The organism is Gottfriedia acidiceleris (assembly GCF_023115465.1).
Lineage (GTDB): Bacteria > Bacillota > Bacilli > Bacillales > Bacillaceae_G > Gottfriedia > Gottfriedia acidiceleris_B.
Map to the genome: position 1 here is coordinate 229,956 of NZ_CP096034.1, position 57,671 is coordinate 287,626.

At 36.6% G+C, this 57,671-nt stretch carries 41 protein-coding genes, 14 tRNA genes, 4 rRNA genes and 2 riboswitches (1 of these 61 only partly in view); of the genes, 49 read left to right on the forward strand and 10 right to left on the reverse strand.

Translation table 11 applies throughout. The features are described from left to right. The 13 genes from msrA to MY490_RS01285 all read left to right on the forward strand — a co-directional run. Nucleotides 1-265: the end of a peptide-methionine (S)-S-oxide reductase MsrA gene (gene msrA / locus MY490_RS01225; protein ID WP_248267660.1), read on the forward strand. Its footprint begins 683 nt before the window's first position; only the last 265 of its 948 coding nucleotides appear in the window; the start codon falls outside the window, past its left edge; the stop codon is at nucleotides 263-265. A gap of 283 nt (nucleotides 266-548) precedes the next feature. Then, complete coding sequence (locus MY490_RS01230) at nucleotides 549-776, forward strand: hypothetical protein (protein WP_098232559.1); 228 nt, start codon at nucleotides 549-551, stop codon at nucleotides 774-776. A 168-nt stretch (nucleotides 777-944) separates the two neighbouring features. Then, a complete protein-coding gene (locus tag MY490_RS01235) occupies nucleotides 945-2,216 on the forward strand; it encodes an MDR family MFS transporter (RefSeq protein ID WP_248267661.1) in 1,272 nt (423 codons plus the stop codon). Nucleotides 2,217-2,492: 276 nt separating this feature from the next. Continuing rightward, the gene (locus MY490_RS01240; protein WP_141437846.1) at nucleotides 2,493-3,593 is read left to right on the forward strand and encodes a D-alanine--D-alanine ligase; all 1,101 of its coding nucleotides are present in this window, start codon (nucleotides 2,493-2,495) and stop codon (nucleotides 3,591-3,593) included. Nucleotides 3,594-3,673: 80 nt separating this feature from the next. After that, the gene (locus tag MY490_RS01245) at nucleotides 3,674-5,056 is read left to right on the forward strand and encodes a UDP-N-acetylmuramoyl-tripeptide--D-alanyl-D-alanine ligase (RefSeq protein WP_248267662.1); all 1,383 of its coding nucleotides are present in this window, start codon (nucleotides 3,674-3,676) and stop codon (nucleotides 5,054-5,056) included. Between the two features lie 432 nt (nucleotides 5,057-5,488). Beyond that, nucleotides 5,489-7,033 carry a degradosome RNA helicase CshA gene (locus tag MY490_RS01250; protein ID WP_248267663.1) on the forward strand — a complete coding sequence of 515 codons (1,545 nt, stop codon included), beginning with the start codon at nucleotides 5,489-5,491 and terminating at the stop codon, nucleotides 7,031-7,033. Between the two features lie 303 nt (nucleotides 7,034-7,336). Further along, nucleotides 7,337-8,302: a UV DNA damage repair endonuclease UvsE gene (uvsE, locus tag MY490_RS01255; RefSeq protein WP_248267664.1), complete on the forward strand. Its 966-nt coding sequence runs from the start codon at nucleotides 7,337-7,339 to the stop codon at nucleotides 8,300-8,302. 25 nt (nucleotides 8,303-8,327) lie between these two features. Then, nucleotides 8,328-8,681 (forward strand): holo-ACP synthase, encoded by a 354-nt coding sequence (gene acpS / locus MY490_RS01260; protein WP_248267665.1) that lies wholly within the window; start codon nucleotides 8,328-8,330, stop codon nucleotides 8,679-8,681. 332 nt (nucleotides 8,682-9,013) lie between these two features. Continuing rightward, entirely contained in the window at nucleotides 9,014-10,033 is a 1,020-nt protein-coding gene (locus MY490_RS01265; protein ID WP_248267666.1) for an outer membrane lipoprotein-sorting protein, read from the forward strand. A gap of 168 nt (nucleotides 10,034-10,201) precedes the next feature. After that, entirely contained in the window at nucleotides 10,202-11,368 is a 1,167-nt protein-coding gene (gene alr, locus MY490_RS01270; protein WP_248267667.1) for an alanine racemase, read from the forward strand. Nucleotides 11,369-11,512: 144 nt separating this feature from the next. Continuing rightward, on the forward strand, nucleotides 11,513-11,794 hold the full coding sequence (locus tag MY490_RS01275; RefSeq protein ID WP_069033898.1) for a CopG family ribbon-helix-helix protein: 282 nt from the start codon (nucleotides 11,513-11,515) through the stop codon (nucleotides 11,792-11,794). Nucleotides 11,795-11,798: 4 nt separating this feature from the next. Then, a complete protein-coding gene (gene ndoA, locus MY490_RS01280) occupies nucleotides 11,799-12,149 on the forward strand; it encodes a type II toxin-antitoxin system endoribonuclease NdoA (protein ID WP_056476047.1) in 351 nt (116 codons plus the stop codon). 117 nt (nucleotides 12,150-12,266) lie between these two features. Next, nucleotides 12,267-14,465 (forward strand): Tex family protein, encoded by a 2,199-nt coding sequence (locus tag MY490_RS01285; RefSeq protein ID WP_248267668.1) that lies wholly within the window; start codon nucleotides 12,267-12,269, stop codon nucleotides 14,463-14,465. Here the strand turns inward: MY490_RS01285 and cmpA are convergent. Further along, nucleotides 14,455-14,565: a cortex morphogenetic protein CmpA gene (gene cmpA / locus MY490_RS01290; RefSeq protein WP_248269293.1), complete on the reverse strand. Its 111-nt coding sequence runs from the start codon at nucleotides 14,563-14,565 to the stop codon at nucleotides 14,455-14,457. The genes MY490_RS01285 and cmpA overlap by 11 nt on opposite strands. 302 nt (nucleotides 14,566-14,867) lie before the next feature. Between cmpA and MY490_RS01295 the strand changes: the two genes are divergently transcribed. The 15 genes from MY490_RS01295 (at nucleotide 14,868) to MY490_RS01365 (ending at nucleotide 22,171) form a co-directional block, all read left to right on the forward strand. Then, the gene (locus tag MY490_RS01295) at nucleotides 14,868-15,320 is read left to right on the forward strand and encodes a SprT family protein (protein ID WP_248267669.1); all 453 of its coding nucleotides are present in this window, start codon (nucleotides 14,868-14,870) and stop codon (nucleotides 15,318-15,320) included. 83 nt (nucleotides 15,321-15,403) lie between these two features. After that, a tRNA-Asn gene (locus tag MY490_RS01300) sits at nucleotides 15,404-15,478 on the forward strand. A gap of 7 nt (nucleotides 15,479-15,485) precedes the next feature. After that, nucleotides 15,486-15,576, forward strand: a tRNA-Ser gene (locus MY490_RS01305). Between the two features lie 7 nt (nucleotides 15,577-15,583). After that, a tRNA-Glu gene (locus tag MY490_RS01310) sits at nucleotides 15,584-15,658 on the forward strand. Nucleotides 15,659-15,667: 9 nt separating this feature from the next. Beyond that, nucleotides 15,668-15,743, forward strand: a tRNA-Val gene (locus tag MY490_RS01315). Between the two features lie 12 nt (nucleotides 15,744-15,755). Further along, nucleotides 15,756-15,831: transfer RNA gene (locus MY490_RS01320), tRNA-Asp, on the forward strand. Between the two features lie 567 nt (nucleotides 15,832-16,398). Beyond that, a tRNA-Gln gene (locus MY490_RS01325) sits at nucleotides 16,399-16,473 on the forward strand. Nucleotides 16,474-16,614: 141 nt separating this feature from the next. After that, nucleotides 16,615-16,689: transfer RNA gene (locus MY490_RS01330), tRNA-Gln, on the forward strand. Between the two features lie 123 nt (nucleotides 16,690-16,812). Beyond that, nucleotides 16,813-16,885, forward strand: a tRNA-Lys gene (locus MY490_RS01335). Nucleotides 16,886-16,898: 13 nt separating this feature from the next. After that, nucleotides 16,899-16,981, forward strand: a tRNA-Leu gene (locus tag MY490_RS01340). A 221-nt stretch (nucleotides 16,982-17,202) separates the two neighbouring features. Further along, complete coding sequence (locus MY490_RS01345; RefSeq protein WP_248269294.1) at nucleotides 17,203-18,024, forward strand: TIM barrel protein; 822 nt, start codon at nucleotides 17,203-17,205, stop codon at nucleotides 18,022-18,024. A gap of 23 nt (nucleotides 18,025-18,047) precedes the next feature. Further along, nucleotides 18,048-19,418, forward strand: a complete 1,371-nt coding sequence (locus MY490_RS01350) for an amino acid permease (protein ID WP_248267670.1) — start codon at nucleotides 18,048-18,050, stop codon at nucleotides 19,416-19,418. 104 nt (nucleotides 19,419-19,522) lie between these two features. Next, nucleotides 19,523-20,536: an SIS domain-containing protein gene (locus MY490_RS01355; protein WP_248267671.1), complete on the forward strand. Its 1,014-nt coding sequence runs from the start codon at nucleotides 19,523-19,525 to the stop codon at nucleotides 20,534-20,536. Between the two features lie 63 nt (nucleotides 20,537-20,599). Next, nucleotides 20,600-21,382: a fructoselysine 6-kinase gene (gene frlD, locus MY490_RS01360; protein ID WP_248267672.1), complete on the forward strand. Its 783-nt coding sequence runs from the start codon at nucleotides 20,600-20,602 to the stop codon at nucleotides 21,380-21,382. Nucleotides 21,383-21,442: 60 nt separating this feature from the next. Continuing rightward, nucleotides 21,443-22,171, forward strand: a complete 729-nt coding sequence (locus MY490_RS01365) for a GntR family transcriptional regulator (protein ID WP_348983778.1) — start codon at nucleotides 21,443-21,445, stop codon at nucleotides 22,169-22,171. 111 nt (nucleotides 22,172-22,282) lie between these two features. Here MY490_RS01365 and cls read toward each other — a convergent pair whose 3' ends face one another. Next, nucleotides 22,283-23,728 carry a cardiolipin synthase gene (gene cls, locus MY490_RS01370; RefSeq protein ID WP_248267674.1) on the reverse strand — a complete coding sequence of 482 codons (1,446 nt, stop codon included), beginning with the start codon at nucleotides 23,726-23,728 and terminating at the stop codon, nucleotides 22,283-22,285. Between the two features lie 572 nt (nucleotides 23,729-24,300). On the opposite strand from cls, the gene MY490_RS01375 reads away from it, so the two are divergent. From MY490_RS01375 to tsaD, 12 genes are all read left to right on the forward strand, one after another. Then, nucleotides 24,301-24,377 (forward strand) — tRNA-Arg (locus MY490_RS01375). A gap of 5 nt (nucleotides 24,378-24,382) precedes the next feature. After that, nucleotides 24,383-24,459: transfer RNA gene (locus tag MY490_RS01380), tRNA-Pro, on the forward strand. Between the two features lie 5 nt (nucleotides 24,460-24,464). Beyond that, nucleotides 24,465-24,538, forward strand: a tRNA-Gly gene (locus tag MY490_RS01385). An 82-nt stretch (nucleotides 24,539-24,620) separates the two neighbouring features. Further along, a 16S ribosomal RNA gene (locus MY490_RS01390) occupies nucleotides 24,621-26,170 on the forward strand. A gap of 152 nt (nucleotides 26,171-26,322) precedes the next feature. Beyond that, nucleotides 26,323-29,260, forward strand: a 23S ribosomal RNA gene (locus MY490_RS01395). Between the two features lie 55 nt (nucleotides 29,261-29,315). Beyond that, nucleotides 29,316-29,431: ribosomal RNA gene (gene rrf / locus MY490_RS01400) — 5S ribosomal RNA — on the forward strand. Together the 16S, 23S and 5S rRNA genes with 5 tRNA genes alongside form the textbook arrangement of a ribosomal RNA operon. Before the next feature lie 184 nt (nucleotides 29,432-29,615). Further along, a tRNA-Met gene (locus tag MY490_RS01405) sits at nucleotides 29,616-29,692 on the forward strand. Nucleotides 29,693-29,697: 5 nt separating this feature from the next. Beyond that, a tRNA-Asp gene (locus MY490_RS01410) sits at nucleotides 29,698-29,773 on the forward strand. Between the two features lie 402 nt (nucleotides 29,774-30,175). Then, nucleotides 30,176-30,643 carry a tRNA (adenosine(37)-N6)-threonylcarbamoyltransferase complex ATPase subunit type 1 TsaE gene (tsaE, locus tag MY490_RS01415; RefSeq protein ID WP_248267675.1) on the forward strand — a complete coding sequence of 156 codons (468 nt, stop codon included), beginning with the start codon at nucleotides 30,176-30,178 and terminating at the stop codon, nucleotides 30,641-30,643. Beyond that, nucleotides 30,624-31,316, forward strand: a complete 693-nt coding sequence (gene tsaB, locus MY490_RS01420) for a tRNA (adenosine(37)-N6)-threonylcarbamoyltransferase complex dimerization subunit type 1 TsaB (RefSeq protein WP_248267676.1) — start codon at nucleotides 30,624-30,626, stop codon at nucleotides 31,314-31,316. Before tsaE ends, tsaB begins: the two co-directional genes overlap by 20 nt. Nucleotides 31,317-31,325: 9 nt before the next feature. After that, entirely contained in the window at nucleotides 31,326-31,778 is a 453-nt protein-coding gene (gene rimI, locus MY490_RS01425; RefSeq protein ID WP_248267677.1) for a ribosomal protein S18-alanine N-acetyltransferase, read from the forward strand. Continuing rightward, nucleotides 31,775-32,797 (forward strand): tRNA (adenosine(37)-N6)-threonylcarbamoyltransferase complex transferase subunit TsaD, encoded by a 1,023-nt coding sequence (tsaD, locus tag MY490_RS01430; protein WP_432707030.1) that lies wholly within the window; start codon nucleotides 31,775-31,777, stop codon nucleotides 32,795-32,797. Before rimI ends, tsaD begins: the two co-directional genes overlap by 4 nt. A gap of 216 nt (nucleotides 32,798-33,013) precedes the next feature. On the opposite strand, the gene MY490_RS01435 is transcribed toward tsaD, so the two are convergent. Beyond that, the gene (locus MY490_RS01435) at nucleotides 33,014-34,939 is read right to left on the reverse strand and encodes an ABC-F family ATP-binding cassette domain-containing protein (RefSeq protein WP_248267678.1); all 1,926 of its coding nucleotides are present in this window, start codon (nucleotides 34,937-34,939) and stop codon (nucleotides 33,014-33,016) included. 161 nt (nucleotides 34,940-35,100) lie between these two features. Here MY490_RS01435 and MY490_RS01440 point away from each other — a divergent pair, with 161 nt between their 5' ends. After that, nucleotides 35,101-35,727 carry a redox-sensing transcriptional repressor Rex gene (locus MY490_RS01440; RefSeq protein WP_025672092.1) on the forward strand — a complete coding sequence of 209 codons (627 nt, stop codon included), beginning with the start codon at nucleotides 35,101-35,103 and terminating at the stop codon, nucleotides 35,725-35,727. A 48-nt stretch (nucleotides 35,728-35,775) separates the two neighbouring features. Here MY490_RS01440 and MY490_RS01445 read toward each other — a convergent pair whose 3' ends face one another. Continuing rightward, the gene (locus tag MY490_RS01445) at nucleotides 35,776-36,447 is read right to left on the reverse strand and encodes a CPBP family intramembrane glutamic endopeptidase (RefSeq protein ID WP_248267679.1); all 672 of its coding nucleotides are present in this window, start codon (nucleotides 36,445-36,447) and stop codon (nucleotides 35,776-35,778) included. 274 nt (nucleotides 36,448-36,721) lie between these two features. On the opposite strand from MY490_RS01445, the gene groES reads away from it, so the two are divergent. From groES to MY490_RS01465, 3 genes are all read left to right on the forward strand, one after another. Further along, nucleotides 36,722-37,006 (forward strand): co-chaperone GroES, encoded by a 285-nt coding sequence (gene groES / locus MY490_RS01450; protein ID WP_248267680.1) that lies wholly within the window; start codon nucleotides 36,722-36,724, stop codon nucleotides 37,004-37,006. A 59-nt stretch (nucleotides 37,007-37,065) separates the two neighbouring features. Beyond that, entirely contained in the window at nucleotides 37,066-38,691 is a 1,626-nt protein-coding gene (groL, locus tag MY490_RS01455; protein ID WP_069033993.1) for a chaperonin GroEL, read from the forward strand. 797 nt (nucleotides 38,692-39,488) lie between these two features. Beyond that, on the forward strand, nucleotides 39,489-43,682 hold the full coding sequence (locus tag MY490_RS01465) for a S8 family serine peptidase (RefSeq protein ID WP_282439830.1): 4,194 nt from the start codon (nucleotides 39,489-39,491) through the stop codon (nucleotides 43,680-43,682). 248 nt (nucleotides 43,683-43,930) lie between these two features. Here MY490_RS01465 and rbsK read toward each other — a convergent pair whose 3' ends face one another. The 4 genes from rbsK to MY490_RS01485 form a co-directional block, all read right to left on the reverse strand. Continuing rightward, a complete protein-coding gene (gene rbsK, locus MY490_RS01470) occupies nucleotides 43,931-44,842 on the reverse strand; it encodes a ribokinase (protein WP_348983779.1) in 912 nt (303 codons plus the stop codon). 22 nt (nucleotides 44,843-44,864) lie between these two features. Then, on the reverse strand, nucleotides 44,865-46,919 hold the full coding sequence (locus MY490_RS01475) for an ADP-ribosylglycohydrolase family protein (protein ID WP_248267681.1): 2,055 nt from the start codon (nucleotides 46,917-46,919) through the stop codon (nucleotides 44,865-44,867). Between the two features lie 553 nt (nucleotides 46,920-47,472). Continuing rightward, a complete protein-coding gene (locus MY490_RS01480; protein WP_248267682.1) occupies nucleotides 47,473-47,697 on the reverse strand; it encodes a hypothetical protein in 225 nt (74 codons plus the stop codon). A 662-nt stretch (nucleotides 47,698-48,359) separates the two neighbouring features. After that, a complete protein-coding gene (locus MY490_RS01485) occupies nucleotides 48,360-49,211 on the reverse strand; it encodes an ATP-dependent DNA ligase (RefSeq protein WP_248267683.1) in 852 nt (283 codons plus the stop codon). Nucleotides 49,212-49,442: 231 nt separating this feature from the next. On the opposite strand from MY490_RS01485, the gene MY490_RS01490 reads away from it, so the two are divergent. Both MY490_RS01490 and MY490_RS01495 read left to right on the forward strand, forming a co-directional pair. Then, entirely contained in the window at nucleotides 49,443-49,850 is a 408-nt protein-coding gene (locus tag MY490_RS01490) for a hypothetical protein (protein ID WP_248267684.1), read from the forward strand. A gap of 141 nt (nucleotides 49,851-49,991) precedes the next feature. After that, nucleotides 49,992-50,750: a peptidoglycan recognition protein family protein gene (locus MY490_RS01495; RefSeq protein WP_248267685.1), complete on the forward strand. Its 759-nt coding sequence runs from the start codon at nucleotides 49,992-49,994 to the stop codon at nucleotides 50,748-50,750. A gap of 60 nt (nucleotides 50,751-50,810) precedes the next feature. Here MY490_RS01495 and MY490_RS01500 read toward each other — a convergent pair whose 3' ends face one another. Both MY490_RS01500 and MY490_RS01505 read right to left on the reverse strand, forming a co-directional pair. After that, nucleotides 50,811-51,131, reverse strand: coding sequence for a DMT family transporter (locus tag MY490_RS01500; protein WP_248267686.1), 321 nt, complete (start codon nucleotides 51,129-51,131; stop codon nucleotides 50,811-50,813). A 28-nt stretch (nucleotides 51,132-51,159) separates the two neighbouring features. Next, nucleotides 51,160-51,480, reverse strand: coding sequence for a DMT family transporter (locus MY490_RS01505; RefSeq protein WP_248267687.1), 321 nt, complete (start codon nucleotides 51,478-51,480; stop codon nucleotides 51,160-51,162). 189 nt (nucleotides 51,481-51,669) lie between these two features. After that, nucleotides 51,670-51,772, forward strand: a riboswitch (purine riboswitch). Nucleotides 51,773-51,918: 146 nt separating this feature from the next. On the opposite strand from MY490_RS01505, the gene guaA reads away from it, so the two are divergent. From guaA to MY490_RS01520, 3 genes are all read left to right on the forward strand, one after another. Continuing rightward, a complete protein-coding gene (guaA, locus tag MY490_RS01510) occupies nucleotides 51,919-53,454 on the forward strand; it encodes a glutamine-hydrolyzing GMP synthase (protein WP_432707031.1) in 1,536 nt (511 codons plus the stop codon). Between the two features lie 634 nt (nucleotides 53,455-54,088). Then, a riboswitch (purine riboswitch) is annotated at nucleotides 54,089-54,188 on the forward strand. 172 nt (nucleotides 54,189-54,360) lie between these two features. Then, complete coding sequence (locus MY490_RS01515) at nucleotides 54,361-55,689, forward strand: NCS2 family permease (protein ID WP_248269298.1); 1,329 nt, start codon at nucleotides 54,361-54,363, stop codon at nucleotides 55,687-55,689. Nucleotides 55,690-56,051: 362 nt separating this feature from the next. Next, nucleotides 56,052-57,601: ribosomal RNA gene (locus tag MY490_RS01520) — 16S ribosomal RNA — on the forward strand. The last annotated feature ends 70 nt before the right edge of the window (nucleotides 57,602-57,671 follow it).

Consider the following 57,671-nt stretch of genomic DNA (forward strand, 5'->3'; position numbering starts at 1 on the left):
ATTTGATTCAGGCTGTGGATGGCCAAGTTTTACAAAGCCGATTTTAAAAGGTGAAATTGAAGAGAAGAAGGATTATAGCCATGGGATGTTGCGTATTGAAGTCAGAAGTTCTGAAGCTGACTCGCATCTAGGGCATGTATTTGATGATGGGCCTGGTCCTGAGGGACTTCGCTACTGCATAAACTCTGCGGCATTAAGATTTGTTCCATATGAAAAAATGGATGAAGAGGGCTATGGCAATTATAAGAGTATTTTTCTAAAATAAACTCTAAGGATATTTAACTTAGTATGATTTAATTGAAATAATTAAAATTTGAACTTGAACCGGGATGTCTATTCGTCTCGGTTTTTTTGTTTGTTTATTTAGAAGGGGGGTATTTATCTAACTTGATTATTAGTTTCTTACTATTTGTACAAATATTTTCTAAAAAGATTTCTGAAAATATTTACAATTATGAAATAAGTGTGTTAATATAAAAGTGTCACAAAGTTGTCACAAATTAGGTATTGCAATTCACAAAAAAGACGAAAACAGGAGGTTAATCATTATGAAGCGAACTGATTATGAAATCGTTGAAACATATACTCAATATTCTGGTATTGCCTTTTTTATTGGTCTTATTCTTTTTTTACTATATTTCACTGGAAGCGGTTTCTTACATACGGGCGTAAGCTTAACGGTGAGCATAGTATTGATGGGCTCTTGTTCAACCTTATTTCTATTAGGTACTTTTTTGGGATTGATGTTCTCAATTTCTTCAAAAGAACAAGCTTAAAAGTTAAAAAAGAGTGGGTGTTCAAATGGCGATAAGTCAATTTGAACGCCCTTTTGTTTTGTATAACATATTTTATCGGATAAGTGTATAAAGTAATTGGAAACTTAAAATTCTTCCGAAACGATTAAAATATGGAAGTTATGATGCACTAGGAGGTGCCGCTTAAGGATGAATTTTTTTAAAAAGTTAAAAGGTATGGACCGTAATGTGTGGATTCGAGTGATTGGAGAAACGATTACGAGTAGTGCAATGATGATGCTTATGCCATTTTTTGCACTCTACCTAGAAGGAAAAGTTGATTCAATGCTAAAGGTAGGATTTATTATGTCAATTTCACCTATAGCATCATTATTTGGTTCGATGGCTGGTGGTAGACTCGCAGATTTATATGGTCGAAAGCGTATGATGGTTTTTTCAACGCTTGGAACATCTCTTATTTTAGTATCCTTTGCTTTAGCAGAAGGCTATACAGCATTTTTAATTTTATCAATTTTACTAGGTATTAGTAACTCGTTCTTTAGTCCCGCAGCTTCTGCTATGGTAGCTGATGTAACTAAACCAGAGAAAAGAACAGAAGCATATGGATTATTAAGGGTTGGAAGTAATGTAGGTACTGTAATCGGTCCGTTATTAGGAAGTTCAGTTGTTTACTTTTCGAAAGACAGTTTATTTTATATTGCAGCAATCACTTTAGGGCTATATAGTATTGCACAGTTATTACTATTAAAAGAAACACTTCCTGCAGAAAAGAATGTTAAAGAAAAGAATGAAGTAACAAAAATACCTTTTAAAAAGGTTATGAAAATTATTAGATCTGATAAATTATTAATTTTTTACGTAGCAACAGGTGTGATTATTTCAATGGGTTTCTCACAAATTGAGGGGATGCTACCACTTTATTTTAAACAAACCTTTCAATCCCATTTTGGTATGTGGAATCCTTACCCATTTTTAATGTCACTTAATGGATTGTTAGTTGTTCTTTTGCAATTTCCGATTTCTAGTTATTTATCGAATCGTTCAATTGGAAAAACGATGTTTTATGGAGCTATCTTATTTGGCTTGGGCATTTTATCGATTGGCCTTGCACCTCTATTATTACTTGAAGTTGGATTAGGTAAGTGGATGATTCTATTTTTCTTAGCAATAATCTTTATATACTATACCTTTGGAGAAATGGTCATGTCGCCAGTTCAAATGACATTTGTAGCGAATATTGCACCTGAAGAGTTAAGAGCGACCTATATGGCCGTTGGTAGTATGAAATATACGATTGGTGGTTTTCTGGGACCTTTATTAGGTGGATTATTATTTGATTTAAAACTTGGAATATGGCTTTTTATAATTCTTGGAACAGGAGTTGTACTTTCAGGAATAATGTATCAATCACTTGATGAAAAAGTAGCGATTAGAGATAATCAAAAAGGTATAGCGCAATAGGTCTAAGGGCGCTTGTTTCTTTGCTACTACATCAAATGAGCGGTTCTTATTGCTCTTGTCGGAGTGCAAGAAAATGCTTGCAATCAGTCTAAAAATTCAAGTTTCTGTAAAACTAAGTATAGCTTAAGTGGAGCTATGCTTTTTATGGTTGTAAAGAAATCACAAAAAAGATATCATTGCATATGTTGTAAAGAAAAATAGGTTTCTACCCATAAAAGCTTATACACATTTGTATAAAGTGGTACAATAGGGAGAGCAAAAAATAGTAGGGGGAACATCATGAAGATTAAGTTAGGATTATTATATGGCGGTAAATCTGCTGAACACAAAGTATCATTACAAACAGCTTTTGCCGTTATTTCTGCCTTAGATCACACAAAATTTGATGTGTATCCAATTTATATAACAGAACAAGGCGAATGGTTACAAGGGAAACAAATTGAGGGGAAAGTAGAAAGTGTTGCAGCTTTAAAATTCTCAAATGAAGATCAACATGTAAATGAAATCGCTCCTGTCGCGTTAACTTCATCAATTATTCCTGCAGCTTCAAATCAAGATTCAACTGGCCCGGTTGACGTTATTTTCCCATTATTACATGGACCAAATGGTGAAGATGGAACTGTTCAAGGTTTACTTGAGCTATTAAATATTCCTTATGTAGGAAATGGTGTATTAGCTTCAGCGGCTGGTATGGATAAAGTGATAATGAAAAACTTATTTGCTCAGGCTGGAATTCCTCAAGCTAAATATGTACATTTCTTAAAAACAGAGTGGAAATCAAATGCAGAGTCTTGCTATGAAGTAGTCGAGAAAGAATTAGGCTATCCTGTATTTGTTAAACCTGCAAACTTGGGTTCAAGTGTTGGTATTACGAAAGCTAAGAATCGTGAAGCATTAATGGCTTCATTTGAAGAAGCATTCCAATTTGACCGTAAAATAATTATCGAAGAAAATATTGTTGGACGTGAAATTGAAATTGCTGTATTAGGTAACGATCAAGTTGAATGTTCTGTTGTTGGTGAAATCAAACCATCAGTAGAATTTTATGATTATACTGCTAAATATGAGAGTGGGGATACTGGTCTAATTATCCCAGCACCTGTAGAAACTGAAACATATGAAAAAATTAAGCATTATGCAGAAGTTGCGTTCAAAGCAATTGATGGATCAGGCTTAACTCGTGCTGATTTCTTTGTAACAGAAGATGGTGGCGTATTAATGAATGAAGTTAATACAATGCCTGGATTTACTCCGTTCAGTATGTATCCTCAATTATGGCAGGCTACGGGATTAACTTATCCAAAATTAATTGAAAAATTAATAGACCTAGCAATTGAACGTTACGAACAAAAACAACAAATTAAATATAATATTTAACAATTGAAAACACTATTCATGGTTGAATAGTGTTTTCATGTGAATAGAAGAAAAAAGCTATAGAAGAGGAGTCGGTGACAATGTCAATCGTACGTACTTTATCTCAAATCGTTAACATGATCCCTGGTAGCGAATTAAAGGGTGAAGATTTAACAATCAACGGAGTTTCAACAGACTCTCGTGTAGATTTGAATGGAAAATTATTTATACCGCTGATTGGTGAAAAATTCGATGCACATCAATTTATACCTCAAGCAATTGAAAATGGTGCTAGTGCAGTGCTTTGTTCTAGAAAATTTTCGAATGTACCAACAAACGCATCTGTCATCTTAGTTGATGATACTTTAGAAGCATTACAAAAACTGTCTAAATCATATTTAAGTGAGTGGAATGGTAAAATAGTTGGTATTACAGGAAGTAATGGAAAAACATCGACAAAAGATATTTTAACTAGCATTCTTTCAGCAAAATATAAAGTACATAAAACACAAGGGAACTTTAATAATCATATCGGACTTCCGTTAACAGTATTAGCGATGGCTGAAGATACAGAGGTTGCTGTCTTAGAAATGGGTATGAGCAATTTTGGAGAAATTGAATTTTTATCTAATTTAGCTGAACCTGACGCGGCAATCATTACAAACATCGGTGAGTCGCATATGCAAGAACTAGGTTCAAGAGCTGGGATCGCAAAGGCGAAGCTTGAGATTGCCAGCGGACTATCAAAAAATGGATTACTTGTCATTAATGGTGATGAACCACTATTAATCGAAGGTACAAAAGACAAAAACTCAATCTATACAATCGAAACTTTTGGTTTAAGCGAAAGCAATGATGTATACCCAACATTTATTGAAATGAATGAATCAGGTAGTGAATTTGAAATAAATAAAGCTAAGGATGTCCGTTTTAAATTGGGCGTACTAGGCAAACATAATATTAGTAATACAATGGCAGCTATTGCAGTTGCGAGAAAGTTCTCATTAACATGGGATGAAATCAATTCGGGTATGCAGAATTTAGAAATGACAAAAATGCGTATGGAACTATTAAAGAATGAAAATGGAATAACAATTATTAATGATGCCTATAATGCAAGTGTTACATCTATGAAAGCGGCTCTTTTATTTGCTTCAGAACTAAAAGGTTATAATCGAAAATTTGTTGTATTTGGCGACATGTTAGAATTAGGTGATCAAGAAATTGCTTTTCATGAAGAAATTGGAGAAGAAGTTGTAAATCTTCATTTCGATTTTCTCTATACTTTTGGACCATTAAGTAAATTTGCAGCAACGTCAGCTTTTGAACAGATGGACTCTTCAAGAGTAAAAAGCTTCGAAGATAAAAATAAGTTAATTGAAGATTTATTACAACAAGTTGGACCAAATGACCTAGTATTAGTTAAAGGTTCTAGGGGAATGAAATTAGAAGAAGTTGTAAATGCGTTAGTAAACCAAGGGTAAGCAAATAATCAAAGGAGGGGAAGGCAGAAGAAATAGGAATAGAAGTTTTCTTATTCCTTTGTTCTGCTCTTCACTTCTTGCGTGTAAAAATATACAAAGTGAAAACTTTATTCTCATAATTTAACAAATGAAAACTGTTCGTAATATAAGTTGTGAAAAAGGTTATAAACTAAGAATTTACGGAGAAAATATCTATATTCCAAACGTTATTTATAGTTTAAAGACCAAATTGTTAGAATATAACTTCATTTGCTTTTTAGGCGGAATGTCCGTATAATGAGTAGATATTGTTTCTTTTCATGATACTTCGGACAATTGTTTTCCACTAAAAACGAACCTTCCTTATGAACAGTCACGAAACATATAATTTTAAATAGATTTTTTATAGATCATTTTTATAGATCAATTGAGATACAAAGGAGATTAACCAAATTGACAACATTTCAAGAATTAGGATTAAGTAGTAAGATCCTGTTTGCGATTGAAAAATTAGGCTTCGAGGAAGCTACACCAATTCAAGCGCAGACTATTCCATTAGCAAAACAAGGCCATGATGTAATTGGTCAAGCGCAAACTGGTACTGGTAAAACTGCCGCTTTTGGTGTTCCATTGCTAGAGAAAATTGATGTAGATAGCAACAATGTTCAAGGACTTGTAATCGCACCTACACGTGAATTAGCAATCCAAGTTGGTGAAGAATTACACAAAATTGGTATGAACAAAGGTGTAAAAATCCTTCCGATCTACGGTGGACAAGACATTAACCGTCAAATGCGTTCATTAAAAAAATTCCCACATATTATTGTTGGAACTCCTGGTCGTATTCAAGACCATATTAACCGTCGTACAATCCGTCTTAATAACGTTAATACAGTGGTATTAGATGAAGCGGATGAAATGTTAAATATGGGATTCATTGAAGATATTGAAGCGATTTTAAAAGAAGTTCCTGAAAACAAACAAACACTTCTTTTCTCTGCTACAATGCCAGATCCAATTCGTCGCATTGCAGAAACTTTTATGACAAATCCTCAAATCGTAAAAGTTCAAGCTAAAGAAGTTACAATGCCAAACATTGAACAACATTTTATTGAAGTTCAAGAAAAGAAAAAATTTGACGTTCTTACACGTTTATTAGATATTCAAACTCCAGAATTAGCAATTATTTTTGGTCGTACAAAACGTCGTGTTGATGAATTATCTGAAGCGTTAAACCTACGTGGTTATGCAGCTGAAGGTATTCATGGTGATTTATCACAAGCAAAACGTGAGCAAGTACTTCGTAAATTTAAATCTGGTTCAATTGATGTTTTGGTTGCAACGGACGTAGCAGCGCGTGGATTAGATATTTCTGGTGTAACACACGTTTATAACTTTGATATTCCTCAAGATCCTGAAAGCTATGTACACCGTATCGGACGTACAGGTCGTGCTGGAAAATCAGGTATTGCGATGTTATTCATCACTCCGCGTGAGTTTAATCAATTAAAAAATATTGAACGTACAACTAAACGTCGTATGGAACGTATGACGGCACCTACATTGGATGAAGCAATTGAAAGTCAACAACGTATCATTGCTGAAAAATTAACTTCAACAATGGAAAGTGATAACTTAGCATTCTACAAACGTATTGCTGAAGAATTACTTGAAGAACATGATTCAGTAAGTGTTGTTGCAGCTGCTTTAAAAATGCTAACAAAAGAACCAAATGAAACGCCAATCCGATTAACTGATGAACCACCAATGGTGAAACGTGACCGTGGACGTGGTGGGAACGGCGGAGGTGGATTCCGTCGTGGCGAAAACAAACGTGGCGGAGGAGACAATCGTCGTGGTGGTGGAGACCGCCGTGGAGATAGTCGCCGTGGAGATAGAGAAGGAAACCGTGGTGGAAACTTCCGTGGCAAACGTAGTGAGGGTTCTCGCGATGCAAACCGTGGCGGACAACGTAGACACCAAGATAGCAATAAATAAGATAAAATATAAGGTGCATGGGATACCCCATGTGCCTTTTTGTATGTGAATACAAATATTTGATGCTCAGACTGATTGAAAACCTTGTCAGTTGAGGTACAAAGTCTGATGAAGAACGAAGGTTATCTTAGACAGTTTTGATCACCGAAGGCAGGATGGAACGATGAAGGTGAGTGCTTGTCATTAGTTTGTATGGTATACGAAAAAATCCATTAACTTAATTCTTATATTTAAGATAAATACCTGTGTGAATTTGGGCAGATTCCATAAACTAATCAAAAACAGATGAGAGTTGGAATAAAAATGCTTGTAAGACTTGGGTATGTCGCAATGAGTATGAATTTACAAAATGCCTCACCTTCAAAAACAATGACAGTTGCACAATTTTTAAAGCAAAAGGATAAAGATGCGGCTATTCGTAAGCTAGAACAAATATCAAAAACGAATATAAATAACTGTTTGAGATTACTTAAGCACAACAAGGCACATGATATATCTTTTTTTCGCCTGAGTAGTAAATTAATCCCTTTAGCAAACCATGAAGAAGTAGCAGATTGGAATTACATAAAGCCATTAAAGGAAAGTTTATTTGAGCTAGGTAACTTTGCAATTACGAATGAAATGAGGATTGATTTTCATCCAGATCATTTCGTAATCTTAAACTCAACTGATGAAGAACTATTAAAAACATCGTTAAAAACCTTAAAAATGCATTATCAGCTTTTAAAAGCGATGAAGATTAATACAGAACAACGATGTGTCCTCCATATTGGTGGAGGGTATGATGATAAGGAAAAATCGCTGGAACAATTAATAGAGAATTTTAGCCTTGTTCCTGCGCAAATTCAAAAAATGCTAATGTTTGAAAATGATGATACTACCTTTACGTTTGATGAAACCTTATTTGCCTGTGAAAAATTAGGAGTACCAATTGTATTTGACTACCATCATCATCTAGTTAATCATTCAAATGAAGATTGGGTAAAAAATTGGGGTTATGCAGTCGATACATGGAAGGCTTCAAACTTGCCTATGAAAATGCATATTTCAAGTCCTAGAGATGAGAAAGACATACGTGCTCATGCTGATTTTGTGGACCCTACCATGTTTATGACATTTTTAAATGAAATTTATGGCTCGGTTAGGCAAATTGATTGTATGATTGAAGCAAAACAAAAAGATAATGCACTATTTCAACTAATGGATGATCTGAGAGCTCATTCGTCTATTGAAATAATTAATGATTCAAGCTTTTATTTTAAACCGTAGTACTCGAAAGTTAGGGTGAGGAAATATGATCGTAGGTATTGGATTAGATTTAGTAGAAATTGAACGAATGAATGAAATTATAAGCTCGCAGCCACGGTTTGCGAAAAGGATTTTAACTGAAGCAGAATATGAAATATACAAAAACTTATCAGAACGAAGGAAACTTGAATTTTTATCAGGAAGATTCGCCGCAAAAGAAGCTTGTTCAAAAGCTTTTGGTACAGGAATTGGGAAAGAATTAGGATTTCATGATATTGAAATCTTAAATGACGAAAAAGGTAAGCCTGTTTTAACCGTTGATTTACCCTTTATACCGTTTTTATCAATTACGCATACTGAACATTATGCTGCTGCTCAAGTGGTCTTACAGCAAATATAATGCCCTTTTAAACAGTCACTCTTTTGAGTGGCTTTTCTTTTTATTTCTCGAAGTAGTTGCTAAATTTTAGGGATTAATTATATACCATTGTCTTCACTTACAGCCCTCGCCAATCAGAGCGTTTTCTTTAAATTTTTAAATTAGCTTGTCATGCTAGTCTGCATATTTTAGAGCTTGACCTCATATAGTTTCATGAGGATATGAGAAGCAAGGTTGCAACGTGCATGAATAAATCTAGATTTTACTTCTAAGCTACTCGCGCACATTTATTCATAAGCCTTTGCATAAAATTCTCTTTTTTACAATTTAAGAGGAATAAAGGAGCTGGGGAGATGAAGAAAAAGCTTGTAGCGATGCTTTTGACAATCATGTTAGTACTATCATTGGCTGCATGTGGCAAGAAATCGAAAGACGATGTTGTAGGTTCTCTTAGCAATCAAATGGAGAAAATGAATGGCTATAAGGCTGATGCAACATTAACAATTAATAATGGGAATGATCCTCAAAAGTATGAAGTAGTCATTTGGCATAAAAAGCCATCTTACTACCGCGTACAATTAAAAAATGCTAAGAGTGATCAAAACCAAATTATTTTACGAAACAAAGAGGGTGTGTTTGTTTTAACGCCAGCATTAAATAAAAGCTATCGCTTCCAAAGTGATTGGCCATCAAACAGCAGTCAGCCGTATTTACCGGAATCATTAGTTAATGACTTAGTACAAGATAAGAATGCCACGTTTAAAACAACTAAGCAAGGATATGTGTTTGAAACAAAAACAAATTACACAAATAGACAATTGCTCCCAACACAAGAAATTACGTTTAATAAAAAAGGTCTGACACCTGAATCAGTAAAACTATTAGATACAGATAAAAATGTTGTGTTGGATGTTAAATTTGATAAAGTACAATATAATGCGAAGTTTGATAATGATGCTTTTGATGTGAAGAAAAATATGACAAGCGCTCGGTTAAGTGTACCTACTTCTACAAATCCAAATAATGATCCAAATTTACTAGTTACACTTTACCCTAATTATTTAATGAAGGGTGTTGTGTTAGATGATCAACAAGAAGTAAAAACAGACAATGGTGTTCAGGTTATTCTTTCATATAAAGGTAATAAAAAATCGTTTACTTTAATAGAGGAAAAAGCACGAATTTCAGAGTCTGGAACAACGATGGAAATCACTGGCGAACCAGTAGATTTAGGTAAAACGGTAGGAGCGTTATCAGATAAGATGATCACATGGTCATACGGTGGAACAGATTTCACGATTGTTTCTAAAAACTTAACTCAAGAAGAGTTAATTCAAGTAGCCCAATCAGTCGGAGATACAGGCACAAAATAATATTTTTTTCAAACTTAAAAGGGCGTGATGATGCTTTATCACGCCTTTTTAAATTTTAAATAAACTATAAATGAGTAGTATATTGGTTGACATTTATAGTAAAATAAGCAAATAATTTTACACATATAAAAAAAGAGTAATGGGTATATCGATAAGGAAGTGTAGTTCATGACAGAAACATCATTTTATCGCGACACTTGGGTAGAAGTAGATTTAGATGCAATTGAGGAAAACATCAAAAATATTGTATCGCTTTACCCTAATCATCAAGAAATATATGTAGCTTTAAAAGCGAATGCATATGGACATGGTTACGTTGAAGTAGCGAAACAAGCATTGAAGTCTGGAGCAACAAGATTATTAGTTGCTTTTATTGATGAAGGGATTTATCTGCGCAACGCGGGTATAGATGCGCCGATATTAGTGTTAGGAGCAACTAGACCAGAGGATATTAACGTTGCAATCAAGAATAAATTAACTTTAACGGCATATAATGTTGATTGGTTAGAAGGTATTTCTAAAAATCTAAAAAACACAGATCGTATAATGATTCATATTAAATTTGATACTGGGATGGGTAGATTAGGCCTAAAAACAAAATCTGAATGGGAGCAAGCTGCATCGATCTTACGAAAAAATCCATCAATTATACTGGAAGGTTTGTTTACACATTTCGCTACTGCTGATGAGCTAAATAGATCCTATTTTAATGAGCAAGTAGATAAATTTTATGAATGTATAGAATGGGTTAAGAGCAGTGGATTCTCACCAGAGCTAATTCATTGTGCAAATAGTGCAGCGGCTGCATTAGAAACAAACTTATTTAATACTGTACGTGTTGGTATTATCATGTATGGTTTAACTCCATCTTTAGAAATAAAACCAATGTTACCATTTGCATTAAAGCCAGCACTATCGCTTTATACGAAAATCTCTCATATTAAGCAATTACCAGCTAATAGTGGTATAAGTTATGGTGCAACGTATTTTACTTCTGATTCTGAGTGGATTGCGACGTTACCAGTTGGGTATGCAGATGGCTGGCTTAGAGATATGCAAGGATTTTCTGTGTTGGTTGAAGGTGTAAAGGCAGAAATCGTTGGTAGAGTTTGTATGGATCAGTGTATGATCAAGCTTTCTAAACATTATCCTGTTGGTACAAAAGTAACTTTAATAGGAGAAAGTAAGGATGGAGCTGTAACGGCTGAGGAAGTCGCTACACATATGAATACAATCAATTATGAAGTAACTTGCCTTATAAATCATAGAGTACCAAGGGTATATAAAAAGAATGGAAATATTAAGTCCATAAGTAATTATCTAGTATCAGATTAATTGTAATTTGATGTATTAAAGTATGAAACACTGTTATTTGGTTAAGATAAACGAAGATATGTGTCTTTCCAATCACTGAAAAGAATGGTATGATGTAGTATAGGGAGATATATGGGTAATAGTTGATTCTGGAGGTGCTGAAACTTGTCCGAACTAAATGCGACAACTGAAATAACAGTACGTTTACCAAAACATGTAGTAAGCGAACTAGATGGATTAGTAAAGCAAGAAAACGGTAATCGAAATGAGTATATTTATCAAGCGACTAAGATGTTTTTAAAAGATCGTAAAAGACGCCAAAGTCGCGAACAAATGCGACGTGGATACATGGAAATGGCTAAAATCAACTTATTAATATCTTCTGAGTCATTCTATGCTGAGTCTGAAGCGGATTCTAAAGTGGAGCGCTTAGTTAGCGGGGGGTAATCACTTGATAGTAAAACGTGGCGACGTATATTTTGCAGACCTTTCCCCTGTAGTTGGCTCAGAACAAGGTGGAGTTCGTCCGGTTCTCATAATACAAAATGATATCGGTAATCGTTTTAGTCCTACCGTTATAGTCGCTGCGATTACAGCACAAATCCAAAAAGCAAAGCTTCCAACACATGTTGAAATCGATGCTAAAAAATATGGATTTGAACGTGATTCGGTTATACTACTAGAACAAATTCGAACGATTGACAAACAACGATTAACCGATAAGATAACACATCTTGATGATGAGATGATGGATCAGGTTGACGAAGCGTTGCAAATCAGTTTAGGACTTGTTGATTTTTAAAGTTGCTTTTATAGCAGCTTTACCTACATAGATTATAATAAATTGTTTTGTAACCCTTTCGTCTTGAAAGGGTTATTTTAGGTCCTTTGAAACTACCAAAAATTGGAGGCGTTATTTTTGTCACAACAATTGATTAATAAAATTGCATCTGATTTATCGATTACTTCAAAACAAGTAGCTACCGTAATTGAATTAAAGGAAGAAGGAAATACGATTCCCTTTATTGCCAGGTATCGAAAAGAAAAAACGGGTTCTCTTGATGAGGTCCAAATTCATTCCATTTTAGAAAAATATGAGTATGCTGTAAATCTTCAAACGAGAAAAGATGAAGTAATCCGTTTAATTGAGGAAAAAGGAAAACTGACTGATGACTTACGTAAAAGTATTATTTTAGCGAAAAAGTTACAAGAAGTTGAAGATTTATACCGACCATATAAAGAAAAAAGAAGAACTCGCGCTACAGTTGCAAAAGATAAAGGGTTAGAGCCTTTTGCAGAATGGTTATTTTCAATGCCAAATGAAGGTTCACTTGCGGATGAAGCGCTAAAATACATAAATGTTGAACTAGAAGTGAATACAGTCGATGAAGTTATTCAAGGTGGAAAAGATATTATTGCGGAATGGATTGCAGACGATGCTGCTTATCGTAAGTGGATTCGTGAAGTTACCTTCAAAAAAGGAACGATTGACAGTACGGTAAAAGATTCCGAAAAAGACGAGAAAAAAGTATACGAAATGTATTATGAGTACTCTGAACCAATTTCAAAGATTGTTCCACATAGAATACTAGCAATGAATCGTGCTGAAAAAGAAGATATTTTAAAGGTTGCAATTCAATCTCCTTATGATGAGATTATTTTTTATTTAGAAAAAAGAGTAATTACAAAGGACACTTTTGTACGACCAATCTTAATGGAAGTCGTTGAAGATGCGTATAAAAGATTAATTCAGCCTTCAATTGAAAGAGAGATTCGTAAAGAATTATCCGAAAAAGCTGATTCACACGCGATTACTATTTTCTCAGAAAACTTGCGTTCATTATTACTGCAACCACCATTAAAAGGGAAAATCGTGCTAGGAGTAGACCCTGCATTTCGTACTGGTTGTAAATTAGCAGTAGTAGACGAGACGGGCAAAGTACTCAAAATAGATGTGATTTACCCTCATCCTTTTAAAGGAGAAAGGGAAGAGGTTCAAAGAAATAAAAGAGAACAAGCAGTTACAAAAATTAAAGATATTCTTATAAAATATAAAATAGAAATGATCGCAATTGGAAATGGTACAGCTTCGAGAGAAACAGAGCTGTTTATATCTGGAATTTTAAAAGAAATGAAAAATAATACTTATTATGTAATCGTAAATGAAGCTGGCGCAAGTGTTTATTCAGCATCTGAGCTAGCAAGAGAAGAGTTCCCTGATTTCCAAGTAGAAGAACGAAGTGCAGTATCTATTGCAAGACGACTACAAGATCCGTTAGCAGAACTAGTAAAAATTGATCCGAAATCTGTTGGGGTAGGATTATATCAACACGATGTATCTCAAAAGAGCTTAAATGAATCATTATCATTTGTTGTTGAAACTTCTGTTAACCAAGTTGGTGTAAATGTAAACACAGCATCAGTTTCATTACTTCAATACGTATCGGGCTTGTCCAAAACAGTAGCGAAAAATATTGTTAATTACCGTGACGAAAAAGGGAAAATTACAAACCGAAAAGAGCTTAAAACAATACCTAGATTAGGCGCAAAAACGTATGAGCAATGTATTGGATTTTTACGTGTTCTAGAAGGAGATGAGCCTTTAGACCGTACAAGTATTCACCCGGAGAGCTACGTACAAGTAAAAAAATTATTAAAGCAATTAAATTTCTCAACTAGTCAAATTGGTTCAAATGAATTGAAAGAACAGCTAAAAACGATTAATTTAAAAGAAGTATCAGAGCAACTTGATATTGGTGAAATTACGCTAAAAGATATTTTAGCATCATTAATGCAACCTGAAAGAGATTTACGAGATGAATTAGCAGCACCAATCCTTCGCCAAGATGTTCTTCAAATTGAAGACCTAAAAATAGGGATGGAGCTTGAAGGAACAGTAAGAAACGTAGTCGATTTTGGTGCATTTGTTGATATTGGACTAAAGAACGATGGTCTTGTTCATATCTCTAGAATGAGTAGCAAATTTATTAAGCATCCGCTTGATGTTGTATCGGTTGGTCAAGTAGTAAAAGTATGGATTGCTGATGTAGACCAAAAGAAACAAAGAGTAGGTTTATCTATGCTACCAATTGAATCGAAAGAAATCGTCAAAGCTTAATTTTTTGATAATAAAACCAACATTGATTCAATAATTTAATTTGATAACGGTTTTTTTCATAAAACGCTTTTTGCATTTGAGATTTAAGCCAACTAGGCATTACCATGATAAAACCTCCAACTTAAAAATCTTCGCCCATCTTTTTTTGAGGATGGGCGATGAAATAAATGAGTGAGGGGTAACCTTCCGATACATTGTATAAAAAGGATAACTGAATTGTTCATTTTAATAGTAATAATTACGCCGTTGTAGAGAGATTTACTAAGAGCAGCCCATTTAGCATAAATCGTACTAATAAGATCTTTTGAAATTCTCATTTGTAAGTTTAATGTATGCGCATACCCAAGAATTTGTGAGTTGTTCAGTTAGAATAAAGAAGAAAAAAAGGATGTCGATTCATAAATGGATAATGAGGAGATACAAAAACTGGTTGAAGAACTATCAATCACTTATTTCGATCGACCATTTCTCCACCAAGCTTCTTTCAATACTAGATTGAGGACAACTGGTGGTAGGTACTTATTAAAAACAAGTAATATCGAATTAAATAAGTTTTATTATGAAGAACACGGAATTGAAGAGTTAAAGGGGATCATATTACACGAGCTATGTCATTATCATCTTCATATTATGAAGAAAGGCTATAAGCATGAAGATAGAGATTTTAAAGAGCTATTAAAAAAGGTAGGTGCTCCTAGGTATTGTAAACCACTAAACTCAATAAAAAAAAGAACGCATTCTTATAAGTATAAATATAGATGTTCAGTATGTGGGCAAGCTTTCTTAAGAAAAAGAAAAGTGGACATAAGCCGCTATGTATGTGGATTATGCAAAAGTCCATTAAAACTATTATAAATAGTGTTGACATCTAATATGTATTTAGTTTATATTAATACTTGTCATCACGTTTCAGTACTTGATGAAAAGATTAGTATTTTTCCGCAGTAGCTCAGTGGTAGAGCACTCGGCTGTTAACCGAGTGGTCGTAGGTTCGAACCCTACCTGCGGAGCCATTATTATAGAGAAGTACCCAAGTGGCTCAAGGGGCGCCCCTGCTAAGGGTGTAGATCGTTTACGCGGTGCGAGGGTTCGAATCCCTTCTTCTCTGCCATACATAAGGCCCGTTGGTCAAGCGGTTAAGACACCGCCCTTTCACGGCGGTAACACGGGTTCGAGTCCCGTACGGGTCACCATTTTAACCTGGAGGATTAGCTCAGCTGGGAGAGCACCTGCCTTACAAGCAGGGGGTCGGCGGTTCGAGCCCGTCATCCTCCACCATTAACTACATATGGTCCCGTGGTGTAGCGGTTAACATGCCTGCCTGTCACGCAGGAGATCGCCGGTTCGATCCCGGTCGGGACCGCCATTAATTACTACAAATTGTAGTATTTTTTTCTTTATTTGGAGAAAAATAGTAAGAGTGGATGTTTGGAGTTAGTGCTGAAATATCAGATTGTTTTTTATTTTGAGAAGTAAATTCGAGAGGTAGAACAATACAACATAAAAAACCCTGCGGTGCAGGTTCATTAAGTTAATTCGTATTCTACAATAAGAAGAATATTGAAATGTCGGATTGTTTTTATCTTGAGGAGCTGATTCGAGAGATAGGGCAATACAACATAAAAAAAATCCTGCGGTGGAACTTCATGAAAGTTACTCGTCTTTAGGTAAAGATGAATTCCAAAATTGTCGGATTGTTTTTTATCTTGAGGAGCTGATTCGAGAGATAGGGCAATACAACATAAAAAAAATCCTGCGGTGGAACTTCATGAAAGTTACTCGTCTTTAGGTAAAGATGAATTCCAAAATTGTCGGATTGTTTTTTATCTTGAGGAGTAAATTCGAGAGGTAAAAGCAATCAACATAAAAAAAAATCCTGCGGTGCAGGTTCATGAAGTTAATTCGAAGGAGTCAGTTCATGATGCTAAATCAATGGGCTATAGCCAAGCGGTAAGGCAACGGATTTTGATTCCGTCATGCCCTGGTTCGAATCCAGGTAGCCCAGCCATTTGTTTTTTGTAAGGATGTCGGATTGTTTTTTATCTTGAGGAGTAATTCGAGAGGTATTAACAATACAACATAAAAAAAAATCCTGCGGTGCGGGTTCACGAAGGTTATTCTAAGAAGTAGATTCGTGATGATAATTCATTGGGCTATAGCCAAGCGGTAAGGCAACGGATTTTGATTCCGTCATGCCCTGGTTCGAATCCAGGTAGCCCAGCCATTTTAGTTTTTTATTAATATGTTTAAGGTAAGGGGAATTGTTTTTATCTTAGACGCGATCGTGTAGACAGTAAGTTGGTTTAAAGATATATTGTATTTAGTTATAATTACTTTTAATTATTACGAGCCATTAGCTCAGTAGGTAGAGCATCTGACTTTTAATCAGAGGGTCGAAGGTTCGAATCCTTCATGGCTCACTTTTGTTTATTCGCGGTCGTGGCGGAATGGCAGACGCGCTAGGTTGAGGGCCTAGTGGAGGTTTCTCCGTGGAGGTTCAAGTCCTCTCGGCCGCATCAAATTATATATATAGTAACAAGGCTTCTACGTAATGTAGAGGCCTTTTTTGTGTTTAAAAATTGGCTTACTTTTATAGACTGGTTGGTCACGGTACTAGACTTTGTAGGAATTAAAATCGAATATTAAAAATTTTTAAAATTTATTGTATTTTATGTTATTCTTGATTATAATACAAAGCATAACAAATCAAATGACTTTAAGAAAAAGGGGGTAATCAATTAAAATAGCAGGGATGAATATTACGTTCAAGCATTATCCTATCCAATATTTTTTGGATTGTATGGATCAATTAGGTATCAGTAGCATTGAATTATGGGCTGGTGAACCACATCTCTATGTTTATAGAAACTTGCTTTGCAATTTGAGGGAGATAAAGAAAGAAATTAAAGCTAGAAGTATGGAAATAGTCTGCTATACTCCAGAACAATGCATTTATCCTTACAATCTTGCTGCTTCAGATCCGGATTGGAGACAAACGAGTATTGATTATTTTATTGAAAATATTCACTCTGCTGTGGAATTGGAGACGGATAAGATGCTAATTACTTCAGGGATAGGTGATTTTTCTCTAACAAAAGAAGAATCGTGGAAATATGCAAGTGAATCAATCTATCAAATTACAAAGGTGGCGGAGCACGAGGGTATCACTCTTGCACTAGAACCATTAACAAAATTTGAATCTAATTTAATTATTAATACGCGGGGATTAAAGAGAATGATTGAAGAAATAAAGTCCCCTTTTTTAAAAGGGATGATTGATACCGTTGCAATGAACCTGGCGGGTGAAACACCAGATGATTATTTTTTATTGCTTCCTGAGTTATGTCATTTTCATCTAGTAGATGGTGATCGCAAGACAGATTCCCATCTTGCTTTAGATGATGGTAATTTACAATGGAGAGAATATGTAAAAAGCATGCAAAAGCACCAATACGATGGGGCATGCACTCTTGAAATTATGGGGTCAACTTATTATCAAAATCCATTAGATGCTTTTAAAAAATCCTTAGTGAAACTAAATGAATTAGGAATTGTATAATCTAAAAATTTGGAGGAGCCTTTATGAGTAATACTACGCTTACACGAAAGCTTGGATTTTGGTCGGCATTAGCAATTGCTGTTGGTACGACCGTAGGGTCAGGTATCTTTGTCTCGTCTGGTGATGTAGCAAAAGCAGCGGGAACCCCTTCTATTTCTATTTTAGCATGGATTATTGGTGGTATTATTGCTATTCCGCAAGTAATGGTTCTTGCTGAATTGTCGACTGCTTATCCTGAAAATGGAAGCGGTTACGTTTATTTGAATAAAGCAGGCTGGAGACCATTAGCCTTTTTATATGGATGGGCAACATTCTGGGCGCTTGATCCACCATCTATTTCTATTATGGCTCTAGCAGTAGTTTCATACTTGGCAAGCTTTTTCCCATTTTTCTCTGGATTTGCTGGCAAGTTGTTAGGGGTTGCGATAATTTTAATCATAACTTCTATTCATTATCGAAGTGTAAAAGAGGGCGGGCTATTTCAAGTGATTATTACAGCCGTGAAAATCATTCCATTCATTATTGTTATTGTTCTAGGGTTAATGTATATGCACGTGGGGAACTTCTCCTATACGCCTCATGGAGAAACGGTAAAAACAAGTCTAATCGGTGGCGTTTCTGCCACAACCTGGGCATATACCGGTATGGCCGCCATTTGTTTTATGGCAGGTGAATTTAAAAATCCTGGAAAAACGCTACCTCGTGCATTGATTAGCTCTGTCTTTATTGTATTAATCTTATATACTTTGCTAGCAGTCTGCGTAATTGGATTAATGCCTTTTAGCAAATTGATGAGTTCTAGTGCAGCTGTTTCTGATGCGGTTAAGTATATACCAGGACTATCTCATATTGCTTCTTCGTTTGTTGCGATTACTGCAATTATAGTTATTTTAGGATCACTAAGTTCCTGTATCATGTTTCAGCCTAGATTAGAGTACGCTATGGCGAAGGACGGGCTGTTTTTCCAGCGTTTTGCTCGTGTCCATCCAAAGTATGAAACACCAAGTTTTTCAATTATTGTTCAAGTTACCTATGCATGTATTCTAGTTTTTGCAACCAATTTAACGACTTTACTAGGCTATTTCACATTAATTCAATTAGTGATTAATATTTTGGATTTTGTAGCGGTTTATAAATGCCGTAAAAGGGAGGACTATAACCCGATTTACAGGATGCCAATGTGGAGACTAACGACTATTTTAGCAATAATTGGAGCTTCTTGGCTTGCTTGGGGTACGTTTACTTGGGCTCCGTGGCAAGGGATGGTAGCTGCATTCATAGTTATCGCTACTGGACTACCTGTTTACTTTTACTGGGAAAAACGCTATGGGCCCAATAAGAAAAATGACGGTAATCTAGTAACAAAGAAGAATTCAATTATTTCAGGAAGCTAGTGAACTTTTACTAGCTTCTTAATTTTTTGAAAAAGCGATTGCTTTATTTGTTATAGTTAATTATAATACAAGACATAACAAATATGTTTTAGGGGGATCTCACCATGTTAAAATTTGATGAAGCGTTATTTTTAAAACTTGTTGAAGAAGAAGGACTTGCATTTAGAAGTAAAATTGAGGATATCGTCGATTCAATCTGTCAAAAAGGTTACAGCAATCTTTTCCTTATTGGTGCTGGCGGAACTATTGCAATGATGTATCCTTATAAATATATTATAGAATCAAACTCAACGATCAATGTACATGCCGAAATCGCAGCCGAGTTTATGGTCATGAACAATAAGCATTTTACAAAGAATTCCGTATGTATTTTCACCTCAGTTTCAGGGACAACACAAGAAACTGTTGCAGCGGCAGAGTTTTGTAAAGAAAGAGGGGCTACTACAATTGCTTTAGTAGCGGAGCCGAATACTCCATTAACACAAGTAGTAGAATACTGTATTACAACTCGCTCGGAAAAACATTCCTTTGATACATTCTTTATGCTGCTGTACATGGTAGTATTTCGCTTCATGTATAATAACAATGAATTTCCACAATATGAACAGTTCACAAAAGAAGTTTCCTTGTTGCCACAAGCGATTTTAGCTGCCGTAAAAGACTATGATAAAAAGGCAGAGGAATTTGCTATTAAACATAAGGATACAGATTATCATATGATGGTAGGCTCTGGTAACTTATGGGGTAACACGTATTCATACGCGATGTGTATATTGGAGGAAATGCAATGGATTCATGCAAAGTCTATCCACGCAGCGGAGTTTTTCCATGGTACGCTTGAGTTAGTGGTTGAAGATACTAGTGTTATTTTACTTAAAGGTGAAGATGAAACAAGACCGTTGATGGATCGTGTTGAAAGGTTTGCTGAAAAAATCACGAGTCAATTAACTGTTATTGATACAAAGGAATTTGAATTGCCAGGAATTAGTGAGGAATTTAGAAAACACTTTTCTGTCAGTATTAACTGGGCTGTTTTAAGTCGAATTAGTGTTTACCTTGAAAGAGAAAGAAACCACTCATTAGACCTAAGAAGATACTACCGCAAAGTAGAATATTAAAAAATTTAATGGGCACTACATGGTAGTGCTCATTTCTTAGATTAAAAAGAAGGTTGGGATTAGATGAGAATTGTTACAGTCGGCGATAACTGTATGGATGTCTATCTTGCAAACGAGAAAGTGTATCCCGGAGGAAATCCGGTAAATGTTGCTGTCTACTTAAAAGAGCTAGGGGCAGACTCTTCGTATATAGGTTGGGTTGGAAGTGATTCCTTTGGCGAACAAATGATTAATTCGATTCAAAGCAAAGGTGTCGATACATCGTTTATTTCTAAAAAGATAGGAAAAACAGCGGTTACCTATGTTAAATTGGTTAATAATGACCGTCATTTTGGAGATTACGATGAAGGAGTAATGGGTCAGTTCACATTAACTGATGAAGAACTTGAGTATATCCAAACTCAACAACTTGTCCACGCTGGTATATGGGGTCATGTTGAGGAATATTTTCCACTTTTTAAACAAAAAGGGTTGCTTACTGCATTTGATTTTTCAGATCAGTTAGAGCACGATTTAGTAAAGAAATTACCTAGTTATGTGGACTATTCCTTTTTTTCTTATAAAAAGGATGATGAATTTATCAGGGGATTTTTAAAAGATGTACTAACAAAAGGTTCTAAGGTGGCTGTTGCTACGCTTGGAGAAAATGGATCTTTAGCTTTCGACGGAAAACATTTTTATCAATTTGGAGTATTGGAAGATAAAGTTGTTGATACGATGGGAGCAGGAGATTCTTTCATAGCTGGTTTTCTTTATGGTACTTTACAGGGCTTTTCGATCCAACAGTGTTTGGAATTAGGGACTAAAACTGCTACAAAAACAATTGGCTATTTCGGTGCATGGTGACGATAACTAGTCGGCAGTGTATAATAATGTTGAAAAACATTGACGGATAGGATGAAAATTATGAACCTAAATTCTTCAACCCCACAGCCTCTCTATATGCAGATTAGGCAAATGCTTCAGAATGATATTCAACAAGGGAAGTACCAACCAGACCAGCAGATTCCCACAGAAGCTGAGCTTTGTGAAACGTATAATGTCAGTCGAATCACTATTCGAAAGGCCATTGAGGAATTAGTGAAGGATGGTACATTAACACGCATACCACGCAGGGGGACGTTTGTAGCTTCGAATAAGTTTAATAATGAACTGTTATCTGTAAGCGGATTCTCAGAGTTTAGCCACCAATTAGGGATGATTCCAAATTCCCGAATCCTTAGAAGTGAAGTCATCCCAGCACCAAAGGATGTTGCAGAACATCTTAAAGTTGAAGAAGGAAGTCGCGTACTAGAGCTTGAGCGACTTATGTATGTGAACGACCGTCCACTTTTTTATGATATTGCGCATTACTCACTAATTCGTTTTCCTGATTTGGAAAAGAAAATTGCAACAGATGAATCCACATATAAAGTTCTCTCAAAGGACTATAATACAGAAATCATAAGTAACGATAAAATCATCGACGTAATCGGTGCGACAAAAGTATATGCCAATTATCTTGAATGTGATATAGGAGCCAATCTTTTTAAAATCCTAAAAATCGCTTATGATGCAAATGAGGAACCTGTCCACCTTTCAACATTCATGTGTGAAACAAGTAAGGTAACCTTAACAGTTCATCGAACAAAATAGAGATGAGTCTATTTTAAGTGGAATACATATTTTTATAAAAAACTCACTTTTATTATTTAAAAGTGAGTTTTAGCGTTTTAATAAACATTACAGTTAAGTAATGATTTTTATCTACAATATTGGAGATAAGAGGCGTGAGATAGCTTCTTTTAACTTGATCATGACTGATCGCTCTTGATATTTTTCAATTGTAAGCTCACTACTATGATTACTATCAAGTAAAAAAAGACTTTGTAGCTCAGAAGCTTTTTCTTCTGAATAGGTGATTGCGTTTATTTCAAAATTCAGTTTAAAACTACGTGTATCAATATTCGTAGTTCCTACCGAAGCTACTTCATGATCAACAACGATTGTCTTAGCATGTAAGAAACCATTCTCGTAAAGCAATATTTTTGCGCCATATGATAAAAGTTCTCCAGCGTACGATAGAGATGCCCAATACACGAATGGGTGATCAGGTTTACTTGGAATCATTATTCTTACATCGATACCAGATAAAATTGCGATTTTGCACGCATCCATAATGCTTGTATCTGGAATAAAATAAGGTGTTTGAATATAAACACATTTTTTTGCAGACATAATTAATTTAACATACATGTTTTTTAAGTGTTCTGTTTCTGAATTTGGTCCACTAGCAACAATTTGGATAGGGGTACTTCCGATGTTTTTTTCATTATTAAATGAGAATTCTTCTATATTATGTATAGGTTGGTTGGTAGCTTGTTGCCAGTCTAAAATAAATCTACCTTGAATTTGATTTACTGATTCTCCCTTTATGCGAAAATGAGTATCCCGCCAATAACCAAACTTTTTATCAATACCAAGATACTCATTTCCAATATTGAACCCTCCTATATAAGCAATTCTTCCATCAATAATACACAGTTTTCTGTGATTTCTATTATTTAATCGAAAATTGATTAGTCTTAAAAATGAAGGGAAGAAAGCTCTTACCTCACCACCATGTTTAACAAGTTCTTTGAAAAAAGAAGGGGTAATTCTTTTGGATCCAATGTCATCATACAGGACTCGCACTTTCACACCTTCTGCCGCTTTTTTGGAAAGTTCATCTCTAAGTTTCTTTCCTAAAGAATCACGCTGGATAATATAGTACTGGATATTAATTTCTTTTTGAGCAAGTTGGATGTCTTTAAATAGAGAATTAAATTTTTCGTGTCCATCTCGAAACGTTTGGATTTCGTTATCTGTTGTTAATAAAGCGTTAGCTGACTTTAAATTCATCATAATTAAATGTGAATGCTTTGATAGTAACTCATCTTGATGAAAACTTTGATCATTAAGAATTTTATTAGCCTGGTCCGTAACCGCTAATTGTAGATATGTTTTTTCTTTAGTCGATAGATGGTAGAAATTTTTTTGTTTTAGCTGCCTACCTAAAAATAGATATAGTAAAAATCCCGCTATAGGTATAAAAAGTAAGATCATTAGCCAAGCCCATGTGGCGACAACATCTCTTTTTTCAATAAATACTAGTACTCCTGCTAGAAGTATATTGATGATCAGGAGGATTGTAAGAAAATTATCGATACCCATTTTTGACACTTCCTATTAGTTAAATTACCTCTTTTTAGTTTAGTATCTTTTTTTATGCTCATTAATAATATTTTTTATTTAAAAGAACAAAGTATTCGAAAACACTTCTTAGTAACTCTAAAATACAGTCATATTATTGATACCAATTCTATCTCTTTAAAAACTCAAAAAATGAAACATAACAATTCTTTATGAGAAAAAGGAATTGCGCTACTTTTATCGGAGTCTGTCCTTAAATTATACTATAGTAATTCAGTTATTGTTTTGTAGTACTATGTCATAAACGTTAAATATGTACTGATTAAACCTACATTAATAACTTAAAAAGGCTTTTAAACCTAGTTAAGTCAAATAAGTAAATAAACTCGTGATATTTCTATTTGAAAAGTGTTGACATTGAATGTTCGATGCTTTAATATAGTTTAAGTCACGTCAGACAAGTTAACGAAGTCAACGAGAGCTTATCGTAGTAAGCTGTTAAAGTTAAAAAAACTTTTAAAAAAGTGTTGACACAAACAGTTAGATGTTATAAACTGTAAAAGTCGCTAACGAAGACGACACACTTACAATATGCGCCCGTAGCTCAATTGGATAGAGCGTTTGACTACGGATCAAAAGGTTATGGGTTCGAGTCCTTTCGGGCGCGCCATATTACGGGAAGTGGCTCAGCTTGGTAGAGCACCTGGTTTGGGACCAGGGGGTCGCAGGTTCAAATCCTGTCTTCCCGACCATTTTCGCGGGTGTAGTTTAATGGTAAAATAGAAGCCTTCCAAGCTTCGGTCGTGGGTTCGATTCCCATCACCCGCTCCATTATGAACTTTGAAAACTAAACAAAACATGAAGTAAACGTCAATTATTAGTTTTTTGAGCAACACAAGATTTAAACTTAACTTTTATGGAGAGTTTGATCCTGGCTCAGGACGAACGCTGGCGGCGTGCCTAATACATGCAAGTCGAGCGGACTAATGGGAGCTTGCTCCCGTTAGTTAGCGGCGGACGGGTGAGTAACACGTGGGCAACCTACCTGTAAGACTGGGATAACTTCGGGAAACCGGAGCTAATACCGGATGACATAAAGGAACTCCTGTTCCTTTATTGAAAGATGGCCTCGGCTATCACTTACAGATGGGCCCGCGGCGCATTAGCTAGTTGGTGAGGTAACGGCTCACCAAGGCGACGATGCGTAGCCGACCTGAGAGGGTGATCGGCCACACTGGGACTGAGACACGGCCCAGACTCCTACGGGAGGCAGCAGTAGGGAATCTTCCGCAATGGACGAAAGTCTGACGGAGCAACGCCGCGTGAGCGATGAAGGCCTTCGGGTCGTAAAGCTCTGTTGTTAGGGAAGAATAAGTGCTAGTTGAATAAGCTGGCACCTTGACGGTACCTAACCAGAAAGCCACGGCTAACTACGTGCCAGCAGCCGCGGTAATACGTAGGTGGCAAGCGTTGTCCGGAATTATTGGGCGTAAAGCGCGCGCAGGCGGTTTCTTAAGTCTGATGTGAAAGCCCCCGGCTCAACCGGGGAGGGTCATTGGAAACTGGGAAACTTGAGTGCAGAAGAGGAAAGTGGAATTCCAAGTGTAGCGGTGAAATGCGTAGAGATTTGGAGGAACACCAGTGGCGAAGGCGACTTTCTGGTCTGTAACTGACGCTGAGGCGCGAAAGCGTGGGGAGCAAACAGGATTAGATACCCTGGTAGTCCACGCTGTAAACGATGAGTGCTAAGTGTTAGAGGGTTTCCGCCCTTTAGTGCTGAAGTTAACGCATTAAGCACTCCGCCTGGGGAGTACGGTCGCAAGACTGAAACTCAAAGGAATTGACGGGGGCCCGCACAAGTGGTGGAGCATGTGGTTTAATTCGAAGCAACGCGAAGAACCTTACCAGGTCTTGACATCCTCTGACAACCCTAGAGATAGGGCTTTCCCTTCGGGGACAGAGTGACAGGTGGTGCATGGTTGTCGTCAGCTCGTGTCGTGAGATGTTGGGTTAAGTCCCGCAACGAGCGCAACCCTTGATCTTAGTTGCCAGCATTTAGTTGGGCACTCTAAGGTGACTGCCGGTGACAAACCGGAGGAAGGTGGGGATGACGTCAAATCATCATGCCCCTTATGACCTGGGCTACACACGTGCTACAATGGATAGTACAAAGGGTTGCAAGACCGCGAGGTGGAGCTAATCCCATAAAACTATTCTCAGTTCGGATTGTAGGCTGCAACTCGCCTACATGAAGCCGGAATCACTAGTAATCGCGGATCAGCATGCCGCGGTGAATACGTTCCCGGGCCTTGTACACACCGCCCGTCACACCACGAGAGTTTGTAACACCCGAAGTCGGTGGGGTAACCTTTTAGGGGCCAGCCGCCTAAGGTGGGACAGATGATTGGGGTGAAGTCGTAACAAGGTAGCCGTATCGGAAGGTGCGGCTGGATCACCTCCTTTCTATGGAGACATCATGAACCGATGGTTCATGTATGAAATGTTTCTTCATTGTTTTGTTTAGTTTTGAGAGTTCACTCTCAACTTTGTACCTTGAAAACTAGATAATGTCATTCATTAAACTGCGTAAGTTTAATTCAATTAGTTTTAAAATTAGTTAAGTTAGAAAGGGCGCACGGTGGATGCCTTGGCACTAGGAGTCGATGAAGGACGGGACTAACACCGATATGCTTCGGGGAGCTGTAAGTAAGCTTTGATCCGGAGATTTCCGAATGGGGAAACCCACTACTCGTAATGGAGTAGTATCTTTACCTGAATACATAGGGTACTGAGGACAGACCCAGGGAACTGAAACATCTAAGTACCTGGAGGAATAGAAAGCAATAGCGATTTCCTGAGTAGCGGCGAGCGAAACGGAAGATAGCCCAAACCAAGAGGCTTGCCTCTTGGGGTTGTAGGACACTCTATACGGAGTTACAAAGGAACGGGGTAAATGAAGCGACCTGGAAAGGTCCGTCAAAGAAGGTAAAAACCCTGTAGTTGAAACCTCGTTCCCTCTTGAGTGGATCCTGAGTACGGCGGAACACGTGAAATTCCGTCGGAATCTGGGAGGACCATCTCCCAAGGCTAAATACTACCTAGTGACCGATAGTGAACCAGTACCGTGAGGGAAAGGTGAAAAGCACCCCGGAAGGGGAGTGAAAGAGAACCTGAAACCGTGTGCTTACAAATAGTCAGAGCTCGTTAACGAGTGATGGCGTGCCTTTTGTAGAATGAACCGGCGAGTTACGATCCCGTGCAAGGTTAAGTTGAAGAGACGGAGCCGCAGCGAAAGCGAGTCTGAATAGGGCGATATAGTACGTGGTCGTAGACCCGAAACCGAGTGATCTACCCATGTCCAGGATGAAGTTCAGGTAACACTGAATGGAGGTCCGAACCCACGCACGTTGAAAAGTGCGGGGATGAGGTGTGGGTAGCGGAGAAATTCCAATCGAACTCGGAGATAGCTGGTTCTCCCCGAAATAGCTTTAGGGCTAGCCTTATGTGTTAGAGTCTTGGAGGTAGAGCACTGATTGGACTAGGGGCCCCCAACGGGTTACCGAATTCAGTCAAACTCCGAATGCCAATGACTTATCCATAGGAGTCAGACTACGAGTGATAAGATCCGTGGTCAAGAGGGAAACAGCCCAGACCGCCAGCTAAGGTCCCAAAGTATACGTTAAGTGGAAAAGGATGTGGAGTTGCTTAGACAACCAGGATGTTGGCTTAGAAGCAGCCACCATTTAAAGAGTGCGTAATAGCTCACTGGTCGAGTGACTCTGCGCCGAAAATGTAACGGGGCTAAACGTATCACCGAAGCTGCGGATTGATACCGTATGGTATCAGTGGTAGGGGAGCGTTCTAAGGGCGTTGAAGCTAGATCGTAAGGACTGGTGGAGCGCTTAGAAGTGAGAATGCCGGTATGAGTAGCGAAAGACGGGTGAGAATCCCGTCCACCGTATGCCTAAGGTTTCCTGGGGAAGGCTCGTCCTCCCAGGGTTAGTCAGGACCTAAGCCGAGGCCGAAAGGCGTAGGCGATGGACAACAGGTTGATATTCCTGTACCACCTCATTTCCGTTTGAGCAATGGAGGGACGCAGAAAGATAGGGTAAGCGCGCTGCTGGATATGCGCGTCCAAGCAATTAGGCTGATGTGTAGGAAAATCCGCACATCATAAGGCTGAGTTGTGATGGCGAGGGAAATATAGTACCGAAGTTCCTGATTCTACGCTGCCAAGAAAAGCTTCTAGCGAGGAAATAGGTGCCTGTACCGCAAACCGACACAGGTAGGCGAGGAGAGAATCCTAAGGTGAGCGAGAGAACTATGGTTAAGGAACTCGGCAAAATGACCCCGTAACTTCGGGAGAAGGGGTGCTCTTTTGGGTGTATGCCCGGGAGAGCCGCAGTGAAAAGGCCCAAGCGACTGTTTAGCAAAAACACAGGTCTCTGCGAAGCCGCAAGGCGAAGTATAGGGGCTGACGCCTGCCCGGTGCTGGAAGGTTAAGAGGAGGGGTTATCCCTTACGGGAGAAGCTCTGAATTGAAGCCCCAGTAAACGGCGGCCGTAACTATAACGGTCCTAAGGTAGCGAAATTCCTTGTCGGGTAAGTTCCGACCCGCACGAAAGGCGTAACGATTTGGGCACTGTCTCAACCATAGACTCGGTGAAATTATAGTACCTGTGAAGATGCAGGTTACCCGCGACAGGACGGAAAGACCCCGTGGAGCTTTACTGCAGCTTGATATTGAATTTTGGTACAGCTTGTACAGGATAGGTAGGAGCCTGAGAAGCCGGAGCGCTAGCTTCGGTGGAGGCGTCGGTGGGATACTACCCTGGCTGTATTGAAATTCTAACCTAGAGCCGTGATCCGGCTCGGAGACAGTGTCAGGTGGGCAGTTTGACTGGGGCGGTCGCCTCCTAAAGAGTAACGGAGGCGCCCAAAGGTTCCCTCAGAATGGTTGGAAATCATTCGAAGAGTGTAAAGGCATAAGGGAGCTTGACTGCGAGACCTACAAGTCGAGCAGGGACGAAAGTCGGGCTTAGTGATCCGGTGGTTCCGCATGGAAGGGCCATCGCTCAACGGATAAAAGCTACCCCGGGGATAACAGGCTTATCTCCCCCAAGAGTCCACATCGACGGGGAGGTTTGGCACCTCGATGTCGGCTCATCGCATCCTGGGGCTGTAGTCGGTCCCAAGGGTTGGGCTGTTCGCCCATTAAAGCGGTACGCGAGCTGGGTTCAGAACGTCGTGAGACAGTTCGGTCCCTATCCGTCGTGGGCGCAGGAAATTTGAGAGGAGCTGTCCTTAGTACGAGAGGACCGGGATGGACACACCGCTGGTGTACCAGTTGTTCTGCCAAGAGCATGGCTGGGTAGCTATGTGTGGAAGGGATAAGTGCTGAAAGCATCTAAGCATGAAGCCCCCCTCAAGATGAGATTTCCCATAGCGTTAAGCTAGTAAGACCCCTGAGAGACGATCAGGTTGATAGGTCAGAGGTGGAAGCGTGGTGACACGTGGAGCTGACTGATACTAATCGGTCGAGGACTTAACTAACAAGTTTGATAATGACATTATCTAGTTTTGAGGGTACGAAGTACAACTCTATAAATCAGGTGATTAGTGCGAAGAGGTCACACCCGTTCCCATACCGAACACGGCAGTTAAGCTCTTCAGCGTCGATGGTAGTTGGGGGTTTCCCCCTGTGAGAGTAGAACGTCGCCTGGTTTAGATTTTTTATGAAAATAAGTTATTTTCTTATAATCGCGGGGTGGAGCACGAACGAATATGCTTCGAAGAAATTACTTCAGCATACCAATCGAGCCGCTACTTGTATTAACATCCTGAGATTGGGATGGTCTTAACAGGGTAAAACTTCATGGATTTAAAAATTAAATTATTTTCTTATTATCGCGGGGTGGAGCAGTCTGGTAGCTCGTCGGGCTCATAACCCGAAGGTCGCAGGTTCAAATCCTGTCCCCGCAACCAAAAATGGTCCCGTGGTGTAGCGGTTAACATGCCTGCCTGTCACGCAGGAGATCGCCGGTTCGATCCCGGTCGGGACCGCCATACATACGATTCTTAAAACGAAACAAAAATTGTTTCGTTTTTTTTATTATTTTTGAAATGAGTAATATATAAATAGATTTTATTTGCAGGAGTATTACTTTTAACGATTATAACTGTTTAAAACAGAAGCCGACATAAGCTAAGGATGCTTAACTCAACCTTAATTAGGAAACTTGGGATGGTAGGAGATTACAAGGCGCTTATGCGACTAAAAGCCCAAGGTTACGCCATCGATAAGCAAGAGAAGTAACAAAATAAACGAAAACAATCTAAATATAAGTTTCAATAATTTATTGAAACTATTCAAAAGAATATTACTGTTTGACATCCGCTTAATGTTTTGAAATGATATAATATGGCAAAGTTAGAAATAGACGAGTTAGAATTTTGGTGGTGAAGTAATTGGAAATTGTTTTACATACAAATACTGAGGAAGAAACTCAAGAAATTGCATTTTTTCTCGGACAATTAGTGCAACAAAAAGATGTAATATTATTAGAAGGAGATCTTGGTGCTGGAAAGACCACTTTTACAAAAGGATTTGCTAAAGGTCTTGATGTAAAAAGAACGGTTAATAGCCCAACTTTTAATATTATTAAAGAATATAAAGGTAGAATTCCTCTATATCATATGGATGTTTATCGTTTAGAAGGTAGTAGTGAAGATTTAGGCTTTGATGAGTATTTTATGGGTGAAGGTGTTTGTGTTGTAGAATGGGCTCATTTAATTTCAGATTACCTACCAAATGAATTCTTAAAAATCATAATAACTCATGAAGAAAATGGTAGAATGATTACTTTTATTCCAAATGGATCTAGGTATGAATTTATTTGTAAGGAGTTAATAAACAATGACCGTTTTAGCAATTGATACATCTACTAATGTTATGGGGATTAGTCTAATAAAAGATCAATCTGTTATTGGAGAAACGATAACATTTATTAATAAAAACCATTCTGTACGATTAATGCCAGCAATTAGTACTTTAATGGAAGAATGCAATATAAAACCAAAGGAATTATCTAAAATAGTAGTTGCAAAAGGTCCAGGCTCTTATACAGGTGTACGCATTGGTGTCACTGTGGCTAAATCATTAGCTTTCACTTTAAATATTCCAATTATCGGAGTATCAAGTTTGAAGGTATTGGCTGCTAACGGGCGATATTTTAATGGATTAGTTTGTCCATTATTTGATGCAAGACGCAACTTATTATTTACAGGTCTTTATGATTTTAGAGGACAGGTTACTAATGAGGTATTAGAAGACTGCAATATTGACCGAAGTATATGGATTGAAAAGCTTAAATCTTATAATGAACAAATCTTATTTATTGGTAATGATGTATTAATTCATAAAGAATTTATTATTGAGCATTTAAAAGATAAAGCTGTCTTTGCAAAAGAAAGTATGAATAACCAGAGACCTAGTGAACTGTTTACATGTAGCTTAGAAGAAAAGGAAGAATCAGTTCATAATTTTGTACCAGAATATTTAAGATTATCAGAGGCAGAAGCTAATTGGCTTGCAAGCCAAGAAAAGTAGGAGGATATTATGATCTCATCGGTTGCTTTTCGTAAAATGAAAGAAGAAGATTTAGATCAAATAGTAGAAATTGAAAAACAATCATTCCCTACACCATGGACATATGATGCTTTTTATAATGAATTATATTCAAATCAATTTGCCAATTATATAGTGGCTGAAGTAGATGAGAAAATAATTGGTTATTGTGGATTATGGGTGGTTATTGACGAGGGACATATTACAAATATAGCTATTTTGCCAGATTATAGGGGAGTAGGTCTTGGCGAAAAGTTACTTCAGGCGGTAATGGAAACTGCTAAAAATCTTGGAGCTGATACATTAACTTTAGAAGTAAGGGTATCGAATCATGTAGCAATGGGACTATATCGAAAGCTGGGATTCCAAGATGGTGGTATTCGTAAAAGCTATTATACAGATAATTTTGAGGATGCATTAGTTATGTGGGTGAATTTGAAATGATAAATGAAAATTGTTTAATTATTGCTATAGAGACAAGCTGTGATGAAACTTCAGCAGCAGTTGTTAAAAATGGAAATGAAATTTTAAGTAATGTAGTAGCTACTCAAATAGATATTCATAAACGTTTTGGTGGAGTTGTACCTGAAGTTGCATCACGATTACATGTTGAGCAAATAACTTTAGTAATCGAAGAAGCAATGAAGCAAGCAAAGGTAGAATATGAAGAGCTAGCTGCTGTAGCAGTTACAGAAGGTCCAGGACTTGTTGGAGCTTTACTAATTGGGGTAAATGCTGCAAAAGCAATTGCATTTGCACATGGATTACCACTTATAGGAGTACACCACATTGCGGGTCATATTTATGCTAATCAACTTGTACAGCCCCTGCAATATCCACTATTAGCCTTAGTTGTTTCTGGTGGACATACGGAGCTTGTCTACATGAAGGAAGATGGCATTTTTGAAGTAATAGGTGAAACAAGGGATGATGCAGCAGGAGAAGCTTATGATAAGGTCGCTAGAACACTTAAATTACCTTATCCAGGTGGTCCTCACATTGATCGTCTAGCACAAGAAGGAAATGCAACGATTCCCTTTCCTAGAGCATGGTTAGAAGAGGGTAGCTATGATTTTAGTTTTAGTGGGTTAAAGTCATCAGTTATTAATTATATGCATAATGCTGAGCAAAGAGGCAAGGAAATTTCACCAGCTGATGTTGCAGCAAGCTTTCAAGAAAGTGTAATTGAAGTAATTGTTTCAAAAACAATTCAGGCTGCAAAAGAATATAATGTAAAACAAGTTTTATTGGCCGGAGGAGTTGCGGCTAATAAAGGGTTGAGAGCTTCATTACAAGAAGAGATGAATGCTTTGACTAATGTAGAATTAGTTATACCACCACTATCACTTTGTACAGATAATGCTGCTATGATTGGTGCGGCTGCATTTATCCGGTTAAAACAAGGAAAACTAGGTAATTTGGCATTAAACGGGAATCCAGGTTTGGATTTAGAGAATATGTAAGAAGTACTTATTCACAATTTTTCAATAAAATGTGGATAAGTACTTTTTATTTGTTAAAAACTTATTAAACTATGTGTACAAAATTGTGTATAACATTACTATTTTTCTGTGGATAATGTGTATAAACCTGTGTAAAAGCTAAATGATAATTGAATATATGTGGATAAATATGTAGATAAGAAAAAACGGATAGCAATTAGCTTATCCGTTTAGTCATTAATCTTGTAAGTTCTCCCATTCTTCCATTAGGTCTATTAACTTAGCTTCGATATCACTTTTCTTATTTGTTAATTCCTGTACTAATTGAAAATCACCGTAAACTTCTGGCTTACATAATTCTAGTTCGATTGTCTCTATATCAAGCTCAAATTGCGATATATTACTTTCAATTTCTTCTATACGGCGCTGAGTTTGACGGAGTTTTTTCTTCAATTCTTTGTCTTGTTGATAATCAGAAATTGGTTGAGAGGATTGTTTAACTTGTGCTAATGTAGCCTCTTTTTCTGCTTGTTCTTTTTCAAATGCTTCGTTTTTCTTAAATTGGTAATAGTCATAATCACCCAAATAAATTGATAATCCTGCTTTTGCTAGTTCAAAAGTTTTTGTGGATAATCTGTTCATAAAGTATCGATCATGAGAAACAAATAAAATCGTTCCAGGGTAATCTAATAAAGCATTCTCTAACACTTCTTTACTATCTAAATCTAAATGGTTAGTAGGCTCATCAAGAATTAGGAAATTAGCTTTTTTCATCATAAGCTTAGCCAAAGCTAATCTTGCCTTTTCTCCACCACTTAAAGAGTTAACAATTTTTGTCACATCATCTCCAGAAAATAAAAAGTTCCCTAATATTGTTCGAATCTCTTGTTCGGCCTTTAATGGATAATCATCCCAAAGTTCGTCTAATACTCTTTTATTAGAAGTTAGTTTTGCTTGCTCTTGATCATAGTATCCAACTGAAACATTTGCACCAAAATCAATTGTTCCCTGTAATTTTTCTAAATCTCCAATAATCGTTTTAAGTAAAGTCGATTTACCAACACCATTTGGACCGACTAATGCGACACTATCGCCTCGATTCAGTACAAATCTCATCGGTTGATCAATTGTTGGAATACGATCATAGCCAATATATAAATCTTGTACAGACAACACATCATTACCGCTTTGTTTTTCAATTGTAAATGAAAAATTAGCCGAAGATTCGTCTCCAAGTGGCCTGTCTAATCGAACCATACGATCTAATTGTTTCCTACGACTTTGAGCTCTTTTTGTAGTTGAAGCACGCGCAATATTACGCTGTACAAAATCTTCAAGTTTAGAGATTTCCTCTTGTTGCTTTTCGAACTGTTTTAACTCTTGTTCATATTGAGCTGCCTTTAGTTCAAGGTACTTACTATAATTACCAACAAATCGTTGATGCTTATGATTAGATATTTCATAAACAATATTAACAACTTGATCAAGAAAGTATCGATCGTGAGAAACGATTAAAACTGCACCAGGATATGACTGTAAGTAGCGCTCTAACCAACTTAGAGTGTCAATATCTAAATGGTTTGTAGGCTCATCCAGGATTAACAAATCAGGTTTTGTCAATAATAGCTTACCTAATGCCAGTCTTGTCTTTTGTCCACCGCTTAACGAGGAAATTTTTGTTTCGTAATCTTCATTACTAAAACCTAAACCACTAATTATTGAACGAATATCTGCTTCAAACTGGTAACCACCGTTTTCTTTGAATGTATATTGAAGATGATCATATTCATTCATAACCTTGTCATAAACGGCTTGATTAGAGTAGACATCCTCTCTAGTCATTTTAACTTCTAATTTTCGCATATTGTCCTGCATCTCTACTAAATGATTAAATACAGAATAATATTCTTCCCAAATCGTTTTATCGCTTTGTAAACCAGAGTTTTGGGCTAGATAGCCAACAGTAACGTCTTTGGGTTTATTTATTTCGCCGCCATCATAGGATATTTCACCTGCTATTATTTTCAATAATGTAGATTTTCCCGCTCCATTACGTCCGACAATGGCAACTCGATCACTCATTTGAACTTCTAATTTTATATTTGAAAGTATAATGTCACTACCAAAATACTTTGAGACATTATTTACTTGTAAAAGAATCATGGATAACACCTCATTGCAAAATTTTTTATGTATATAACTGTAGACTGTCAAAATTCTTAAATATAGTGTATATTTTACATTAGAACAAATACTTTATTACTAAAATAAAGTCAAATTACACACCATAGTAAAAAGAATTACAGTAAGTGGGGGATTAAAAAATGGATTCGGAACAAATTAAAATTCCACAAGCTACTGCTAAACGTCTACCTTTATATTACCGTTTTATAAAGAATTTGTCTTTATCAGGTAAACAAAGAGTTTCTTCAGCAGAGTTAAGTGAAGCAGTAAAGGTAGATTCCGCTACAATCAGAAGAGATTTTTCATATTTTGGAGCACTTGGTAAAAAAGGTTATGGCTATAACGTAAATTATTTATTAACTTTTTTCTCGAAAGCGCTTAACCAACATGAAGTTATGAAAGTTGCATTAATTGGTGTTGGTAATTTAGGAACTGCATTCTTACACTATAATTTTATAAAAAATAATAATACAAAAATTGAGATGGCATTTGATATTGATCCAAATAAAATTGGCACTGAAATAGGTGGAGTACCCGTTTATAATCTAGATAATCTAGAGGAAGTTATGAATGAAGATATTCAAATCGTTATTTTAACTGTACCTGCACCTGTAGCACAATCAATAGCTGATCGATTAAATGGAAAAAATATTAGAGGAATCTTAAATTTCACACCTGCACGAATTAGTGTACCAGAACATATTCGCATTCATCATATAGACTTAGCCGTTGAACTGCAAACATTGGCATATTTTTTACAACAATAAATTCATATTAGAATAAAAACCCCCAAAAAATTTGGGGGTTTTTGGTTTTTAATGTAAATTGATTTGCTGAAAAACGACAAAAGAGTTCATTAACATATGTGTTAAGATTGGAACCATAATTGAGTTTGTTCGTTTATACAGATAACAAAATACAAAACCGATTAGAAAGTAAGATAAAAAGAAGGGCAAGTCTCCGTGCATAAGCGAAAAGACCGCTGAACTAATTCCAGCAGAAATAATAAATGGTAAACGATTATAAAGCCTTTTAAAAATAATTCGACGAAAAATAATCTCCTCTAAAATTGGTGCAACTAAACTTGGTATGATAATAAAGGCCGGGTTAAGCTTAGCGATGTTTATGATATTTTGAGTATTTTCTGAGCCCTTATGTAGTTCAAATACATAAATTAAAATTAAATTACAAACAATTTGAGTTAGCATTGTTATGAAATAACCTAAAACAACCCAATTTATTATTGTACGATAATTAGCTTTTAGATTCTTTATTCCTTCATAAATGGGTTTATGTAATAAGATAAGTATAATAATTAATCCACTTACGAAACTAATACAACCCCATAATGCCACTGCTTCAAGAGAAGCTGTTTTCTGATCCACTCCAACGTATAAGTTACTATTTAATAAATAGGGCACCCCAAATACCGCTGAATATTGAAGAACGACATACGTTAATAAAATCCATAAATCTCTAGTTTTCAATACGTTAGCTCCTTTGTGTTGATATTTTTCATAACCCAAAGGTTTATAACAACACGTACATTATTTTACTCGTTTCTTTTGTTTCTTAAAAGAAATTTTCACTTTTTATTTTACTTTTGATCGTTAAGAAAAAAACTTATTAAATTTCGACAAGAAAAGTGCCTGCTTCGGGCTTGCAAAATTTTTTGATATTATTTAAACTAATAATTGTGTTAGCACTCAATATACATGAGTGCTAAAAAATAATGATTTGATTATTGAGGAGGTATTACACATGTTAAAGCCATTAGGTGATCGTGTTGTAATTGAGCTTGTTGAGTCTGAAGAAAAAACTGCTAGTGGTATCGTTTTACCAGGTAGTGCACAAGAAAAGCCACAAGAAGGCAAAGTTGTTGCAGTAGGTACTGGTCGAGTACTTGAAAATGGTGAGCGCGTTACTTTAGAAGTATCTGTAGGTGACCGCATTATCTTCTCTAAATATTCAGGAACAGAAGTTAAGTACGGTGGTACTGAATATCTAGTTCTTCGCGAAAACGATATACTTGCAATCATAGGTTAATAAAATAAAAATACTTAAATTAAAAAATATACTTTTTATATTATAAGGAGGTCATTTTCATGGCAAAGGACATTAGATTTGGTGAAGAAGCACGTCGCGCAATGTTACGTGGAGTAGACGCTTTAGCTGATGCTGTAAAAGTAACTTTAGGACCAAAAGGACGTAACGTAGTTCTTGAGAAAAAATTTGGTTCTCCATTAATTACAAATGATGGTGTTACAATCGCAAAAGAAATAGAATTAGAAGATGCATTTGAAAATATGGGTGCAAAATTAGTTGCAGAAGTTGCTAGCAAAACGAATGATGTTGCTGGGGACGGTACAACAACTGCGACAGTTTTAGCGCAAGCTATGATTCGTGAGGGTCTTAAAAACGTAACTGCTGGAGCAAACCCAATGGGTATCCGTAAAGGTATCGAAAAAGCAGTTGCTGTAGCAATTGAAGAATTAAAAACAATCTCAAAACCAATTGAAGGTAAAGAGTCAATCGCACAAGTTGCTGCAATTTCTTCAGCGGATCCAGAAGTTGGACAATTAATTGCTGAAGCAATGGAGCGCGTTGGTAACGATGGAGTTATCACTCTTGAAGAATCAAAAGGTTTCACAACTGAGTTAGAAGTAGTAGAAGGTATGCAATTTGACCGTGGATACTCTTCTCCTTACATGGTTACAAATTCAGAGAAAATGGTTGCTGAATTAGAAAACCCATATATTTTAATCACAGATAAAAAAGTAACAAACATTCAAGAAATCTTACCAGTACTTGAGCAAGTTGTTCAACAAGGTAAGCCACTATTAATCATTGCTGAGGATGTTGAAGGTGAAGCACAAGCAACGATCATCGTAAATAAATTACGTGGTACGTTCAATGCAGTTACTGTTAAAGCTCCTGGCTTCGGTGACCGTCGTAAAGCAATGTTAGAAGATATCGCGATCTTAACTGGCGGTGAAGTGATTACAGAAGAATTAGGATTAGATCTTAAAACAACTAACATCACTCAATTAGGTCGTGCTTCAAAAGTTGTAGTAACAAAAGAAAACACTACAATCGTTGAAGGTGCTGGTGAAACTGAAGCAATCCAAAGACGTATCGGCGTAATCCGTGCTCAATTAGAAGAAACTACTTCTGAATTTGATCGCGAAAAATTACAAGAGCGTTTAGCTAAATTAGCTGGTGGTGTAGCAGTAATCAAAGTTGGTGCTGCAACTGAAACTGAATTAAAAGAGCGTAAATTACGTATTGAAGATGCATTAAACTCTACACGTGCTGCAGTTGAAGAAGGTATTGTAGCTGGTGGTGGTACTGCATTAATGAGCGTATATAATAAAGTAGCTGCAATCGAAGCAGAAGGTGACGTAGCAACAGGTATCAACATCGTATTACGTGCACTTGAAGCTCCAGTTCGTCAAATCGCTACAAATGCTGGTCTAGAAGGATCAGTAATTATTGAGAAATTAAAAAGTGCGGAAGTTGGCGTTGGATTCAATGCTGCTAACGGACAATGGGTAAACATGATCGAAGAAGGTATCGTTGACCCAACTAAAGTTACACGTTCTGCGCTTCAAAACGCAGCATCTGTTTCAGCTATGTTCTTAACAACTGAAGCAGTAGTAGCTGACATCCCTGAGAAAAATGCACCAGCAATGCCTGACATGGGCGGCATGGGCATGGGCGGCATGATGTAATAAAGTGAAAAACCCTTGAGAAATCAAGGGTTTTTTTATGTTTATAATTAGCGTGACCACATTTTGACCACTTTTGTTTTTATTTCATATAGCTACTCATTAGGTCACTGAACTTTTGGGAAGCTTTTTCTTCCATGTTTTATGTCATGTGAGCATGAATGTCCATTGTTATGAAAAAATTCTTTGCAAATTGAATGGAACTATCTATAAGTTAATATCATCCTATGTTTATACTAATAATTCTCCCTTCCGCGCACCACCTACCTTTTACTGTAGAACAAAATAATTCTAACTCTCCTTATAAAATAACTAATACCTATATCAAGGAAAAAAGTGCTATCTCCCTGTAATTATGGTTAGATAGTTCTTTAAATAATGGAATATTTATAATGAAAAATTAGTTAATCCCTAAATGCTTAGATATAGCAATAGGGTTTTTATTTGACTAAAAATCATTTTTTTGCAACGATCTTTAATAGATTCTATCCTATTTGCCCAATATTAATAATTCGAAATAGTTGAAATTTCGACATATAAATAATATTTTTCTCCAAAATCCAACAATTTCACTATCAAAAAGACTTTAAACAACAATTTCTATTATAAAAAGTCAATCGTAATAGGTTAAATTTTATTCATATAATATCTTAAAATTCCCCCAATTTACAATATTCATAATTATGTAATAATTATTTGAGTGTGGATAAATGAAAAACTAGATTCATTGCGATCATTAAATACCGTTTAGTTATTCATTGTACTTACATTTGTAATTAGGAGATTTGGAGGGAAAATAAGTGAGTAATAAAGCCAAAAAAAGTAGGATTGTAAAAAGCTTAGCGATAGCAACTCTATCATCTAGTTTTATTCTAGGTTGCGTTGGTCAGGGGCCAACTATTACGAAAGCCGTTAGTAACTCAAATGCGGAGAATTTGCTTGCGAATTTAACATCAGAACAAAGAGCGGCTCTTCAACAACTGTCTACGAATGAAACAACTGGACTGCAAATTTCTTCAGATACTGACTTAAATTCGACCAAACAAACAACTGTTATTGTTGAATTTGCCAATAAGCCTGCTAAAGTGGCCAAAATAGAGGCAGGTTTAAAAGGTCAAGAACTATCCGAGAACGAAGCAAGTGATTTAATTCAAAAGGATCATGATACGTTCTCTCAGGATTTAGGGCAAATTTTAACAGACGATCAAAATAACGTAGTGGATTATAAAATTCATCATTCCTATAAACATGCATTTAATGGTGTTTCGATTAGTTTACCAGCTAACCAAATTAAGAATCTAATAAAATCAAAAGTAGTAAAATCAGTATGGAGCAATGAAGTGTTTTCAATTGATCCTCCCGCTGCTGAAGATGTGCAGTTAAAAGTGGATGAAGCAAATGTTCCAAATTACGCACCTTACAATGGACTTGAACGCCTACATGCAGAAGGCTTTACAGGGAAAGGCATCAAGATAGGGATACTCGATACGGGAATGGATTACAACCATCCTGACCTTAAGGGTGCCTATAAAGGTGGATATGATTTTGTTGATGATGATAATGATCCGATGGAAACTACATATGCCGATTGGAAAAAATCAGGAAAACCAGAATTAAATAGTGGTATTTCTTACTATACAGAGCATGGTACACATGTTGCCGGTATTATTGCTGGTAGAGGTGTGGCCGATAGTGAATATAAAACAGTAGGCGCTGCACCGGAAGCAGATCTTTATTCGTATCGAGTGCTTGGAGCTTATGGTTCTGGTACGACAGATACTATCATTGCCGGACTTGATCGAGCTGTTAGTGATGGGATGAATGTTCTTAATTTGTCATTAGGAGGTTCGATAAATGATCCTCTTTACGCGACTTCCATTGCAGTCAACAATGCCGTGCTAAGTGGTGTAACGACAGTTGTTGCGGCAGGAAATAGTGGAGACAATATGTATACACTTGGTTCACCTGGGGCTGCGGCATTGGCGTTAACAGTTGGTGCATCTACTATTCCCCTTGATGTTTTTCAATTTTCTGGAGTGCAAAATGGAGTAAATTATACATTAAGACAGCTTGCAAGAAACTATAAAGATGATTTGACACAGTTAAAAGGGAAAACCTATACGCTTGTTGATGCCGGACTTGGTAGACCAACTGATTTTACTGGGAAACCTATTAGTGGAAATATCGCATTCATTAAGCGTGGTTCGATTGCTTTACTTGATAAAATCAAAAACGCAAAAGCTAAAGGTGCAATTGGCGTATTGATGTATAATGATGAATTGAACAGTGCAGAAGGTGCAATCCAGCCATTTATCGGTGAATCAGTTGATGCGGTTCCTTCATTCTCTGTAAGTAACTTGGAAGGACAAGCCATTTTAGCAGCCATAAAAGCTGGTAAAAACACAATTACATTTGGTGATTTTACAAAAACACAAACTGCTGGCGGTGAATTAGCTGCTTTTAGTTCAAGAGGTCCTTCACGTGTTAATTATGATATTAAACCAGAAGTAGTTGCACCGGGTGCTGCTATTCTTTCGACTGTTCCATTTTATATAAATGACAAAACGCTCGATGGATCAAAACCTGAGGACTATAAATATTCATATGCACGTTTATCAGGTACTTCGATGGCAACACCTTATGTTGCAGGTGTATCAGCGCTATTATTACAAGCAAATAGCAAACTTGAACCAGCGGATATTAAATCGATATTAATGAATACTGCTGATCCTCTAACAAAAAAATACAGTGTATTCGAAGTTGGTAGTGGACAGGTAGATGCCTATGAGGCGATTCACTCAAATATGGAGCTACAGGTAGACGATCGTACAACAAACCTTAATCATAAAAATAAAGAAAAAACAATTAGAGAATTAACAGGTGGAATTAGCTTCGGATCATTTGGGTTTGACAACCAAGACATTTCAGAAGATAGAAATATCATTTTAAAAAATAACAGTGAAAAAGCAAAAACATTTAGCGTCAATGTAAAGTTCCAAAGCGGATTAAGAGGCTCATTGGATGCAGCTTTAAACAATGTAACATTGGATGGACCAACTTCAGTTAATATTGAAGGTAATAGCCAGCGCGTTATTAAGTATAACTTGACTATTCCAAAAACAGCTGCAAAAGGAACATATGAGGGATATATCGTATTTACCAATGATGAAGATCCGACAGAAACTTACCAAATTCCTTTCGGTGGACGAGTTGTAAATGAAGGAATTGACTCATTTACGATTATTAATCCAATGTTTTCTGGTGATACAGCTTGGTCACAAAATGCACTGACATCTATGGGATATAACTTCTCATTAAAGTCCCATATGAAGACGTTAGATGTAGTATTACAAGATGGAACAACGGGTGAAGATCTTGGTTCACTTGGTTCTTTCAATCCTTTAGCATTTAATGAAAACCAGGTTTATACTAATTCTCTTGGATTTAATGGGGCTTATTATCCGTTCACAGGTGACTCGAAAAATCCTGTTAGTGATAAATTTGTCCTAGCGAAAACGGGTAAACATTATAAAATAAAACTGATTGGAACGAATCAGGAAGGGAAAACATTCACTAAGGTTGCCGATTTCATGTACGAGGTTAGTGCACCAACGATGACTTCCAGCCTTGATTCCTTAGATCAAAAGGTAATTGAATATAATAATAGTCAGTTTGATGCAAAAGGACAATTTTTATATGACTTTAATATAAAGGTTCATGATCCTGAAATAGATGAGGCTAATCGCTTAGGTATTCCAGTGGATCAATCAAGCAATTCAGTGGTTTCATTTTACAATGGACCATTCCCATACGATCCACTGTACACGGATAAAGATGGAAATTATAAAGAAAATCAAATCCTAGTTACAAAGCAAGCGACGCCTTTAAAAGTTCAGTTCTATGCAATGGATGCTGCTAGAAACTTTACGGCAGATGCTGGGGTAATGCTGCGAGTAGCCTTTGTCAATGATGAATACCCATATTATTACTTAAAGCCAAATAAACAAGCGATTTCGACTGGAGATACAGTCAATTATTCGGTTCGTTCCAATAATATAAAGAACTTAAAAACAGCAAAGATGACGATTCCAATCGTGAAAGACAATGCAGGCAGGGAAATGGCTACCATTAAAAATGTCGTTGTCAGTGATGCAGTTAAACAATATGGTGATGCACAGGTTTCTGTATCAACCACATCAGATTCAAATTTTACGAACTATACCATTACATTTAATTATTTAGGAACGAAAGCTTTATCAGAAGATATGCCATTAGTGAATTTCGACTTACAAACGTCTAACTTGTATTCAAAATCCACGCCTGTCCAATGGGCTATGAACGAAATGAAAGGGACAACCATTGATCAATTAGGTGTAACAAAAACCAATGTTTATACGTTTATAGAGTCGTTTAAACTAAAACCAACTTATTCAAGGTTAGATGGTGGTTTACAATTTGAGGGAATGTTTAATCCATTAACGGGCCAAAGGAATAACGCATTAGATCAAAGAAACATTGGTGCAAAAGTGACGGTCACTTCTTATGATGGAAAAACCGCTGTGGAAGGTTTGATTACCAACAAGTCTGGTAACTACAATGCTGACGGAATAAAAGCTTCTAAAGATCCATATACCATTAAGATGGATGTACCTGGTCATTTTACGATGTATAGGTCATTATTGTTATCGTATGAAGATCGAGGAGAAACAATCGGAAGAAATATATCCTTTTTATTGAATACAGTGAAAGCTGGAGATGTGAATAAAGATAACGTCATTGATGTGCTAGATGCCATCGAGATGCAAAAAAATTGGGGAACGAAAACAGTCGGCTCCGATTTGAACTTCGACGGGACTGTTGATAAAAAGGATATGGACTATATCATTAACAATTATGGTTTACAAAACCCTTCCGTTTCCGATGCTCCAAAAGCTCAAAATACTTATAAAGGTATTACGTTGGATTCAGTGTTAAATCAGTTAGGTTTAAAATAAACGGATTATAATGAAATGAGTAGAAGGGACAAAGGTAGCTACCTTTGTCCCTTTATGAATGCATCAGTCCCCTCAGGATCACTGAAATTAACCGGAATGCTATTACAATATGAAAAAGTATTCCCATCCAACAGTCTAGTATTTTGTGAATGAATAATTTCTATTGCTGTATCAACACCTATGGTAAGTAGCATCCTACCCACCGAATGCTTATTCGCACCAGTTTCTCATCAAATACAAACTCCATTTTATAGATTAGAATTAGCTATTTCTAACACTGCTGATAGCGTTGGGATGGAAGTCTGTGCTCCTTCTCTTGTTACCGATAGCGATGAAGCGATTTGTGCTAAATCAACTGCTTCATCTATGGTTTTTCCTGATGATAGCATCGCAGCCAGTGTTCCCGAAAAAGTATCTCCAGCTGCAGTCGTATCCACAGGCACAATTTTCCTGCAAGGTTTATATACATTCTCTTTCCCATTAAAGTATACAATGCCTTTTTCCCCTAGCGTGATGAGTGGGTAGCGAATCCCCTTAGATCGCAGAATGTCTAATGCCATGAAAGCTTCATCTATTGTTTTAACCTCAACACCTGTATACAAACGAACTTCTATTTCATTCGGAGTGAAATAATCTACTCCCTCTAAAACATTTTCTTCCAAAGGTACAGCAGGTGCTGGATTCAAAAGAATTGGTATCTTTCCCTTTACCAAACGAATGACTTCATACACTGTTTCGATTGGAATTTCTAACTGCAACATGATTATAGATGCAGAAAGTAGCTGTTCTTTATATTCGCTGATATAAGAAGGACTAACCAGTTTATTTGCTCCACCATCAAGAACAATCGCATTATTTCCATTACAAACTGTAATCGCAGCTACACCCGTAGTCACTCCCTGTTCAACAGTCAGATAGTCTGTTTTTACACCATACGCCGATATCGATTCCATCATTGACTGCCCAAAAATATCATCACCGACTTTTCCCATCAACCAAGTTTCTACGCCCATTCTAGCGGCCGCAACTGCTTGATTAGCACCTTTCCCACCCGCTGATAGAAAAAAGCGTTCACCCTGCATGGTCTCACCAAGTTCAGGCACACGGCTCATTCGCATTACCATGTCCATGTTTACACTACCAATCACGATAATTTTCATATCTTTCTCCGTTCACCTTATTTTAACTCTCTACGAAAGTGACTCTTTTAAAAATCGTTTTAGCAGCAGTTCTAGTACTTACACCATGCATACCGTATGCAAAAGTGTCGTCTGAATGCGTTAAAATAGTTTCACCATCTATCTCCAGCGTGAATTCACTTCCATGAGCACGAAAGGTTACATCATAATCTCTCCCATTCTCCCATTCGAACGCTACATTAGCCAATTTAGTAAAACCAAAATCATTTTTATAAATAGCAACTTGACCTTTCCCGTCGAAACCTGCATGGTAGCCTCGCATTGCACCTTGAGCACGCACAGCGATTAAATGTGAATCACCACTTTGTGGATTCAAAGTAACCGTTACAGTACAGTCCCTAGCAAAATAGTTCCCAGTATAAGCCTCTGCTTGATCCGATGTCTCTAAATACATTCCGCCATTTTCAATGCTCCATTTACCATGATTATGTGAATACGGCGTGATACAACCGAAATTTTTCATCTGTTTTGTAAAATCAATTTGATAATTTGCTTGACCAAAGATTCGGAATTCGTCGATAAAAATCCGCCCAATACTTTGTGGCTCTCCATCCGAGAATGATTCAAGGGAAATTCCAATTTCGTCAATCATCTCACCTTTAGTATCAGGAATTTCAAAATCCACTTCCAACCATTCCTGATTTTTCATTTTTATGCAACTTTGCACAAGCAATTGTTTACACTTTGCCAGTCGTATATAGGGTGAAATCCCTACTGTTTCATTTCCTGTCCATTGATCAAGAAAAACTTTCAAGGAAACTTTTTGACCTGAGTAAGCTCTTGGAGCTAATGTTGGAGAATATCGCTCATCGCTGAAATCCTCTCGTGTATAGAAAGGTTTGTAAAAAATATTTGCCTTTTCACCACGCGTCATACGTCCAAAAAGGACTTCTAAAGAACCTGTTCCAGCAAATGACTTTTCGTTAGAATGCCTTGTTTGGCAGAAGAAAGGATCCGACACGCGAATATTGTGCGTTGAACCCGGCAATTCAAAATCGAAATATATATCATGCTCCGTAAAACTGTCCCGCAAGTCTTGTGGACATGGTTCATTCGCCAAACGATATCCCAAAATAGCCAACTCTTTCGCATAGGTAGGGACATCTAATATATTTAGAAATCCCGAAATCCCTGAAAGAATAATCGAATCATTAATCGGTTTACGATAGTGTTTTGAAATACCCTCTGTCCCGCACATAACGCCTAGTACGGTTCCTACATTTCCAGCATTACAATCAGTATCCCATCCACACATCGTTGCAATTTCAACCGTTTTATTGAAGTCCCCTTCGCCATAAAGCATCGACAACACACATACACCCGCATTCGGGATAATGTGGCAATTACCACCGTACTTATCGTACCCCCAGTCTTTCTCTAACATATCACGACATGCACGAAAGTCTTCAGGATTCTCTTTATAAAACTCGATAACAGTCCTTGTAATTTTCGCATAGATTGAATCTATTGGAAGTTGGTCTAACCCTACTTGAATTATCTCGTTCATATCGCTCGTTTCAAAAGCTTTAGATATAGCCGCACAGAAGAATCTTGCACCCAAAACACCTTCTCCACCATGAGAAACACTAGCAGCAGCTTCACCAAAGTCAGCCGCTTTCTTCGGGTTACATGGATTGACTAAACCCCATGTATCTATAAAAATTTGCCCCCCAATTTGTTCCGCAGCAATTAAACCATTTTTCTCAATAGACCCTGAAAGTGGTGCTTCAATTCCATTTTTCAAATTGGTGTACGCTGTATGTTCTGTACTAATTCCATATCCACCCCACCAGAACATCCCGACCCCTTCACGCGTATAATTTAGCCATGCCTTAGCTACATCATTTGAGGTGATATCACGATCCTTTGCATCATCGTAGAGTGCACGAAGAAAATAGTAAGGACCATTCACATCATCATCTGCTGCAAAATTTTTATATTCTTTCAAATAGTCCTTAATTTCGCCAAACGTACTCTTTATTCTTTCATAAGTCCAAAATGATTCAATGGGTGCCCCTAGCCTTATTCCAATGTTCATACCTAAAAAACCTGCGTAAATTTTTTCTAAATAATTTGAAGGGATCATATCAAAATACCGTCCTGTTTAAGTTTTTTGAGTCTGCTCATATGATTGGTTATTCTTAATACTAATCGGAGTCAACATTTCGGCTATCGACATTGTTTGACACCAGGTCTGGGCTTAGTGTGTTGATCCTCTCACTTTTTCTTTTCCCTTTTACATGCTCTCTAATGCCATCTCCTGAGTTTGCCATTTTTTAAATCCCAATTCCAGCAAGAGAAACAGCTCTTATATCCAAAAGTCCCCCTTTGGATCTGAGTTATTCACAGGGGTGTTTTAACCACATTGAATCTATTGTTTGTGTATGGTCTTTTTGGGGTTTCCTCCCGAGTTATAATAACGAAAGATTCTATCAATTCATTCGCAATAGACGGTGTAAACGCCTCCATTTTAGCATCGATAATTCAATAATTCAATAAGCGGAAGTTATTAACAATGGCTTGGATGAGGATAAAGCTTTAATGCCTAATGATAAACCAGCTTGCTTTTTTTGGGATATAGATGTTCCCTTCTAGTATTTGGAAAACAACGTCATTACTAAACGTGCTTTAGGAATATCAATTTTTATTCCACTATGACTAATTTTTGTAGCTTCACCTGCTTCAATTTTCTTTTCAGCAATTACTTTCGCAAATCCAAATTGGGTAAAATCAGTCGCAGCAAATGTCACTGCACTAAATAAAAGTATTGAAAATAACGACATAGCTGCTACAAAAGTAAAACGAATTTTTCTCATTAACATACATCTCCTTTTATTTTTTAAGTTTCATTAAAGGTAACGGAATAAATGCTAGTACGGTTTGAAGGAAAATGTAATTTTTAAAATTTTTTATATAGGTAAGGGTTGTATAATTTAACCAATTAAAAAAAACTTGAGAATTCAAGTTTTTTAGTTCTAATAGATGACCCTGATCTTATCTTTAAATAAAAACTTAAACAAAATAGACCTGGTCTTGTGAATTATGTAAGTAATTAAAATCCAATTTCTGGGATTTTTATAATTTATACTGATCCGATTATTGACTACTAGAGTAGTCAATAATGAGATTTAGCAAAACTAATAGTTTTAAACTTGTAATAGAATGAAGATATTGGATTAAATAAGACTTAGGCTATATTGACTAAGGATTATTTAAATATGTATAGTAAATTTGATAAAAGTAGAAAACTTCCGATGCTATATTACGAATATATCAAATAATTTTTAAGGATGATTTAGATGAATTTTGGTTTATATAGAGGGTGCCTTTTCGGTCTCTTATTTTCTATACCTTTTTGGTTGATCGTTTTATGGCTTATATTTAGATAGAAAATAAAAAACCCCTTCATGTAAGTAAAAAGCTACTTAATACTTTCTACTTTAAAGGGGATGGATCTGTAAATGAAAGAAGGTATTTTTTAAACAATAAAGTCATGGAATATAGGTTCAATTAATTCTCCGCTATTTAATTGACCTCTACTTTTTATCACACATCGTACTAACGGTTCTACATATATATAATTTTTGTCTTCTCCAGTTTTTATATGCTTCGTTAAACTAAAGAAAGCTGTTTTTTGGCCGGTATTCATACCAAACTCTACGATCCCTACATTTACATACTCACCATTTTTTAATTCAGAGATTAATAATCCCATTCCTTGTTTTTTATAGCCTGCTATATAGTAATTACCGTATCTCCAGTTAATAATTTTTAACCAATTTAGTGATCGATGTGCTGGTATATAAGTAGAATCTTTTGATTTAGCTACGATACCTTCAAGTCCAAGAGTTTTAATTTGCTTAAAAAACATCTCACCTTCCGACTCGATATAAAAACTTTTTTTAATTGATTCTTGATCAACTATAGTTTCTGAAAGGATTTTTTTTCGATAAGATAAAGGTTCTTTCATTAAGTTTTTATTTTTAAGGCGTAAAATATCAAAAACGATATATGTTAACGGAAATTGCTTGCTTCCTTGTATTATTTTGTATTCTTGAATAAAACTTACTCGATTGGTTGCCGCTTCAAAATCCTCTCTGCCGTCATTATAACAAACTAAAACACCGTCTAAGTAACAATCATCTAAGTCGATATTTTCGAGTTCAGGGATTCTCTCCGTAATCTCGGTACCATTTCGATTAAAAAGTTTATTCTTTCCATTTTGCCTTTCAAGCATCATTCGGACACCATTTGATTTCAATTCAAAATAATGTTGATCAGAGTCAAATGGTTTATCAGCATTTTGTAATAGCATTGGCTCAATAAACATTTTTCATTTCGCTATCATGATTGTTGCTTTTCAACATAATCAAGATTCCTTTCTTTTTCATTTGATATATATAAATAACATAAAATTTTTGTTTTCTTATATAGCAATAATTCATTCTATTTTTAGTCTTCCACTTGTTAATGTACTTTTATTTCATATGTATTTCAAGTCATAACTCGTCTAATTTCACAATAAGATAAATTATCTTCTTATGAAAAGTGGTGTTATGAAATGGGGAGGAAAAATAATTTCAAAATTACGGAACCGATGTTGAATGAGTACTATGATTTGAGTCAAAAAAAGAAAGATATTGAAAATCAGTTAGAAGAATTACAAAAGATATTTCATGGATACTTTGATCATCAAGTTGGAATGAATGAAAAAGGTGAACTAATTATTAATAATTTAAAACTTGAACGAATCATAAGAAAAAAAGAGAAATTTAATGAGGAGAAGACAATTAATAAACTAGAAGAACTAAATTTGTCTGATTTAATACAAATTGTAAGAAAACCAGATGGAGATAAAATCAAATCTGCTATTAATTTGGGATTGTTAAAAGAGAAGGATTTAGATGGATGTATATCTGTGAATTCATCACAAGCAATTTATGTTAAACCACTAAAAAATAAAGTTTAGTTCAACATTCTGGAGAGTATCTAATACTCTCTTTTTTATATGTAACGAAATTTATCTTTCAGAATACTGTATTAATAGACATGTCCAATTATTCGAAAGATGGTTTTTTGGACATGCCAATACTGAAAAGGAGTGCTAATTTTGGCAACTTGGAGAAATGATTTTATTTCGATGAACAAGTATACGAGGCCGTCAATAAAATTGAAAGAAGTTAGAAAAATCGTGCTGCATTGGACAGCCAATCCGGGGGCAAGTGCACAAAGTCACCAAAGGTATTTTAACGGTATAGCGATAAAAAATAAAACATATGCATCTGCTCATATTTTTGTTGATTCGAAAGAGGCAATCTGTATTATTCCGCTTGATGAAGTAGCTTATCATGCAAATGATCATTACGAAAGAAATAATAATGGTGGTGTATTTAGAGGGGTGGATGAACTCGCTCCGAACGCAAATAAGCTTTCAATCGGTGTTGAAATGTGTGTTGAAAAGGATGGTACGATTTCACAATATACATTAACACGTACTATTAGAGTAATTGCTGAATTGTGTAAGATGTTTAAATTAAATGCAAATGACATTGTTAGACACTATGACATAACACATAAGCCATGTCCAAAAACCTTCATAGATCACCCCGAGCGATTTAACGAGTTTAAAGCACAAGTGAATGCGATCTTAAATCCCCCGAAAACCCAAACAGATTCAGTTCCATACCCTGGTATTTTAAAAGAAGGATCAAGAGGTGAAACTGTCAAAAAAGTTCAACAAAAACTTAAAATAACGGCAGATGGAATTTTTGGACCAGTTACTGAAAATGCAGTTAAAAAATTTCAAGCAAGTAATGGACTAGTTGTCGATGGAATTGTTGGAAAAAACACTTGGGGCAAACTGTTTTAAAAGACGAAATCCCATAATTTCCTAAAAAAATCCCTATTTCTTTTCTGAATAGGGATTTTTTTAATGAGGTGAGATGATTTTTAAACCAATTACAGAACCAATTACTAAGATAATAAAAAATAGTCTCTTCCATTCGCGTGATTCATTAAAGAACAACATGCCAATTAAAACAGAACCAGCGGCACCTATACCAGTCCAGATTGTATAACCTGTTCCGACGGGTATAACTTTTAAGGCCATTGATAATAGGTAAAAACTAGTCCATCCAGATAGAATACACAAAATGGAGTAGTAAAGTTTTTTAAAATTATTAGATAGCTTCATAAAAATGACAAAGCCAACTTCACCCAAACCTGCAATAAATAAAAATAACCAAGCCATTTTATGCTACATCTCCTTTCTCTGTTTTTTAATCACCTGATGTTAATTTTAATCCAATAATTCCAGATAATAATGTAATTACCAGAAAAACTTTTAATATAGAGGCTGATTCATTTAAAAATAACATTCCTATAATAACTGTCCCAGCGGCACCGATTCCTGTAAAAACTGCATAGGCAGTACCTATTGGAATATCTCTTATTGATTTTGAAAATAAATAAAAGCTGAACAATATTCCAGCGATCGTTAAAATTGTTGGTAACAAATTTGTAAATCCTGCTGAGTATTTTAGTCCAAATGCCCAAGCAATTTCGGAAACTCCCGCTATAACTAAGTAAATCCAACTCATAAAAAAGCTCCCCTTTATAGCCGACTAAATAAATGATTTTGTTCAGGTAAACTACCTACCGTTCGTTAGTTAAAAGATACACTATAATCTTATTCATGACAAGTTGTAACGTTTCCACATAAATTTATTTTTTTATGTATTGAAATACCTTGACCGAAAAAATATACATTGTTAGAATGAGACAATAATACAATATTCGTCATTATTCTTCATATATCCTCGACAATACGGGTCGAGAGTCTCTACCGGGGCGCCGTAACATGCCCTGACTATGAAGGCAGTCTGACTTTGTTTAATTTAAGTCTGATTTTCTGCCTTCTTATGCGTATTTATCGTATGTAAAAAGAGGAGAAAGTCGGCTTTTTTTATTTTTTTTGGGAAAAATAGTATCAGTTTAACTGATACGTTAATTCAATATATATAGATGGGGTGACCGTTTTGCAACAACATGACACAATTGTAGTACTGGATTTTGGAAGTCAATATAACCAACTTATAGCACGACGTATCCGTGAGTTTGGCGTTTATAGTGAATTACGTCCTCATACAATAACTGCAGAGGAAATTAAGCAAATGGGCGCTAAAGGGATCGTTTTCTCTGGCGGACCAAATAGCGTATATGGTGAAAATGCTTTTTTCTGTGATGAAGCAATTTATGATTTAGAAATTCCAATCTTAGGTATTTGTTACGGAATGCAGTTAATGACGCAACATTTCGGTGGAACGGTAGCTAGTGCTGACCAACGTGAATACGGTAAAGCTGAATTAAATATTCAAAATCCGTCTGCTTTATTAAAAGACCTGCCTTCAGATCACGTAGTTTGGATGAGCCACGGTGATAAAGTAATTCAACAACCAGAAGGATTCGTTGTAGATGCAACTAGTGCTTCTTGCCCAATCGCTGCAATGAGTAATGAAGCTAAAAAAATGTATGGTGTACAATTCCACCCAGAAGTTCGTCATTCTGAATATGGAAATGACTTGTTAAAGAACTTCGTATTCAATATTTGCGAATGTGAAGCAAACTGGTCAATGAAAAACTACATTGAAGTTGAACTTGAAAATATTCGAAATACTGTTGGCGACAAAAAAGTACTTTGCGCACTTAGTGGTGGTGTTGATTCTTCAGTAGTTGCAGTATTAATTCACAAAGCAATTGGTGATCAATTAACATGTATCTTCGTTGACCACGGTTTATTACGTAAAGATGAAGCTGAAGGCGTTATGAAAACGTTTAGCGAAGGCTTCCACATGAACGTAATTAAAGTAGATGCTAGAGAGCGCTTCTTAAGTAAACTTGCTGGTGTATCTGATCCAGAAGAAAAACGTAAAATTATCGGTAATGAATTCATCTATGTGTTTGATGATGAAGCAGCTAAATTAGAAGGTATGGATTTCTTAGCTCAAGGAACTCTTTACACAGATATTATTGAGAGCGGTACGGCTACAGCTCAAACAATCAAATCACATCATAATGTAGGTGGTTTACCTGAAGATATGCAATTCACGTTAATTGAACCTTTAAATACATTATTTAAAGACGAAGTACGTGCAGTTGGAACTGAACTAGGAATTCCAGATGCAATCGTTTGGAGACAACCATTCCCAGGACCAGGTTTAGGAATTCGTGTATTAGGTGAAATTACTGATCAAAAACTTGAAATCGTTCGTGAATCAGATGCAATTTTACGTGAAGAAATTGCTTTAGCTGGTTTAGATAAAGAAATTTGGCAATATTTCACAGTATTACCTGACATCCGTAGTGTTGGTGTAATGGGTGACGAACGTACGTATGACTACACTGTAGGTATTCGTGCAGTTACGTCTATCGATGGAATGACTGCTGACTGGGCACGTATTGATTGGGATGTACTACAAAAAATCTCAACTCGTATTGTAAATGAAGTTAAACACGTAAACCGTATAGTATATGATATAACTAGTAAGCCACCTGCAACGATTGAGTGGGAATAATAATAAAAAGCCATAAACCCTTATTGGGTTCATGGCTTTTTATATTTTTGAGATTTGACCCCAGTTTGTAACAAATAGCCGAAACTTGTGAGCGTATAATGTAATAATTTTGGTTTATAATCGGTATTTTTACTTGGGAGGGTCTGAAATTGGATAAACCTTTAGAATTGTGAATTCGTATCCCCAGGTCAGTAAAACAAATTCTTTTATCAAGTATTATACTTATATTTGTAGTGTATTGTGGATTATTGGAATAGGAGAGTAAATTTTCTAAAGATAATCGTATTAATTATTAGTTTTGTAATTGCATCGTTTTAAATGTGTTATTAAAAGACAAAAAGAAAACAAAATAAGTATTAAAAATAGCAAATATGGCTAAATATCTTATTTGGTGATTATAGTTTTTTTTGTTGAAATTTGTCATTTTTCGTACAGTTTATAGTATAATAGTTATTAGAATTTACTGTTAATTAAACGTTTTATTTAACTAAACTATGTTTTTCCAAATGATGAAGTCTAAATGAATAACTAAAATATGGTAAAAACGAACGAAAACGAATGTTTTATAAAAAACGTTCGTTTTTTTTGTTGACACGTATCAAAACTGATTGTAATATAAAGAGGTAAATTAAATAAATTATTTGTCATAACTTGTCGTATAGGCTAGTAAATATGGACTAGCGTCTCTACCCGCCACCGTAAAATGGCGGACTACGAAGTAATGATTTCTGAAAGTTATTAACCTAGTATCTTGCTATTATTCTACTATTCTTTGGTTAATAATTTCAGAATGAAACTGCTCGTGATAGGCGCTTTTACCATTGTGTAAAAGTGCCTTTTCTATTTTATAAACAATAGAGACCGACTTTTAAGACTAAAACTTAGGAGGATCACATGAAAGAACGTATCAGTAATTATTTTGAGTTCAACAAGTTAGGCACATCATATCGTCAAGAAACAATTGCTGGTTTTACTACATTCTTAGCTATGGCTTATATTTTGTTTGTAAATCCATCGATTTTATCATTATCAGATATAAAGGATTTCCCAGAAGCTTTAAGAATGAATAAAGAGGCAATCTTTGTAGCTACATCTTTAGCTGCAGCATATGGATCGATTTTAATGGGTATTTATGCGAAATATCCAATTGCTTTAGCACCAGGTATGGGATTAAATGCATTCTTTGCTTTTAACGTAGTACTTGGAATGGGTATTCCATGGCAAACGGCTTTAGCAGGCGTATTCGTATCAGGTATTATTTTTATCATTCTTTCATTAACTGGTCTTCGTGAACAAATTATAAATGCGATTCCAATTGAATTAAAATTAGCAATAGGTAGCGGTATTGGATTCTTTATTACATTTGTTGGTTTAAAAAACTCAGGTATTATCGTAAGTAATCCTGCGACATTCGTATCACTTGGTAAATTAAATGAACCTGCTGTTTTATTAACGATATTCGGTTTAGTTATTACTGTAGTTTTAATGGCTAGAAAAATAAAAGCCGGTGTATTTTTAGGTATGATCATTACTGCAATCGCAGGTATGATTTTTGGGATTATCGACTTACCATCTTCAGTTGTTGGTCCAGTACCAAGTATTGCTCCAACATTCGGTCAAGCAATTAAACATATTCCAGATGTTTTTTCTTCAGGTAAAATGTTTGCTGTAGTATTAACTTTCTTTATTGTAGATTTCTTTGATGCAACTGGAACATTAGTAGCTGTAGCTAACCAAGCTGGATTATTAAAAGAAAACAAACTTGAAAGAGCTGGTAAAGCATTAATGGTTGATGCAACTGCTGTAGTAGTTGGTTCAACTTTAGGTACAAGTACTACTACTTCTTATATTGAGTCAACTGCTGGTGTAGCTGCTGGTGGACGTACTGGATTCTCAGCAGTAGTAACAGGTATTCTATTCTTATTAGCATTATTCTTCGCACCACTTTTAGGAGTAGTAACTGCAGCGGTAACTTCACCTGCTTTAATCGTAGTCGGAGTATTAATGGTTTCATCAATTGGTCAAATTGATTGGAAAAAGTTCGAAATTGCTGTTCCAGCATTCTTTACAATTATTGCAATGCCTTTAACTTATAGCATTGCAACTGGTATTGCAGTTGGGTTCATTTTCTATCCGATTTCAATGATTGCAGCTGGAAAAGCGAAAAAAATTCATCCTGTAATGTATGTGTTGTTTGTAGTATTCCTATTATTCCTAGCATTTTTTAGAGAATAGGTAAAAATAGAACGTTGAAAACCAGCCTCCAAATTAGGAGGCTGGTTTTATTTTTATCATATTATATAGAAGTAATGTGGATGTAGACTACTTCATCTAAATAATTCTGAATAGTAGTATTTTTATTTTAGTATTGTAATTAACTCAAATAGCTGATATATTATTCTATGTTGTCCCAAACAAGGGAAACAAACCAAATAAAAATAAAAAACATTTAAAAAGTTGTTGACTAAAACAAGTTTTAAATGTTATGATTTAAAAGTCGCTTCTGAAAGCGGCAAAGTGAACTTTGAAAACTAAACAAAACATGAAGTAAACGTCAATTATTAGTTTTTTGAGCAATACAAGATTTAAACTTAACTTTTATGGAGAGTTTGATCCTGGCTCAGGACGAACGCTGGCGGCGTGCCTAATACATGCAAGTCGAGCGGACTAATGGGAGCTTGCTCCCATTAGTTAGCGGCGGACGGGTGAGTAACACGTGGGCAACCTACCTGTAAGACTGGGATAACTTCGGGAAACCGGAGCTAATACCGGATGACATAAAGGAACTCCTGTTCCTTTATTGAAAGATGGCCTCGGCTATCACTTACAGATGGGCCCGCGGCGCATTAGCTAGTTGGTGAGGTAACGGCTCACCAAGGCGACGATGCGTAGCCGACCTGAGAGGGTGATCGGCCACACTGGGACTGAGACACGGCCCAGACTCCTACGGGAGGCAGCAGTAGGGAATCTTCCGCAATGGACGAAAGTCTGACGGAGCAACGCCGCGTGAGCGATGAAGGCCTTCGGGTCGTAAAGCTCTGTTGTTAGGGAAGAATAAGTGCTAGTTGAATAAGCTGGCACCTTGACGGTACCTAACCAGAAAGCCACGGCTAACTACGTGCCAGCAGCCGCGGTAATACGTAGGTGGCAAGCGTTGTCCGGAATTATTGGGCGTAAAGCGCGCGCAGGCGGTTTCTTAAGTCTGATGTGAAAGCCCCCGGCTCAACCGGGGAGGGTCATTGGAAACTGGGAAACTTGAGTGCAGAAGAGGAAAGTGGAATTCCAAGTGTAGCGGTGAAATGCGTAGAGATTTGGAGGAACACCAGTGGCGAAGGCGACTTTCTGGTCTGTAACTGACGCTGAGGCGCGAAAGCGTGGGGAGCAAACAGGATTAGATACCCTGGTAGTCCACGCTGTAAACGATGAGTGCTAAGTGTTAGAGGGTTTCCGCCCTTTAGTGCTGAAGTTAACGCATTAAGCACTCCGCCTGGGGAGTACGGTCGCAAGACTGAAACTCAAAGGAATTGACGGGGGCCCGCACAAGTGGTGGAGCATGTGGTTTAATTCGAAGCAACGCGAAGAACCTTACCAGGTCTTGACATCCTCTGACAACCCTAGAGATAGGGCTTTCCCTTCGGGGACAGAGTGACAGGTGGTGCATGGTTGTCGTCAGCTCGTGTCGTGAGATGTTGGGTTAAGTCCCGCAACGAGCGCAACCCTTGATCTTAGTTGCCAGCATTTAGTTGGGCACTCTAAGGTGACTGCCGGTGACAAACCGGAGGAAGGTGGGGATGACGTCAAATCATCATGCCCCTTATGACCTGGGCTACACACGTGCTACAATGGATAGTACAAAGGGTTGCAAGACCGCGAGGTGGAGCTAATCCCATAAAACTATTCTCAGTTCGGATTGTAGGCTGCAACTCGCCTACATGAAGCCGGAATCACTAGTAATCGCGGATCAGCATGCCGCGGTGAATACGTTCCCGGGCCTTGTACACACCGCCCGTCACACCACGAGAGTTTGTAACACCCGAAGTCGGTGGGGTAACCTTTTAGGGGCCAGCCGCCTAAGGTGGGACAGATGATTGGGGTGAAGTCGTAACAAGGTAGCCGTATCGGAAGGTGCGGCTGGATCACCTCCTTTCTATGGAGACATCATGAACCGATGGTTCATGTATGAAATGTTTCTTCATTGTTTTGTTTAGTTTTGAGAG

Bases quoted from the DNA above. Each gene is read 5' to 3' on its own strand.
- MY490_RS01235 (WP_248267661.1), top strand. From the start codon at position 945: ATGAATTTTTTTAAAAAGTTAAAAGGTATGGACCGTAATGTGTGGATT.
- MY490_RS01265 (WP_248267666.1), top strand. From the start codon at position 9,014: ATGAAGAAAAAGCTTGTAGCGATGCTTTTGACAATCATGTTAGTACTA.
- MY490_RS01245 (WP_248267662.1), top strand. From the start codon at position 3,674: ATGTCAATCGTACGTACTTTATCTCAAATCGTTAACATGATCCCTGGT.
- MY490_RS01505 (WP_248267687.1), bottom strand. From the start codon at position 51,480: ATGAGTTGGATTTACTTAGTTATAGCGGGAGTTTCCGAAATTGCTTGG.
- MY490_RS01490 (WP_248267684.1), top strand. From the start codon at position 49,443: ATGGGGAGGAAAAATAATTTCAAAATTACGGAACCGATGTTGAATGAG.
- MY490_RS01230 (WP_098232559.1), top strand. From the start codon at position 549: ATGAAGCGAACTGATTATGAAATCGTTGAAACATATACTCAATATTCT.
- MY490_RS01435 (WP_248267678.1), bottom strand. From the start codon at position 34,939: ATGATTCTTTTACAAGTAAATAATGTCTCAAAGTATTTTGGTAGTGAC.
- alr (WP_248267667.1), top strand. From the start codon at position 10,202: ATGACAGAAACATCATTTTATCGCGACACTTGGGTAGAAGTAGATTTA.
- rimI (WP_248267677.1), top strand. From the start codon at position 31,326: ATGATCTCATCGGTTGCTTTTCGTAAAATGAAAGAAGAAGATTTAGAT.
- MY490_RS01485 (WP_248267683.1), bottom strand. From the start codon at position 49,211: ATGTTTATTGAGCCAATGCTATTACAAAATGCTGATAAACCATTTGAC.
- MY490_RS01365 (WP_348983778.1), top strand. From the start codon at position 21,443: ATGAACCTAAATTCTTCAACCCCACAGCCTCTCTATATGCAGATTAGG.
- uvsE (WP_248267664.1), top strand. From the start codon at position 7,337: ATGCTTGTAAGACTTGGGTATGTCGCAATGAGTATGAATTTACAAAAT.
- MY490_RS01355 (WP_248267671.1), top strand. From the start codon at position 19,523: ATGTTAAAATTTGATGAAGCGTTATTTTTAAAACTTGTTGAAGAAGAA.
- MY490_RS01295 (WP_248267669.1), top strand. From the start codon at position 14,868: ATGGATAATGAGGAGATACAAAAACTGGTTGAAGAACTATCAATCACT.
- MY490_RS01350 (WP_248267670.1), top strand. From the start codon at position 18,048: ATGAGTAATACTACGCTTACACGAAAGCTTGGATTTTGGTCGGCATTA.
- acpS (WP_248267665.1), top strand. From the start codon at position 8,328: ATGATCGTAGGTATTGGATTAGATTTAGTAGAAATTGAACGAATGAAT.
- tsaD (WP_432707030.1), top strand. From the start codon at position 31,775: ATGATAAATGAAAATTGTTTAATTATTGCTATAGAGACAAGCTGTGAT.
- groL (WP_069033993.1), top strand. From the start codon at position 37,066: ATGGCAAAGGACATTAGATTTGGTGAAGAAGCACGTCGCGCAATGTTA.
- groES (WP_248267680.1), top strand. From the start codon at position 36,722: ATGTTAAAGCCATTAGGTGATCGTGTTGTAATTGAGCTTGTTGAGTCT.
- cls (WP_248267674.1), bottom strand. From the start codon at position 23,728: ATGGGTATCGATAATTTTCTTACAATCCTCCTGATCATCAATATACTT.
- MY490_RS01500 (WP_248267686.1), bottom strand. From the start codon at position 51,131: ATGGCTTGGTTATTTTTATTTATTGCAGGTTTGGGTGAAGTTGGCTTT.
- cmpA (WP_248269293.1), bottom strand. From the start codon at position 14,565: ATGCCTAGTTGGCTTAAATCTCAAATGCAAAAAGCGTTTTATGAAAAA.
- tsaB (WP_248267676.1), top strand. From the start codon at position 30,624: ATGACCGTTTTAGCAATTGATACATCTACTAATGTTATGGGGATTAGT.
- rbsK (WP_348983779.1), bottom strand. From the start codon at position 44,842: ATGAAAATTATCGTGATTGGTAGTGTAAACATGGACATGGTAATGCGA.
- MY490_RS01475 (WP_248267681.1), bottom strand. From the start codon at position 46,919: ATGAACATTGGAATAAGGCTAGGGGCACCCATTGAATCATTTTGGACT.
- MY490_RS01480 (WP_248267682.1), bottom strand. From the start codon at position 47,697: ATGAGAAAAATTCGTTTTACTTTTGTAGCAGCTATGTCGTTATTTTCA.
- frlD (WP_248267672.1), top strand. From the start codon at position 20,600: ATGAGAATTGTTACAGTCGGCGATAACTGTATGGATGTCTATCTTGCA.
- MY490_RS01440 (WP_025672092.1), top strand. From the start codon at position 35,101: ATGGATTCGGAACAAATTAAAATTCCACAAGCTACTGCTAAACGTCTA.